The 56,160-nt window shown below is 64.0% G+C and carries 58 protein-coding genes and 1 pseudogene (2 of these 59 cut by a window edge); 29 read left to right on the forward strand and 30 right to left on the reverse strand.

Annotation, left to right across the window (positions count from 1 at the left end; all coding sequences use genetic code 11):
- Positions 1–702, forward strand: the end of a protein-coding gene (locus ADBZ9O_RS11715; RefSeq protein WP_526531331.1) for an MCE family protein. It extends 741 nt beyond the left edge of the window; 702 of the gene's 1,443 nt are visible here — the last part of the coding sequence; its start codon lies off the left edge, out of view; the stop codon is at positions 700–702.
- 67 nt (positions 703–769) lie between these two features.
- Here ADBZ9O_RS11715 and ADBZ9O_RS11720 read toward each other — a convergent pair whose 3' ends face one another.
- The 3 genes from ADBZ9O_RS11720 to ADBZ9O_RS11730 form a co-directional block, all read right to left on the reverse strand.
- On the reverse strand, positions 770–2,167 hold the full coding sequence (locus ADBZ9O_RS11720) for an adenylate/guanylate cyclase domain-containing protein (protein ID WP_526533085.1): 1,398 nt from the start codon (positions 2,165–2,167) through the stop codon (positions 770–772).
- A gap of 95 nt (positions 2,168–2,262) precedes the next feature.
- Positions 2,263–2,898 (reverse strand): TetR/AcrR family transcriptional regulator, encoded by a 636-nt coding sequence (locus ADBZ9O_RS11725; RefSeq protein ID WP_526531333.1) that lies wholly within the window; start codon positions 2,896–2,898, stop codon positions 2,263–2,265.
- Between the two features lie 83 nt (positions 2,899–2,981).
- Complete coding sequence (locus ADBZ9O_RS11730) at positions 2,982–3,830, reverse strand: SDR family oxidoreductase (protein WP_526531335.1); 849 nt, start codon at positions 3,828–3,830, stop codon at positions 2,982–2,984.
- A 109-nt stretch (positions 3,831–3,939) separates the two neighbouring features.
- Between ADBZ9O_RS11730 and ADBZ9O_RS11735 the strand changes: the two genes are divergently transcribed.
- Genes ADBZ9O_RS11735 through ADBZ9O_RS11750 form a run of 4 tightly spaced genes read left to right on the forward strand, consistent with a single transcriptional unit; the run spans position 3,940 to position 7,993 of the window.
- Positions 3,940–5,529, forward strand: coding sequence for a methylmalonyl-CoA mutase family protein (locus ADBZ9O_RS11735; protein ID WP_526531337.1), 1,590 nt, complete (start codon positions 3,940–3,942; stop codon positions 5,527–5,529).
- 16 nt (positions 5,530–5,545) lie between these two features.
- Positions 5,546–5,947 (forward strand): methylmalonyl-CoA mutase C-terminal domain-containing protein, encoded by a 402-nt coding sequence (locus ADBZ9O_RS11740; protein WP_526531339.1) that lies wholly within the window; start codon positions 5,546–5,548, stop codon positions 5,945–5,947.
- 34 nt (positions 5,948–5,981) lie between these two features.
- Positions 5,982–6,938 (forward strand): LLM class F420-dependent oxidoreductase, encoded by a 957-nt coding sequence (locus ADBZ9O_RS11745; protein WP_526531341.1) that lies wholly within the window; start codon positions 5,982–5,984, stop codon positions 6,936–6,938.
- Positions 6,939–6,985: 47 nt separating this feature from the next.
- The gene (locus ADBZ9O_RS11750) at positions 6,986–7,993 is read left to right on the forward strand and encodes a CaiB/BaiF CoA transferase family protein (protein ID WP_526533086.1); all 1,008 of its coding nucleotides are present in this window, start codon (positions 6,986–6,988) and stop codon (positions 7,991–7,993) included.
- Here ADBZ9O_RS11750 and ADBZ9O_RS11755 read toward each other — a convergent pair.
- Positions 7,981–8,289: a 2Fe-2S iron-sulfur cluster-binding protein gene (locus ADBZ9O_RS11755; protein WP_526533088.1), complete on the reverse strand. Its 309-nt coding sequence runs from the start codon at positions 8,287–8,289 to the stop codon at positions 7,981–7,983. The genes ADBZ9O_RS11750 and ADBZ9O_RS11755 overlap by 13 nt on opposite strands.
- A gap of 89 nt (positions 8,290–8,378) precedes the next feature.
- Between ADBZ9O_RS11755 and ADBZ9O_RS11760 the strand changes: the two genes are divergently transcribed.
- From ADBZ9O_RS11760 to ADBZ9O_RS11775, 4 genes are read left to right on the forward strand one after another with little or no spacing between them, the layout of a single operon-like run.
- Positions 8,379–9,854 (forward strand): class I adenylate-forming enzyme family protein, encoded by a 1,476-nt coding sequence (locus tag ADBZ9O_RS11760; protein WP_526531343.1) that lies wholly within the window; start codon positions 8,379–8,381, stop codon positions 9,852–9,854.
- Positions 9,832–10,734: an acyl-CoA dehydrogenase family protein gene (locus ADBZ9O_RS11765; RefSeq protein ID WP_526531345.1), complete on the forward strand. Its 903-nt coding sequence runs from the start codon at positions 9,832–9,834 to the stop codon at positions 10,732–10,734. The genes ADBZ9O_RS11760 and ADBZ9O_RS11765 overlap by 23 nt, the downstream gene beginning before the upstream one ends.
- Entirely contained in the window at positions 10,721–11,815 is a 1,095-nt protein-coding gene (locus tag ADBZ9O_RS11770; protein WP_526531347.1) for an acyl-CoA dehydrogenase family protein, read from the forward strand. Before ADBZ9O_RS11765 ends, ADBZ9O_RS11770 begins: the two co-directional genes overlap by 14 nt.
- Before the next feature lie 2 nt (positions 11,816–11,817).
- The gene (locus ADBZ9O_RS11775) at positions 11,818–12,582 is read left to right on the forward strand and encodes an enoyl-CoA hydratase/isomerase family protein (RefSeq protein ID WP_526531349.1); all 765 of its coding nucleotides are present in this window, start codon (positions 11,818–11,820) and stop codon (positions 12,580–12,582) included.
- A 16-nt stretch (positions 12,583–12,598) separates the two neighbouring features.
- Here ADBZ9O_RS11775 and ADBZ9O_RS11780 read toward each other — a convergent pair whose 3' ends face one another.
- Entirely contained in the window at positions 12,599–13,363 is a 765-nt protein-coding gene (locus ADBZ9O_RS11780; RefSeq protein ID WP_526531351.1) for an SDR family NAD(P)-dependent oxidoreductase, read from the reverse strand.
- 111 nt (positions 13,364–13,474) lie between these two features.
- On the opposite strand from ADBZ9O_RS11780, the gene meaB reads away from it, so the two are divergent.
- Complete coding sequence (meaB, locus tag ADBZ9O_RS11785; protein WP_526531353.1) at positions 13,475–14,344, forward strand: methylmalonyl Co-A mutase-associated GTPase MeaB; 870 nt, start codon at positions 13,475–13,477, stop codon at positions 14,342–14,344.
- A 174-nt stretch (positions 14,345–14,518) separates the two neighbouring features.
- Here the strand turns inward: meaB and ADBZ9O_RS11790 are convergent, their stop codons facing one another.
- Entirely contained in the window at positions 14,519–15,346 is an 828-nt protein-coding gene (locus tag ADBZ9O_RS11790; RefSeq protein WP_526531355.1) for an acyl-CoA thioesterase, read from the reverse strand.
- Positions 15,347–15,395: 49 nt separating this feature from the next.
- Complete coding sequence (locus tag ADBZ9O_RS11795) at positions 15,396–16,049, reverse strand: TetR/AcrR family transcriptional regulator (protein ID WP_526531357.1); 654 nt, start codon at positions 16,047–16,049, stop codon at positions 15,396–15,398.
- 187 nt (positions 16,050–16,236) lie between these two features.
- Between ADBZ9O_RS11795 and ADBZ9O_RS11800 the strand changes: the two genes are divergently transcribed.
- Entirely contained in the window at positions 16,237–17,253 is a 1,017-nt protein-coding gene (locus tag ADBZ9O_RS11800) for an acyl-CoA dehydrogenase family protein (protein ID WP_526531359.1), read from the forward strand.
- Between the two features lie 10 nt (positions 17,254–17,263).
- A complete protein-coding gene (locus ADBZ9O_RS11805; protein WP_526531361.1) occupies positions 17,264–18,439 on the forward strand; it encodes an acyl-CoA dehydrogenase family protein in 1,176 nt (391 codons plus the stop codon).
- Between the two features lie 9 nt (positions 18,440–18,448).
- Here ADBZ9O_RS11805 and ADBZ9O_RS11810 read toward each other — a convergent pair whose 3' ends face one another.
- Genes ADBZ9O_RS11810 through ADBZ9O_RS11835 form a run of 6 tightly spaced genes read right to left on the reverse strand, consistent with a single transcriptional unit; the run spans position 18,449 to position 23,715 of the window.
- Entirely contained in the window at positions 18,449–19,273 is an 825-nt protein-coding gene (locus ADBZ9O_RS11810) for an acyl-CoA dehydrogenase family protein (protein WP_526531363.1), read from the reverse strand.
- Between the two features lie 2 nt (positions 19,274–19,275).
- On the reverse strand, positions 19,276–20,403 hold the full coding sequence (locus ADBZ9O_RS11815; protein WP_526531365.1) for an acyl-CoA dehydrogenase family protein: 1,128 nt from the start codon (positions 20,401–20,403) through the stop codon (positions 19,276–19,278).
- On the reverse strand, positions 20,400–20,834 hold the full coding sequence (locus tag ADBZ9O_RS11820; RefSeq protein ID WP_526531367.1) for a nuclear transport factor 2 family protein: 435 nt from the start codon (positions 20,832–20,834) through the stop codon (positions 20,400–20,402). The genes ADBZ9O_RS11815 and ADBZ9O_RS11820 overlap by 4 nt, the downstream gene beginning before the upstream one ends.
- Positions 20,812–22,047: a metal-dependent hydrolase family protein gene (locus ADBZ9O_RS11825; protein ID WP_526531369.1), complete on the reverse strand. Its 1,236-nt coding sequence runs from the start codon at positions 22,045–22,047 to the stop codon at positions 20,812–20,814. The genes ADBZ9O_RS11820 and ADBZ9O_RS11825 overlap by 23 nt, the downstream gene beginning before the upstream one ends.
- A gap of 2 nt (positions 22,048–22,049) precedes the next feature.
- Positions 22,050–22,379, reverse strand: a complete 330-nt coding sequence (locus ADBZ9O_RS11830; RefSeq protein ID WP_526531371.1) for a hypothetical protein — start codon at positions 22,377–22,379, stop codon at positions 22,050–22,052.
- Positions 22,372–23,715, reverse strand: coding sequence for an aromatic ring-hydroxylating oxygenase subunit alpha (locus tag ADBZ9O_RS11835; protein WP_526531373.1), 1,344 nt, complete (start codon positions 23,713–23,715; stop codon positions 22,372–22,374). The genes ADBZ9O_RS11830 and ADBZ9O_RS11835 overlap by 8 nt, the downstream gene beginning before the upstream one ends.
- A gap of 365 nt (positions 23,716–24,080) precedes the next feature.
- On the opposite strand from ADBZ9O_RS11835, the gene ADBZ9O_RS11840 reads away from it, so the two are divergent.
- The 8 genes from ADBZ9O_RS11840 to ADBZ9O_RS11875 all read left to right on the forward strand — a co-directional run bounded on the left by ADBZ9O_RS11840 (position 24,081) and on the right by ADBZ9O_RS11875 (position 32,253).
- Positions 24,081–25,373 (forward strand): amidohydrolase family protein, encoded by a 1,293-nt coding sequence (locus ADBZ9O_RS11840; protein ID WP_526531375.1) that lies wholly within the window; start codon positions 24,081–24,083, stop codon positions 25,371–25,373.
- A 29-nt stretch (positions 25,374–25,402) separates the two neighbouring features.
- Positions 25,403–26,581, forward strand: coding sequence for an acyl-CoA dehydrogenase family protein (locus tag ADBZ9O_RS11845; protein WP_526531377.1), 1,179 nt, complete (start codon positions 25,403–25,405; stop codon positions 26,579–26,581).
- 2 nt (positions 26,582–26,583) lie between these two features.
- Positions 26,584–27,792, forward strand: a complete 1,209-nt coding sequence (locus ADBZ9O_RS11850) for a CaiB/BaiF CoA transferase family protein (protein ID WP_526531379.1) — start codon at positions 26,584–26,586, stop codon at positions 27,790–27,792.
- Entirely contained in the window at positions 27,789–28,589 is an 801-nt protein-coding gene (locus ADBZ9O_RS11855) for an enoyl-CoA hydratase/isomerase family protein (protein WP_526531381.1), read from the forward strand. The genes ADBZ9O_RS11850 and ADBZ9O_RS11855 overlap by 4 nt, the downstream gene beginning before the upstream one ends.
- A gap of 40 nt (positions 28,590–28,629) precedes the next feature.
- Complete coding sequence (locus ADBZ9O_RS11860) at positions 28,630–29,775, forward strand: thiolase family protein (RefSeq protein WP_526531383.1); 1,146 nt, start codon at positions 28,630–28,632, stop codon at positions 29,773–29,775.
- Positions 29,776–29,787: 12 nt separating this feature from the next.
- On the forward strand, positions 29,788–30,936 hold the full coding sequence (locus tag ADBZ9O_RS11865) for an acyl-CoA dehydrogenase family protein (RefSeq protein ID WP_526531385.1): 1,149 nt from the start codon (positions 29,788–29,790) through the stop codon (positions 30,934–30,936).
- Between the two features lie 211 nt (positions 30,937–31,147).
- Complete coding sequence (locus ADBZ9O_RS11870) at positions 31,148–31,753, forward strand: TetR/AcrR family transcriptional regulator (protein WP_526531387.1); 606 nt, start codon at positions 31,148–31,150, stop codon at positions 31,751–31,753.
- Complete coding sequence (locus tag ADBZ9O_RS11875) at positions 31,750–32,253, forward strand: hypothetical protein (RefSeq protein WP_526531389.1); 504 nt, start codon at positions 31,750–31,752, stop codon at positions 32,251–32,253. The genes ADBZ9O_RS11870 and ADBZ9O_RS11875 overlap by 4 nt, the downstream gene beginning before the upstream one ends.
- Positions 32,254–32,271: 18 nt before the next feature.
- Here ADBZ9O_RS11875 and ADBZ9O_RS11880 read toward each other — a convergent pair whose 3' ends face one another.
- The 9 genes from ADBZ9O_RS11880 to ADBZ9O_RS11920 all read right to left on the reverse strand — a co-directional run bounded on the left by ADBZ9O_RS11880 (position 32,272) and on the right by ADBZ9O_RS11920 (position 40,436).
- On the reverse strand, positions 32,272–32,469 hold the full coding sequence (locus ADBZ9O_RS11880; protein ID WP_526531391.1) for a ferredoxin: 198 nt from the start codon (positions 32,467–32,469) through the stop codon (positions 32,272–32,274).
- The gene (locus ADBZ9O_RS11885; protein WP_526531393.1) at positions 32,466–33,668 is read right to left on the reverse strand and encodes a cytochrome P450; all 1,203 of its coding nucleotides are present in this window, start codon (positions 33,666–33,668) and stop codon (positions 32,466–32,468) included. The genes ADBZ9O_RS11880 and ADBZ9O_RS11885 overlap by 4 nt, the downstream gene beginning before the upstream one ends.
- A gap of 125 nt (positions 33,669–33,793) precedes the next feature.
- Complete coding sequence (locus ADBZ9O_RS11890; RefSeq protein WP_526531395.1) at positions 33,794–34,597, reverse strand: NAD(P)-dependent oxidoreductase; 804 nt, start codon at positions 34,595–34,597, stop codon at positions 33,794–33,796.
- The gene (locus ADBZ9O_RS11895; RefSeq protein WP_526531397.1) at positions 34,594–35,412 is read right to left on the reverse strand and encodes an NAD(P)-dependent oxidoreductase; all 819 of its coding nucleotides are present in this window, start codon (positions 35,410–35,412) and stop codon (positions 34,594–34,596) included. Before ADBZ9O_RS11895 ends, ADBZ9O_RS11890 begins: the two co-directional genes overlap by 4 nt.
- Positions 35,412–36,308 carry an alpha/beta hydrolase gene (locus ADBZ9O_RS11900; protein ID WP_526531399.1) on the reverse strand — a complete coding sequence of 299 codons (897 nt, stop codon included), beginning with the start codon at positions 36,306–36,308 and terminating at the stop codon, positions 35,412–35,414. Before ADBZ9O_RS11900 ends, ADBZ9O_RS11895 begins: the two co-directional genes overlap by 1 nt.
- Positions 36,305–37,984, reverse strand: a complete 1,680-nt coding sequence (locus ADBZ9O_RS11905) for a thiolase C-terminal domain-containing protein (protein WP_526531401.1) — start codon at positions 37,982–37,984, stop codon at positions 36,305–36,307. Before ADBZ9O_RS11905 ends, ADBZ9O_RS11900 begins: the two co-directional genes overlap by 4 nt.
- A gap of 141 nt (positions 37,985–38,125) precedes the next feature.
- A complete protein-coding gene (locus tag ADBZ9O_RS11910; RefSeq protein WP_526531403.1) occupies positions 38,126–38,833 on the reverse strand; it encodes a Crp/Fnr family transcriptional regulator in 708 nt (235 codons plus the stop codon).
- 32 nt (positions 38,834–38,865) lie between these two features.
- Complete coding sequence (locus ADBZ9O_RS11915; protein WP_526531405.1) at positions 38,866–39,090, reverse strand: ferredoxin; 225 nt, start codon at positions 39,088–39,090, stop codon at positions 38,866–38,868.
- Between the two features lie 11 nt (positions 39,091–39,101).
- The gene (locus ADBZ9O_RS11920; RefSeq protein WP_526531407.1) at positions 39,102–40,436 is read right to left on the reverse strand and encodes an NADH-ubiquinone oxidoreductase-F iron-sulfur binding region domain-containing protein; all 1,335 of its coding nucleotides are present in this window, start codon (positions 40,434–40,436) and stop codon (positions 39,102–39,104) included.
- Positions 40,437–40,492: 56 nt separating this feature from the next.
- Between ADBZ9O_RS11920 and ADBZ9O_RS11925 the strand changes: the two genes are divergently transcribed.
- Positions 40,493–40,987 carry a hypothetical protein gene (locus tag ADBZ9O_RS11925; RefSeq protein WP_526531409.1) on the forward strand — a complete coding sequence of 165 codons (495 nt, stop codon included), beginning with the start codon at positions 40,493–40,495 and terminating at the stop codon, positions 40,985–40,987.
- 17 nt (positions 40,988–41,004) lie between these two features.
- Here the strand turns inward: ADBZ9O_RS11925 and ADBZ9O_RS11930 are convergent, their stop codons facing one another.
- The 4 genes from ADBZ9O_RS11930 to ADBZ9O_RS11945 all read right to left on the reverse strand — a co-directional run bounded on the left by ADBZ9O_RS11930 (position 41,005) and on the right by ADBZ9O_RS11945 (position 44,640).
- On the reverse strand, positions 41,005–41,856 hold the full coding sequence (locus ADBZ9O_RS11930; RefSeq protein WP_526531411.1) for an alpha/beta fold hydrolase: 852 nt from the start codon (positions 41,854–41,856) through the stop codon (positions 41,005–41,007).
- Positions 41,857–41,961: 105 nt separating this feature from the next.
- Entirely contained in the window at positions 41,962–42,354 is a 393-nt protein-coding gene (locus ADBZ9O_RS11935; protein WP_526531413.1) for a Rieske (2Fe-2S) protein, read from the reverse strand.
- 1 nt (position 42,355) lies between these two features.
- Positions 42,356–43,522 carry an amidohydrolase family protein gene (locus ADBZ9O_RS11940; RefSeq protein ID WP_526531415.1) on the reverse strand — a complete coding sequence of 389 codons (1,167 nt, stop codon included), beginning with the start codon at positions 43,520–43,522 and terminating at the stop codon, positions 42,356–42,358.
- 20 nt (positions 43,523–43,542) lie between these two features.
- Positions 43,543–44,640: an amidohydrolase family protein gene (locus tag ADBZ9O_RS11945; protein WP_526531417.1), complete on the reverse strand. Its 1,098-nt coding sequence runs from the start codon at positions 44,638–44,640 to the stop codon at positions 43,543–43,545.
- A 156-nt stretch (positions 44,641–44,796) separates the two neighbouring features.
- Here ADBZ9O_RS11945 and ADBZ9O_RS11950 point away from each other — a divergent pair, with 156 nt between their 5' ends.
- Positions 44,797–45,972, forward strand: a complete 1,176-nt coding sequence (locus ADBZ9O_RS11950) for an acyl-CoA dehydrogenase family protein (RefSeq protein ID WP_526531419.1) — start codon at positions 44,797–44,799, stop codon at positions 45,970–45,972.
- Positions 45,973–46,033: 61 nt separating this feature from the next.
- Here the strand turns inward: ADBZ9O_RS11950 and ADBZ9O_RS11955 are convergent, their stop codons facing one another.
- The 4 genes and pseudogenes from ADBZ9O_RS11955 to ADBZ9O_RS11970 form a co-directional block, all read right to left on the reverse strand.
- On the reverse strand, positions 46,034–47,401 hold the full coding sequence (locus ADBZ9O_RS11955) for a cytochrome P450 (protein ID WP_526531421.1): 1,368 nt from the start codon (positions 47,399–47,401) through the stop codon (positions 46,034–46,036).
- A gap of 40 nt (positions 47,402–47,441) precedes the next feature.
- Entirely contained in the window at positions 47,442–47,636 is a 195-nt protein-coding gene (locus tag ADBZ9O_RS11960; protein WP_526531424.1) for a ferredoxin, read from the reverse strand.
- A 63-nt stretch (positions 47,637–47,699) separates the two neighbouring features.
- Positions 47,700–48,560 carry a mycofactocin-coupled SDR family oxidoreductase gene (locus tag ADBZ9O_RS11965; RefSeq protein WP_526531426.1) on the reverse strand — a complete coding sequence of 287 codons (861 nt, stop codon included), beginning with the start codon at positions 48,558–48,560 and terminating at the stop codon, positions 47,700–47,702.
- 54 nt (positions 48,561–48,614) lie between these two features.
- A pseudogene (locus ADBZ9O_RS11970) lies at positions 48,615–48,713 on the reverse strand (TauD/TfdA family dioxygenase); the annotation flags it as partial.
- A 324-nt stretch (positions 48,714–49,037) separates the two neighbouring features.
- Here ADBZ9O_RS11970 and ADBZ9O_RS11975 point away from each other — a divergent pair.
- The 7 genes in view from ADBZ9O_RS11975 to ADBZ9O_RS12005 are tightly spaced (at most 17 nt apart) and all read left to right on the forward strand, a layout consistent with a single transcriptional unit that may run on beyond the window.
- A complete protein-coding gene (locus ADBZ9O_RS11975; RefSeq protein ID WP_526531428.1) occupies positions 49,038–50,528 on the forward strand; it encodes an aldehyde dehydrogenase family protein in 1,491 nt (496 codons plus the stop codon).
- Between the two features lie 7 nt (positions 50,529–50,535).
- Positions 50,536–51,744, forward strand: a complete 1,209-nt coding sequence (locus tag ADBZ9O_RS11980; RefSeq protein ID WP_526531430.1) for a CaiB/BaiF CoA transferase family protein — start codon at positions 50,536–50,538, stop codon at positions 51,742–51,744.
- Between the two features lie 17 nt (positions 51,745–51,761).
- A complete protein-coding gene (locus ADBZ9O_RS11985; RefSeq protein WP_526531432.1) occupies positions 51,762–52,958 on the forward strand; it encodes a Zn-ribbon domain-containing OB-fold protein in 1,197 nt (398 codons plus the stop codon).
- Complete coding sequence (locus ADBZ9O_RS11990; RefSeq protein WP_526531434.1) at positions 52,955–54,124, forward strand: thiolase family protein; 1,170 nt, start codon at positions 52,955–52,957, stop codon at positions 54,122–54,124. Before ADBZ9O_RS11985 ends, ADBZ9O_RS11990 begins: the two co-directional genes overlap by 4 nt.
- The gene (locus ADBZ9O_RS11995; RefSeq protein ID WP_526531436.1) at positions 54,114–54,923 is read left to right on the forward strand and encodes an MlaE family ABC transporter permease; all 810 of its coding nucleotides are present in this window, start codon (positions 54,114–54,116) and stop codon (positions 54,921–54,923) included. The genes ADBZ9O_RS11990 and ADBZ9O_RS11995 overlap by 11 nt, the downstream gene beginning before the upstream one ends.
- A gap of 10 nt (positions 54,924–54,933) precedes the next feature.
- Positions 54,934–55,779 (forward strand): MlaE family ABC transporter permease, encoded by an 846-nt coding sequence (locus tag ADBZ9O_RS12000; protein WP_526531438.1) that lies wholly within the window; start codon positions 54,934–54,936, stop codon positions 55,777–55,779.
- A gap of 13 nt (positions 55,780–55,792) precedes the next feature.
- Positions 55,793–56,160 carry the 5' end (the start) of an MCE family protein gene (locus ADBZ9O_RS12005; protein WP_526531440.1) on the forward strand. It continues 850 nt past the right edge of the window, so 368 of the gene's 1,218 nt are visible here — the first part of the coding sequence; it begins with the start codon at positions 55,793–55,795; the stop codon falls past the right edge of the window.

Consider the following 56,160-nt stretch of genomic DNA (forward strand, 5'->3'; position numbering starts at 1 on the left):
CCTGCCGCAGCGGATTCTGTCCGGCAATTCATCGACCGAGTGACGCCCACGTTGCCGATCATGATGGCGAACCTGGTCAGTATCGGCCAGGTGGGTGTCACCTACCGCGACGATATCGAACAGCTGTTGGTGCTGTTTCCGCAAACCATTTCCGCCAGCCAGGCCGGTATCGTGGCCAACGCCAACACCAATCAGGCCTACCGTGGCGAGTACTTGAGCTTCAACCTGAATATCAATCTGCCCCCACCCTGCACCACGGGTTTCATCCCGGCGCAGCAGCAGCGCAACCCCACTGAGGTCGACTACCCCGAGCATGCGGCGGGGGATCTGTATTGCCGGGTGCCACAGGATTCGCAGTTCAATGTCCGTGGTGCGCGCAATATCCCCTGTGAGACGGTCATCGGCAAACGGGCCCCGACGGTGAAGATGTGCGAATCCGGTGAGCAGTACGTGCCGCTCAACGATGGTTTCAACTGGAAGGGCGATCCGAACGCCACTCTGTCCGGGCAGGCGATTCCGCAGTTGCCGCCAGGGACTGCGGCCGCCGCGCTCCCGGCGCCCGATGCACTGCCGGCCGCCCCGTACGATCCAGTGACTGGCACCTACGTCGGCCCCGACGGTAAGCAGTACACGCAATCCGATCTGGCCGAGGGCAATTCGGGTGCGAAGACCTGGCAGGACATGCTCTTGCCCGCGAAGTAAGACGGTCGGCGCCGGCTCAACCGCCCCGGCGGTAATTTCAGAACCTGGTCCGGTGAAGGTGTGGATCTCATTGCCCGATTGGCGCTGAGATGTCAGTCGGTGCCGAACGGCCACGCAACATTATCGAGCCCACCGAGGACCAGCGAGTGGCTTCCGACGTCGCTGCGGCGCGGGCAATGACCGCACCGGAGGCCAGGATTCGCTGCGGTGCTGCTTTGGCCCGGTCCGCCAGCCGGGCCGCTTCGTTGACCGGATCACCGATCACGGTGTACTCGAATCGGCTCAGTGCACCCACGAAACCGGCGAAGACCGAGCCGGCGGATACCCCGATCCCGAAATCGAGGTCGGGCAGGTGACGCATGTCGATGGCGAGTTCACGGGCGGTCGCCAGGGCGTCCTCTGCGGCAGTGGTGCTGTGCAGCGGCGCCCCGAACAGCGCGAGTGCGGCGTCACCCTGAAACTTGTTGACGAACCCGCGGTGACTGTCGACAACGGTGACAACGGTCTGAAAGAAGTCGTTGAGAACGTCGGCGACCTCCTGCGGTGGACGACTCGCTGCGAATTCGGTGGACCCGGTGAGGTCGACGAAGAGGATCGCTACCTCACGCACGTCGCGGTAAAGCGACTCGTCGCGATCGACGAGCAGCCGCACGACATCGGCGCCGACGTTGCGGCCGAACAGATCCTGAAGCCTGTCCCGCTCTCGCAACCCGGCCGCCATCCGGTTGAATCCGCTTTGCAGCCGCCCGATTTCGGACTGCTCGTAAATATCGACGGTGTGTTCGAGATGGCCGTGTTCCACCTCGGTCATCGCCTCGACGACCTCGCGGATCGGATCGGAGATCGATCGTGACACCAGAATGATGGCCCGCAATCCCCACAACACGGCCACCAGCGAGAGCACCAGGACGGGAACTTCCACCGACGCCGATGTGTCGATCAGCCAGCCGGTGGCCCTGGTCGCGATCAACAGTGCGATCCCCAAACTCGGCAGCGCGCAACACAACACCCACATGCTCAGCAGTCGAGCCAGCACGCCGGGTGCGGTGTCGCGGGTTCCGATGATGGGTGTGGCAACAGCCGTGATCGGGCGAAGGGTGCGCATGGTCAGCAACAGGGCGGTACAGATGGCCGCCGTGGCGCCGAAGAAGATCGCGGGCGCGGTCAGCACCGCCACCGCCAGAGCGCTGTCGAGGTTGACCCATACGACCACCGCGCCGCTGGCAACCCAGGTGATCACCAGCAGCCGCGACTGGCGCCGCCCGATACCGATCGCCCAGCGCACTTGTGGCGGGGTGGGATCCGCGCCGGCGACGAACCAGCGCAGCGTCGGCCAGATATTCGCCACGCTGCCCATCGCGACGACCACGATGGCCGCGATGACGACCGTGAGAATCACCCCTGAGCTGTCGCCGTCGAACATGCTGTGCGCTGCGCCTGTGGTCTCTCGGCCCAACGCGGTCATGATGAAGACCACCTCGGTGACCGAGAGAATATGCGCGATGGTGACGCCGGCCGCGTACCGAAATGCCACGCCGGTGGCGGTGGAACTGGCCCGTTTCACCCAGCCCGCGCCCCGGCACCGGCAGAGACTCCGATACCACTGAGGCAGAACGCCACCAGATGCTCGACATCGGCCACCGGGGGCCGTCGATCCGATCCGATGTAGCGGCGCAACGTTCCCATCGTGGCGTGGAACACCGCGTCGGCATCCCGGTCAGGGGCGGGACGGCCCATCTGCGTGATCGGGGCGGTGAGCAGCGTGCGCAGGGGTGCCATCACCTCATCGTCGGAGGCTTTCCGGTGGGCACTGGCCGACATCTGGGCGAGCGTCGCGGCGCACAAGCTGAACAGGTGGGGGTCGGTAACCTGCGCAAGCAATCCCTCGACCCATCGGGCGACCTTGACCGCCGGGTCGAGTTCGCGACTCATCTGCTCCTCCAGCGAGGCGGCGACGATCGCGGTACCGCGTTGCATCACCGCCAGTAGCAGGTCGTCCTTGCCGCTGAAGTACCGGTAAAACGCCTTGTTGCAGGTACCGGCCTCCGCGACGATGTCACTGACCTTGGGTGGCTCCGGCGCCGACCTCGCCATCACGCGCACTGCAGCCGACAGGATCTGATCGATCTCCGCTGGCGCCGGCCCGCTGCGCTGTACCGAGATGTGCTCGTCGGCGACCGGCGTGGAGGTGCGCATGGAAGAGAATAACCTTCTCGCTGAGCGCTATGATGATTTCCGCAGAGAATCGTCGCGCCGATTCTCCGGATCCCGCGCCGCGCTCAGGCGGTAGCGGTTGGGGGATCGAGGAACAGGTCGGGAATCGGGTGTTCCCCGCCGCCGTAACCGGACAGATCCGTGACTCCGGCGGCGATGAGAAGGTCGGCGTCGATGAAGCACTGCCCGGTGGTTTCGCGGGCCGACCGGCAGAGGATCTCCACGGCCGCATCAGCCATGATTTCCGGGCTGCGCGACGACGCGGCAAGGCTGCTGCCCTCGGCCAGACTGGTCACCGCCGCGGTGGCGATGTATGTCTCGGGCCACAGGCAGTTCGACGCGATACCGGAGTCGGCGAACTCGGCAGCCCAGCCCAGTCCGAGCAGCGTCATCCCGTACTTGGACAGCGTGTAGGACGGGTGTCTGCCCAGCCAGTGCGGGTTCATATTGATCGGTGGGGAGATGGTCAGAATGTGCGGGTTCGACGATCGGCGCAGATGAGGTAAACACGCTCTGGTCAGCAGAAACGTCCCACGGCAGTTGATGTCCTGCATCAGGTCGTACTTTTTGGCGGACAGCTCTTCGCTTCCCTCGGTGGCGATCGCACTGGCGTTGTTGACGCAGATATCCACACCGCCGAACCGTTCGATCGCCGTATCGACCGCGCGCTGCACGTCCTCTTCCTTGCGGACATCGCCGACCACGGCGGCGGCCCGACCGCCGGCGGCCTCGATCTCCTCGACGGCGGTGTAGACCGTGCCCTTCAGTTTGGGATGAGGCTCCGCGGTCTTGGCCAACAGCACCACGTTGGCGCCCCGGCGGGCGGCCCCGATCGCGATCGCGAGGCCGATCCCGCGGCTGGCGCCGGAGATGACCATGGTGCGGTCGGTGAGGGAACTGCTCTGTTGCGCCATAGGTCTCCCGGGATACGTCGATTCACCGCCGGGCTCTCCCGGTGGTCCGCCAACAAGGGATGGTATTGGCATTCTCTTTTTTTGCAAGTACGTTATCGGGGTGGTTCACGTGGCTCCCAAGCATGACAACACAGCTCAGACCTCTTCTGGCATCCCGGTCGAGCCGGTGTACGGCCCGGCAGGCCGCGACGGTGATCCACCGCCCCCGGGCACGTATCCGTTCACCCGCGGCAACTTCGCGTCTGGCTACCGCGGCAAGCTCTGGACGTTTCGCCAATACTCCGGATTCGGCACCGCCGAGGAATCCAACCAGCGCTACCGCTACCTGCTCGACCAGGGCGGCACCGGACTGTCGGTGGCGCTGGACCTGCCGACGCAGTGCGGTTACGACTCCGATGATGCCGAGTTCGGCGAAGAGGTCGGCCGGGTCGGTGTCGCGGTGGACACCCTGGCCGACGCCGAAGTCTTGTTCGACGGGATTCCGCTGGACACGATCAGCACCAGCTTCACCATCAACGGAACGGCGGCCATCCTGCTGGCCTTCTACGTCGCGGCCGCCGAGAAGGCAGGCGTGCCAAGGGCCAAACTGACGGGCACCATCCAAAACGACATCCTCAAGGAGTATGCGTCGCGCGGTACCTGGATCTGGCCGCCGGAGCCGTCGCTGCGCCTCATCGCCGACACCATCGAGTTCTGCGCCGCCGAAGTTCCCCGTTTCAATGCGATCTCGGTGGCGGGCGCGCACTTCCGTGATGCCGGGGCAAATGCCGTCCAGGAAATGGCCTTCACGCTTGCCGACGGGGTCACCTACTGCGACACCGTCGTCGAGCGTGGCCGGATGACCATCGACCAGTTTGCCCCGCAGATCTCGTTCTTTTTCTACACCCACGGCGACTTCTTCGAGGAAATCGCCAAATACCGCGCCGGCCGCCGCCGTTGGGCGACGATCGTGCGGGAGCGCTACGGCTCGAGTAGCGATAAGGCGTCGATGTTCAGGTTCGGCTGCGTATCCGGCGGTGCCTCGTTGTATGCCCCGCAGGCCCAGAACAACGTTGTCCGGATCGCTTATGAGGCAATGGCTTCCGTGCTCGGCGGCGTGCAGTCGATGTTCACCGCGGCCTGGGACGAGCCGTTCGCGCTGCCCAGTGAGGAATCCGCGACGCTGGCGTTGCGCACCCAGCAGATCCTGGCCTATGAGACCGGGGTGACCCGGGTGGCCGATCCGTTGGGTGGGTCGTACTTTGTCGAGGCGCTGACCGATGCGACCGAAGCCAAGATCATCGAGATCATGGCCGATCTGGAGAACCACGGCGGCATGGTGCGTTGTATCGAGGACGGCTACCTGCAGGGCCTGATCTCCGATGAGGCCTACCAGATGCACAAGGACGTCGAGTCCGGTGCGCGCCCGGTGGTCGGGGTCAACAAGTTCGTCGTCGACGAGCCGCCGCCGGATATCGACACCTACGAGCTCGACGCCCACGGCCGCGATCTCCAGCTCAAACGCCTGTCCAAGGTCAAGGCGGAACGGGATCCGGCCGCAGTGGCGGCGGCCCTGACGGCTTTGTCGAAAGCCGCTGAGGGAGATGACAATCTGATGCACAAGCTGATTGACTGCGCCAGTGCTTACTGCACGGTCGGCGAGATGGTGGCCACCCTCAAAGCAGTCTGGGGCGAGTTCCAGCAGCCTGTCGTTTTCTAGAAGGAGAGTGTTCTAGGTGAGTGCACGCATACTGGTGGCGAAACCCGGTCTCGACGGCCACGACCGGGGAGCCAAGATCGTTGCGCGCACCTTGCGCGACGCCGGCTTCGAGGTGATCTACACCGGCATTCGTCAGCGGATCGAGGACATCGTGTCGATCGCCCTGCAGGAAGATGTCGCCGTTGTCGGGCTGAGCATCCTCTCCGGCGCGCATGTTGCGTTGACCACTCGCGTCGTCGATGCATTGAAAGCCGCTGACGCCGGCGATATCGCCGTTGTCGTCGGTGGCACCATTCCCCAGGCCGATGTGGCCAAGCTGACGGCGGCGGGTGCCGCGGCGGTATTCCCGACGGGCACACCGCTCGACGACTTGGTCACCGGTGTGCGGGCGTTGACGGCGGAAAAGGTGGCCGAATAATGAGATTCGGGTGGGCGAAGCGGGGTGGGAGAAAATGAGACTGGGCGTGATGATTGGGGCCGAGCGGGGCGATATGACCCGCAAGGTCACCAAATTGCTCTCCGATATCGAGTGGGCAGAAGGCGCCGGGCTGGACACCGCCTGGATGCCGCAGGTGCCCGACGATTTCGACGCGTTGACCATGGTGTCGCTGATGAGTAGTCGCACCAGCCGAATCGAGCTCGGCACCGCTGTGGTGCCGCTGCAGGCCCAGCATCCGATCGCCCTTGCCCGCCAGGCACTTTCGGTCCATGCCGGCAGTGGGGGCCGGCTGGCGCTCGGCGTCGGGCCGTCGCACCATTGGATTGTGCGCGACATGCTCGGCATCCCCTACGAAAAGCCGGCCGCCTACACCCGCGACTATCTCGAGGTGCTCAACGCCGCTACCGCTGGTCCTGGCGCGGTTGACGTCCAGAACGCGTCATTTACCGTGCACAACCCGACCGCCCTCGGCGCGGAGACGCCGATGCCGGTCTTGGTGGCGGCGCTGGGACCGGTGATGTTGCAGATCGCGGGCGAACTCGCCGACGGCACCGTGTTGTGGATGGCCGATGAGCGAGCGATCGGTGACCACATCGCGCCACGCATCAACAAGGCTGCTGCCGATGTCGGACGACCCGCTCCGCGCATCGTCGCCGGTATCCCGGTCTGCCTGTGCGCCAACTCCGAGATTGACGCCGCCAAGGAACGGGCCAACCGGATCCTGGCCGAGGCCGAGACCTCGCCCAACTATCAGCGTCTGCTGGATCGCGGGGATGCCCGCAATGTGGGGGATCTCTGTGCCGCCGGTGACGAGGAATCAATCCTGGCCCGGTTCAAAGCTTTTGCCGATGCCGGTGTCACCGATCTGTCGGTGCGCCTGTTGCCGATCGGGGACACCCGCGACGAGCTGGTGGCGTCGAAGTACCGCACCAGGGATGTGATCGGGGAACTGGCGAAGGCAGTCCAGTGAGCACGCCCGGTCCGCTCGCCGGTATCCGGGTGCTCGAGGTCGGCACCATGCTGGCCGGCCCGTACGCCACCATGATGCTGGCCGATCTCGGCGCCGAGGTCACCAAGATCGAGCCCGCGACGGGGGATATCTCGCGTCAGGTCAGCGACAGCTACTTCGCCAGCCTCAACCGTGGGAAACGCAGCATCTGCCTTGATCTCGCAGGAGAGGAAGGGCAGCGCCGTCTTGGCGAACTCGTTGCGGAATCTCATGCGCTGCTGGTGAATCTGAAACCGTCCGCCATCCACAAGCTCGGGCTGACCTATCAACGACTGCAGCAGTTCAATCCCAAGATCGTCTGCGTGGCGATCACCGGGTTCGGGTTGTACGGGGGTGATGACCCCGCCTTCGACTACATCGTGCAGGCCAGCACCGGGATCGCCATGCTCACCGGCGATCCCGACAGTGCGCCGACCCTGCCGGGCTACTCGTCGGCCGATAACTCCACCGGACTGACCGCAGCGCTAGGTCTGCTCGCGCAGATCCTCTCCGGTACCGGTGGCCAGGTGGACGTTTCGCTCCGTGATGTGATGCTCTCCCAGTTGAACTACCGGGCCGCGGCCTATCTCAACGACGGTATCGAGCCGCAACGCTATCCAAACGGAGCGCATTCGTATTACGTTCCGGCGCAGCTTTTTCCGACGGCCGACGGCTACCTGGCACTGTTTGTCACCCATGACGCATTCTGGCGGCTGTTTTCGGCCGAGGCCGGTGTGACCGGCTTCGCCACGATGGCTGAACGGGCGGCGCACCGCGATGAAGTACTGGCGGTGGTGTCTTCGGCGCTGGCCCAGGACACCGCCATCGGCTGGGAGACCCGGCTGCGTGCGTTGGGCATCCCGGCAGCTGCCGTGCGGACGCTACCGGAGGCATTGGAGGCCACCCCGGAGGCCATCGTGTCGGCAGGGGATTTTCGGCTGGTGGGCAGTTCCATCCGCGTCGACGGTTATCGGCCGGACTACCGGCCACCCCCTCGACTGGGGGAGCATGGCGCGCTACCGGCTCACTCGTCGTAGCTGACCGTCAATGGACCGTCGGGGGTGGCTTGGCACGTCAGCACATAGCCCTCGTCGACTTCGTCGTCGTCCAGTGCGTCGTTGACCCGCATGGTCGCCGAACCCTCGGTCACCTTGGCCATGCACGTACCGCAGTTACCCGCTTCGCAGGAGAAGGGTGGTGCCATTCCCGCCTGCCTGGCGATCTCCAGCAGGGTGTCGCCAGGGCGGAGCGCAGTCACCACGGTCTTCCCGTCGAGCTGGATCGTCACGGTCGCTGCAGTGGGTGCAGCGTCGGTGGACGTCGATCCGGACATTGGTGCAGTCACCGCGCCTCCTTGAAACTGGTATGTCAATTCTACCCCAGTGAGAATATAGTTCTCACTACCGATAGGATCCTTGTGAAATGTTCTCCGCGTCATCACCATCAGCCGAACCTGCGTCTCAGGTTGACCTGGGGCGTACCGATGCTGATCCCTACGTCTTGGCTTTCGAGAACCGCCAGTATCGCCGCTCCGAATTGGCCGCGCTCATCGACGGGCTCGCCCACACGCTGAGCCGGCGCGGCGTGACCCGCGGGCAGCGCGTCGCCCTGATGTCCTCGAACCGGCCGGAGTTCGTCATCGCGTTGTACGCCATCTGGCAACTGGGCGCCGCTGTGGTGCTGCTCAGTTCGTCGTGGAAGCGTGCCGAACTAGAGCATGCGCTGGCACTCACCCATCCCGAGCACGCGGTTGGGGATCAGGCGCTGTTGGCCGCGCTGATGCCGATGCTGGATCTCGATGAGCCGATCGCCTCCGCCTCGGCTGCCGTCGGGCAGGTGCCGAATCCCGCCGACGATGCCGTGCTGGTGTTCAGTTCGGGCACCACCGGTATGCCCAAGGCCGTTCGGCATACCCACGGCGGGTTCGCCGCTGCCGTCGGCCACTGGGGCGCGGCCCTACAGCTGGGGCCTGCGGACCGTCTGCAGATCGCCACCCCGCCGAGCCATATCCTCGGGCTGCTCAATATCGCCACCGTGCTGGCAACCGGCGGCTGGCTGCGACTGCACCGTCGCTTCGATATCGACCAATTGCTCGCACATATCGAATCCGATCGGATCACCGTCGAGATGGCCGCCGCGCCCATTGCGCTGGCGATCGCGTCACACCCGGAGCTGGAGAACTACGACCTGTCCTCGTTGCGCTACATCATGTGGTGCGCGACGCCGGTGACCGTCAGCGTGGCCGAGACCGTCACCCGGCGGACCGGGGTCACCTGGGTCACCGCCTACGGCGCCAGTGAGTTGCCGGTGCTGGCCTGTAATGAGATCGCCGGTGCCCGGCTGGACAATGTCGGCCGCGCCGTGCCCGGTGTGCGCCTGCGGGTGGTGTCACTGGAAACAGGTGATCCACTACCGGCGGGTGACGCCGGTGAAATCGAAGCGCGGTCCAATTCGGTGATGGCGGGGTATCTGCCGGAAGCCGAGTCGGAGAGCGCTTTTCACGACGGCTGGTACCGCACCGGTGATGTCGGATATCTGGACGCCGACGGTTGGTTGCGCATCACCGACCGGGCCAAAGAGATGATCAAGGTGCGCGGCTTCCAGGTCGCGCCCGCCGAGGTCGAGGCCGTCCTGCACGGTCATCCGGCGGTGCGGGACTGCGCGGTGTTCGGCGTACCGCACGAGGTCGACGGCGAGGCGGTGGTGGCGGCGGTCGCCCTGCACGGCGCCGTCGGCACCCCGGCGGACACCGAGCTCATCGAACTGGTCGGCGAACGACTGGCATCGTACAAACGCCCCAGCCACATCGTGTTCGTCGAAGAAATTCCCCGCCTGCCCTCGGGCAAGGTATTGCGTCGCGTGCTGAAGGAGCGCCATGGATGTACGTCTGACCACTGAACAACAGCAACTGCGGGATGCGGCCGCCAAATTGGCCGACGACCTCGGCCCAGGTTCTGTCGCCGATCTTGCCGACGAGAGTCGGATCGCCCGGCTGGACAAGCAGATTGAGGCCACCGGCTGGCGTTCACTACGCTCCGACGAGGCATCGGGTGTCGAGGTGGCGATCGTCGTCGAGGAGTTCGGCCGCGGGCTGGTGGATGCGCCGTTCCTCGGCCCGGTGCTCGCCGACGACCTGATCCGGCACGTCGGCGCTCAGGGGCCTGCGACGATCGCCGTCGATGGTGAGGCGATCGACGCCAGAGGCTATCGAAGCGCAGTTGCGCTGCGCGGTAACAGCATTCTGGGAGTCGATCTCCACGAGGCGCAGTGCGGTGTTGACCTCAGTCGCTCCGTTGCCGCCGTCGCCTCCGCACCCGCGGTGCTCGGCGAGCTGGACGGTGACGCCGCGAACCGGTGGTATGCGTTGGCGCTGGTCGCCACCGCCGCGGATCTGGTCGGAGTTTCGCGCGGTGCGCTCGCGCTGGCCACTGACTATGCGAAAATCCGTGCGCAGTACGGAAAGACGATCGGCTCATACCAGGCCGTCGCGCACCTGCTCGCTGAAAGTGCGGCTCTGATCGAAGGATCGGTGAGTGTGTTGCGCTACGCCGCATGGGCGGTCGACGAACTGGCGCCCGCGGCGGCCGTGCGGGCGGCCCAGATCGCTAAGGTCTACTGTGCCCGCACCGCCCGCACCGCATGTGAGACCTCGATCCAGGTGCACGGCGGTATCGGCAACACCTGGGAGTGCCTGGCGCATATCTATCTGCGTCGCGCGCTGACCGTGACTGAACTTCTGCCCGTCAAGCTGGAGGAGATCGATCTTGGACTTTCGTGATTCGCCGGACGAAGCCGCCTTCCGGAATCGGTTGCGCGCCTGGCTCTCCGAGCATGCGGGAGAATTTCCCACCTCCGGGGACGAATACTGGGCCAAGGCAGGGGATTGGCACCGTGCCCTGTACGAGGGTGGCTTTTTCGGGTTGTCGTGGCCGCGTGAGTACGGCGGCCAGGATCTGCCTCCGGTCTATGACGTGATCCTCGACGAGGAGCTGACCCGCGCTGGTGCACCGGCCCGCCCGAGCTTGGGCTACCTGGTGACCGGGCTGGGCAGGCACGGCAGCAAGCAAATCCAGCAACGATTCCTGCCCGGCATGATCAACGGCACCGAGCGGTATTGCCAGGGCTTCAGTGAGCCCGGTGCGGGTTCGGACCTCGCGTCGCTGACCACCACGGCGGTGCGCGACGGAGATACCTACATCATCAACGGACACAAGATCTGGACCAGCTACTCCGACGACGCCGACTGGTGTCTACTGCTGGCCCGTACCGATCCGAATGTCAAGCGGCACAAAGGAATTTCGGCCTTCATCATCTCGATGCACCAGCCAGGAATCGAACAACGCCCACTGAAGATGATCAGCGGGGTGACCAAAGAGTTCGGTCAGGTGTCCTTCGACGGTGCGACGGTACCTGCCGATCAGATGGTGGGCAGCCCTGGCGAGGGGTGGCCGCTGGCGATGACGGTGGTCGGTCATGAACGGGAACCGTCGACGCTGGGCTTCGCCGCTCGGTACGGCAAGACAGTGCACAAGTTGCTCGGCAAGATCGACGAGGGTGCTCGGGTGCCCGACGAATTGGCCTGGGCTGCCGTCGAAACCGAGATGCTCACCCGCCATGTGCAGCGCCGGCTGTCTGAGCAGCTCGACGGGATTTCCCACGGTTCGGAGGGCTCGATCGACAAGTTGCTGATGACCTGGGCCGAACAATCGGTCGGACATGCGGTGCTGGCGGTCAATGGAACTCGCGATGCCGAGACCCTCGGCGACTACCTCTACAGCCGTGCGCAGAGCGTCATGGGCGGAACATCGCAAATTCAGAAGAACATCATCGCTGCACGAATTCTGGGACTTGGAGTCTGACCATGTATGACATGCCTGCCGAAATCGACGTCACGGCCGACGGCGCGCTGCGCATCATCACACTCAACAGGCCCGACGAACTCAACGCCGTCAACGACGCGTTACACGTGGGCCTGGCCAAGGTGTGGGGTGAGATCAACGAGGATGCCGGTGCGCGGGCGGCGGTGATCACCGGTGCGGGCCGGGCCTTTTCGGCCGGCGGTGACTTCACCTATCTCGACGAACTGCGTCGCGATGAGGCCCTGCGCGTCAAGACCATCAAGCACGGCCGCGACCTCGTCATCGGCATGGTCCGGTGCCGGGTACCGCTGATCGCCGCGGTCAACGGCCCGGCCGTCGGTTTGGGCTGCAGCCTGGCCGCGTTGAGCGATATCGTCTATATGGCCGAGACCGCGTTCTTCAGTGATCCCCATGTGCAGATCGGTCTGGTGGCCGCCGATGGCGGGCCGCTGGTGTGGCCGTCGCAGATCAGCCTGTTGCAGGCCAAGGAATTTGCGCTGACCGGCGTGCGGATCAAAGCCCAGCGCGCCGTCGAACTCGGCTTGGCCAACCATGTGGTCGCCGATCCGCTGACCGAGGCGATCGCCTGTGCGAAGAAGATCCTGGAGCTGCCGCAGCAAGCCGTCGAGAGCACCAAGCGGCTGATGAATATTCAACTGGAGCGTTCGGTGATGGCGTCGCTGGACTACGCCAACCTTGCGGAGTACGTCTCGTTCGGCACCGCAGACTTCAACACAATCGTTGACGGTCTGGTCGCCAAAGGGTGATGTGTGGAGTTTCAGGTCATCGGGGTGGAAAGCGCAGGCCACCGTCGAGCCGGATGACCTCGCCGTTGAGGTAGTCGTTGTCGATGATCGACGCCGCGAGCGTGGCGTACTCGGTCGAACGTCCCATTCGTTTGGGGAACGGCACCTGAGGTGCCCAGTACGCCTCCAACTGATCGGCAGCCTTGCCGTACGCGGGGGTGTTGATGGTGCCGGGGGCGATCGTCACGACCCGGATGCCCAAGGGGGACAGATCGCGTGCCGCGACCAGCGTCATGCCGATCACGCCGCCCTTGGCTGCCGAATAAGGCACCTGACCGACCTGACCTTCGTAACCGGCAATCGACGCGGTATTGATGATGACCCCGCGCCCGCCCTCGTCGAGCGGTTCCTGCTTGGCGATGGCGGCAGCGGACAGGCGCATCACGTTGAAGACTGCCGTCAGATAGAACGTGATGGTGGTCTTGAAACCCTCGAGGTCCAATGGGCTGCCGTCTTTGCCGACGAGGCGGCCCCCGCTCGCCGGGCCGCCGTGGGTGTCAACCGAGATACGCAACGGCCCAAGCGATTCCGCCTCGGCGATGGCGGCATTGACGCTCTCCTCGCTGGTGGCGTCGGTGCGCACATATCGCACGCCCAGCTCGGCTTCGAGCGCCTTGCCCTTATCGTCGGCCATATCGGCGACCACCACTTTGGCACCCGCGCCATGGAGTCGTCGCACGGTCGCTTCGCCGAGCCCGCCGGCGCCACCGACGACAATTGCGGAGTTCCCACTGGTTTGCATCCTGTTTCCCTTCTTGCAACTGCCACTCTCAAGCTATGAGAATACTATTCTCATAGCTGTGAGTGCAGACTGCACTCCGGTGCGGACCAGGCGGGGATAATCCTGACGACGATGACAGACGATATTGCCGAACTCATCAGTGCCGCGCGCAACGGATCGACGCGCGCGGCGGGTCGATTGCTGAGTCTGGTCGAAAGCTCACGCCGGGATGACGTGCTGGCTCATATCGGGCCGACCGACGTCCAGGTCATCGGTATCACCGGGCCACCGGGCGCCGGCAAATCGACGACGATAGCGGTGCTGGTGACCGCCTATCGCCAACGCGGGCTGCGGGTCGCGGTGCTTGCCGTCGATCCGTCATCGCCCTACAGCGGGGGTGCGCTTCTCGGTGATCGGATCCGGATGGCCGCGCATATCAACGACTCCGACGTCCTGATTCGTTCGGTGGCCAGCAGGGGACACCTCGGGGGATTGGCCGCCGCGGTCCCCGCCGCCATCCGGCTACTCGGCGCGCTGTCCTACGACCTCGTCCTGATCGAGACGGTCGGGGTCGGTCAGTCCGAGATCGAGATCGCAGCCGTCGCCGATCCGACAGTCGTCATCCTCAACCCCGGCGCCGGTGACGCGATCCAGGCCGCGAAAGCCGGCCTGCTCGAGGTCGCCGATCTGGTGATCGTCAACAAGGCCGATCGTGACGGCGCCGATCAGACCGTCCGCGATCTGCGTGCCGAGACACCTGCCCCGATCCTCAAACTCGTTGCCTCACAGGGTGATGGAATCGACGAGGTGGTGGAGGCGATCGCCGCGCACCGGCGTACCGACACCCCGGCCCGCCGCACGGCCCGGGCCAGGGCCCAGATTCTGTCCCTGGCCCAATCCCGGTTGCAGCGCCATCCCGATCTCGACCGACTGGCCGCCGCCGTGGCAGACGGGGGCAGCGACGCATACGCCGCCGCCGAAAAGTTGTTGGGCGAGCGGTAGTTGACCGAGACGCAGGCCGACTCAGCCCGGCGACGCGATGATCTGTGGCAAATCTGAGGTGGTGCGGATCCCAGGCGCTGCTGCACAGACCGCGGCTACCGCGTTGACGACCCGGTGGCCCACTGCACAACCCGAAGTGGTCTCGTGCCGTTGGGCAACAGGGAGTTTGAGGTCTTACGGGCGCTCCGAATTGCGGAACCGCACCAGCGCCTCCTGGGCGTAGGAGGCGACAAGGGCGCCGCCCTCGGTGAGCACGTCACCGCGCCCGAAGGTGCGGCCGTGGGCCAGGATCGGGCTGTGCTGGCGCAGCAGTAGCCACTGGTCGGTCCGGAACGGCCGGTGAAACCACAGCGTGTGCGAGGTGACCGCGGAGGTGAAGGTGGTCCCGTTACCGCGCTGGTTCACCCCATCAACCGGGCGCAGTGCCGTTCCGATCAGCGTGAGATCGGTGGCGTAGGCGGTCAGTGCGGGCGCCAGGGCAGGGTCGACATCGGGGGTGCGCATCCACAGTGAAAACTGCGGCGTCGCGGCGGCATCGTCGTTGAGGTCATCGCTTGCCCTGACCTCCCAGGGAATCATGTCGATGGTCAGCGTGTGCTCCGGCCCGAGCGGTGGGGGCACCGCGGCGATCTCCTGGTGCTCGCGACCCTCCTCGGCGACGTGCATGGAGACCGATGCCGTGGCGACGACACCTGAGGACTGGCTGGCGGTGATCGATAACGTGGCGAAGGTCCGGCCTTCGTGCGCAACCCGTACTTCATAGACGATCGGCTCGTCGGCTCTACCCTCGCGGGGGAATAGGGTGTGCACGGATTTCACCGATTTCTCGGGACACGTCGCGCGCGCTGCTTCGATGAATTGGCCCAGGATCTGTCCGCCGAACACCCGGTGATACTCGAGTTTTTGGTTGGCGCCTTCGAAGGAGAGGGCGATCCCGTCGTCCTTACCGGAAACCGGACTCAAGTCCAGGCAGGACAGTAAATCGCTCCAGAGATCCGGCATCCGCTGAGTGTAAGCGATGTTCTTGCGGGTGGAGAATGCAATTCTTGGACTATTTGGCGGCAAATCCTTGAGCGCAGAACGTCCACACTTCGTCGGCCGTGATCGGATGCGCGACATCTTCGTCGGTGGGCGTGCTCGACTGCGCGGTGAACATCACCGTCTGCATCGTCATCACCGCCATCCGTTTCGGCGTGACGCCTTCGCGCAGGCAACCTGCCGCGTAGGCAGCTTCCATGAGTTCGGAGAACAGCGCGATGACGGGTGCGTGCGCCACCCGGACCTCAGTGGGATGGGAGATGAGCAGCTGGGGCGCGAAGTCGGTGAACAGCGGCCGCTTGGCGGTGGGATCGGGTCGAGATAGCTCGAACAGCAACTCAATTGCCACCTTGAGCCGCTCGAGCGGATCCTCGTGGCCTGCGACAGCCGCCCGAATCTGGTCCGCTGCGCGGCTCAGTGCATCTTCGAACAAGGCGAGCAGGAGTTCATGCTTGCCGTCGAACTGCAGATAGAAACTGCGTAACGACTGCCGTGAGCGATCGACGACTTCCTGCACCGTGAAATCGGTGCTGCCCTTTTCGGTGATGATCGCCTGGGCCGCGTCCAGGAAGCGCTGCACCCGCTGCGCGGCGCGCAACTTGGCGGTCTTGATGGAGCGTTCGACAGCGCGTTGTTTCCACGCCGGTTCTTCGCTGGGGCTGCTCACCGGCGGCCCGACGTCCGGCTGGTTGCAGAGCCCGCGTTAAGAGACATGGATGAACTGTACCGGAGAACAGAGCGACATTGGGTCTCCACGGGAGACCGGGCGAGTGCTTTTTGAGATCACCACTTTCGCCGTGCGAGAATGTTATTCTCCAGATCGAAAAGCAAGCCGTAAAGCGTGAGGTGCCGCGATGCTGTTAGAGCTCGATTCCGATCAACGATTCTGGCGCGACACCGTGCGCGATGCGGCGGCGAAGGAGTGCCCGGCGTCATTGGTCCGCCGGATCGCTGAGGATCAGGACGCCGCGGGCGAGCCGGCGCAGCTGTGGCGCACCTATGTCGACATGGGCTGGACAGAGCTGACCGATGCAGCCGAAGCGGTCGAGCTCGGCATTTTGATCGAGGAACTCGGTCGAGCCACCGACCCGACGCCATTTCTGGCCACGCTGACGCAGTTCACGCCGCTGGCGCCGGGCCATGCCGACCCCGCCCTCTGTGGCTCGGCGGTCTATCAGGGCGTCACCGCCGCCCGGTCGGGGCAGGGCTGGATCCTCGACGGCACCGCCAGGCACGTGCTGGACGGTGACCGGGCGGACCGTCTCGCGGTGGTCACCCCGGCGGGTGTCTTTATCGTTGCTGCTGAACAGGTTTCAGCGCGCCGGGTGTCTGTTTTCGACCCGGTGATGCACGTCGCCGAGGTGACGTTCGCCGGTGTGGAGGTGGGGCACCGCGAGCGCATCGCGGCCGCCGATGCCAAGCGTGCCTACGACCTTGCTCTGACGGGGATGGCGTTGACCATCGTCGGTGCGTGCCAGCGTGTTCTGGACCTGGTGCTCGACCACGTCCGTGACAGGAAACAGTTCGGTGTGCCGATCGGGTCGTTTCAGGCCGTGCAGCACAAGGCCGCCGACATGCACATCGCCATCGAACGGGCCAGGGCGCTGTCCTATTTCGCCGCTTTGACCATTGCCGCCGATGACCCGCGCCGCCGGTTGGCCTCATCGATGGCCAAGGCCTCGGCAGGGGAGTGCCAGTCAGTGGTCTTCCGCCACGGTCTGCAACTCTTCGGGGCGATGGGCTTCACCTGGGAGAACGATGTCCAGTTCGCGCTCAAGCGGGCCAAGGCGGGTGATCTGCTACTTGGTGGCGCCGCCCACCACCGCGCACTGATCGCAGAGCAGTCGCTGGCTGGTAGCGGCGAGAAGTGAGGAGAATCCAGTGCAATTGACCTTCGATGCCGACGTCGAGGCGTTCCGCGCCGAGTTCGCCGCGTTCCTTGATGAGCACCTGCCTGATGCAAACGTCGCCGTCGAGCGGTCCGGGTCGACTGCGGACGTACCCGAATGGGCGCGGCAGTGGCAGCGTCTGCAGTTCGATCACGGCTGGCTGCTACCCGGAAATCCACCGGAATTCGGCGGTCGCAACGCGACCATCCTGCAGCAGTTCGTCCACCTCGAGGAGCTCTCGAAGCGCAAGATCTACCAGAGCTTCAACCCGCAGGGTGTCGGCATCATCGCCGCTTCGCTGCTGTCGTTCGGTACCGAGGAACAAAAGCACCGCTGGGCGGTGCCCATTCTGCGGGCCGAGATGACCGCGGCGCTCGGGATGAGTGAGCCCGGTGCGGGATCGGACCTGGCGTCACTGCGGACGGCCGCAGTACTGGAGGGTGACCACTTTGTCGTCAACGGCCAGAAAGTCTGGACATCGGGCGCCCACGACGCCGATCTGATCTTGGCGTTCGTCCGCACCGATCCCGATGCCCCCAAACATAAGGGCATCAGCGTTCTGGTCATCCCCACGGACACCCAAGGTGTGGTCTGTCGGCCGTTCGCGTCGATCTGTGACCGCGATGATCTGGACTTCAACGAGGTCTTCTTCTCCGATGCGAAGGTGCCCGCGGAGAATCTGATCGGACCGCTGCACGGTGGGTGGGGGGTGGCCAACGGCTCACTCGGTCACGAGCGCACCCTGCTGTGGCTGATGTTCGCTGACCGGCTCGACGATCTGGTAGCCGACTTCCGCCCGTCGGGAACCATCGAGCGGGACCAGTACGCGACGCTGGTCATGGACGCTTACGCGCTGCGGCTACTCGGCTCGGCAGCACTGGCGCGTGAGGCACGGGGTGAGCAGGATGTGCCTTCGCTGTCGATATTGAAATTGCTTGGCGCCGAGGCGGTTCAGGTTGCCAGTGAACACGCGTTGACGGCCGCCGGTGTTGATGGCCTGTCCCATCCCGCACTGACGGCCGCCTACGCGCCATTCGGTGAGGACGCGACGTCGGTGAGCTGGTTCGAGAGGTATGCCCGCAGCTTCGGCGGGACCATCGCGGGTGGCACCTCGGAGATCCAACGGGGCATCATCGCCCAGCGGGTGCTCGGCCTGCCCCGAGGCTGACGCCCGTTTCTAGAGCTCGGCCAACCTCGGTGCCGAGCCGCGGGCTCGCAGTCCCGCGCCGGCCTTGCGAGTGAGTTCTCTTGCGCTGCCTAGTAATCCGTCCAGCACCAACACCCGTTCGATATGACGGTGCAGGTCATGCTCGGCAGTGAAGCCGATCCCGCCGAGCACCTGTTGGCAATGTTTGGCCGTCGTCAGAGCGGCCTTACCCGCTGCAGCCTTGGCCAGCAGCGCGGTGAGGTCATTGTTGGCCGCACCGGGCAAGCTCAGTGTCGCCTCGGCGCCTTCGATGGCAATCAGTGTCTCGGCCAGCCTGTGCCGGATTGCCTGGAATCCCGCGATCGGTCGACCGAACTGCTCACGGTCCAGGGCGTGCTGACGGGCCAGTGCGAGCATGGCGCGCGAGCTACCGACCAACCACCAGCCCAGGGCGCGGCGCGCCTCGGCCAGGCGCAGCAGATCACCCTCGTCCACCCGGCGTAGCGGCAACCCGCCGAGCACGTTGAGTTCTGTGGAATCCTCGAGAACCCACTTCGCTGCTTCATCCTCGGCGACCCGTTCCCAGATCACCTGGATTCCGCCGGCGTAGGGCAGCGCGGGAATGCCGCCAGGCGGGCGTCGGGACGACTGTAGGACGACGTCATTGAGAATCGAGGCATGCGAACCTGTTTCGCCCAGCAACCGGAACACCAGGGGTATCGCCACCTCGGGCATATCGGAAAGCATGTCGACCCAGCCCATATCGGCCAGTGCCGCGTCAAGTTCGACGCCGGAGATCGACAGCATGGTCTTGCGCAGGCTGTCTTCGAGCAGTGCCAGTGACTCGGGATCCATCGTCACTCCTTCCCGAGATCGAGCAGACGGCGGGCGATGATGTTGCGCTGTATTTCCGCGGTGCCTCCGTAGATGGTGGCCGATCGCGAGTACAGGAACTCGGTGCGCCAGCTGGTGTCCTGCAGTTCAATGGCGCCCGGTAAGAGGTCGCGTGTGGTGTCGTAGAGCTGTTGTTCGGCGCTGGCCAGCAGCACTTTGTCGATCGAGGTATCCGGACCCAGCTTGGCGCCGTCGGCCAGCCGCAGCTGGGTGGCTCGTGAGCGGCAACGCAGTGTGTGCAGAGCCAGATACGCAGTACCCAGGTCGGCGTCGGCGGCCGGGCCGAGTTCGCTTTTGACCGCGTCGATCAGCGAATCGAGCCGGGAGTACAGATACGCGATGCGCTGCCAGAAGCACGTCGAGCGTTCGTAGGGCAGCAGGTCCATCGCCAGCTGCCAACCGTCGCCGACATTGCCGAGCATGCGATCGGCAGGTACCTCGACATCATCGAAGTACACCTCGCAGAATTCGTCGACACCGTGCATGGTGCGCAAGGGCGAGACAGTGATTCCCGGGGTGTCCATATCGACGAAGAACGCCGTGATCGACTGGTGGTTGGGGGTTCCCGGCTCTCCGGTCCGGGTGAGCAGGACACACCGCGTCGCGTACTGCGCGAAGCTGGTCCACACCTTCTGGCCGTTGATCACCCACGTGTCTCCGTGCTGCGTGGCCTTGGTGGTCAGCGAGGCGAGATCGCTTCCCGAGCCTGGTTCGGAGAAGCCCTGGCACCAGGTTTCACGACCGGATAGCAACCGCGGCACCATTTCTTCGGCAAGTTCCGGTCGGGCGTAGTCGATCATCGTCGGCGTCAGCACCTCGAGCATCGAATAAGGGCCGGGATCGTCGAGGCCGCGACCGACGACTTCTTCGCCGACGATCGCGCGCAGGATCATCGGCCCACCGAGACCGCCCGCGGATTCGGGCCAGCCCCAACGCATCCAGCCAGCGTCGTAGAGCGCGCCCAGCACCCGGGAGTGCTGCGCGTGGTGGGCGTCGAGGGAATGGTCTCCCGGGGGTGGGGTGAGATCGTTTTCATCGAGCCAGGCCACCAACTGTGTCCGGAACTCTGCGACCGACAGTGGTTCAGTCATGCACTCGGGCGTCCGATGGCGTGCGGACGGCCGTGATCGTGCTCGCCGCTGCGGCGGATGAACGTCATGGCCCGCGTCTTGAGCCGCCACCCTTCGGTGGTGCGGAGGTACGTATCGCGGTAGTAGCCGATGCGCATATCGTGCTGGGAGTGCTCGATGAAGCACAGTGGCTGGGTGCCCGACGCCGCGTCGGGGCTGTCCGGGTCGAGCTCGATGAGCGCGGTACCGGTCATGAACAGGCCTTTGGGTGCGGCTTCGACGAGCACCGGAAAGCGGTCCAGTGCATAGGTTTCACCGAAGGCGCTGTAGGTGCCGTCGGGGGTGAACACCGATACCAAACCCTCGATGTCCCCCTGGGTGATGGTGACCGCATACTTGGCGAGGAGCTGTTGGATGTCGACGAGGTCGTCAGTTCTTGTTGGCTCGGTCATTTCGGAAAACCGTACCCCCTTTCATTACAAAACTTACGTCCTGTGTAACTGTAATGTCCAGCAGGGGGTCACCGGGCACGGCGATGACATCGGCCAGCTGGCCCACGGCGAGCCGACCGCGGTCGGTGACGTTGATCAGATCGGCAGCCACGATGGTCGCTGCCCGCAATACCGCCAGCGGCGGCATACCCCATTCGACCAGGGTGACGAGCTCATCGGCGTTGCGCCCGTGCGGGATGGCGGGTGCGTCGGTCCCGACAGCGATCTTCACCCCGGCCTCATACGCAGCCTTGATCGAGGTCTCGGCTTTCGGGAACATCTGGGCTGCCTTGTCCTGCAACTCTTTCGGTGCCTTCGAGACATCCATGGCCTGTGCGAGCCGCCGGGTGGTGACCAAGAACCGGTCGTTATCGACCAGCATCTGGATCGCTTCGTCGTCCATCAGAAAGCCGTGCTCGATACAGTCGATACCGCATGCCACGGCGTGTTTGACCGCCTCGGCGCCGTGGGTGTGCGCGGCAACGCGCAGCCCACGCCGGTGCGCCTCGTCGACGATCGCGCGCAACTCCTCGTCCGAATAGTGTTGCGCCCCTGCCTCTCCGGTCAGCGACATGACGCCACCGGAAACGCAGACCTTGATCAGCTGGGCGCCGTGCTTGATCTGGTAGCGCACCGCCTTGCGGATCTCGTCGACCCCGTTGGCGATACCCTCCTCGACAGTCAACTCCAGCGCCCCTGGCATGAATCCGGCGAACATGGTCGGATCGAGATGCCCGCCGGTGGGGGTGATCGCATGCCCGGCCGGAATGATGCGTGGTCCTTCGATCCAGCCGGCGTCGATCGCCTTCGCCAACGCTACGTCCAACAGGTAGCCACCGGTTTTGACGAAAAGCCCCAGGTTGCGCACGGTGGTGAAGCCGGCGCGCAGCGTGCGCCGGGAATTGCCCACTGCGCGCAGCACCCGGGTCGGGGGGTCATCCTGAACCTGCGAGAGGCCGGGGTTTTCGCCCCGCCCGCCCATCAACAGGTTGACTTCCATATCCATCAGGCCGGGCAGCAGGATTGAGTCCCCCAGGTCGAGAACCTCCGAGCCGTCGTCCTCGTCGGGGCCGCCGACGGCGACGATCCGGTCGTCCTCGATTTTCAGAACGCCCGGCCGGATGATCTCGCCTGCATCGATATCCAGCAGACCCGCTGCCTTGAGGGTCAGCACGCTCAGACCACCGGCTCCTTGATGAGGCTGATGTATGCCGCACCGCTGTCGAGCACCCGCGGTTGTTTCCACACCTCGATAGGGAAACTCACCATGACGATCGACTGGCCCAGATGCACCAGCGCCTTGGCGTCCTCCGGCATGCCCTTGAGCGGAAAACGGGCGTCGACGTAGACCATGATGTCCTCCAGTCGCGTCATGCCCGCGTCGTAGAACTCCTGCATCTCGGCCATGGTCGAGTTCAGCCGCTTGGAGTAGCGCTCCTCCTCGGTCGGCAGGCACCAGTCGGAGAATCGCTCCAGATCGGCGAATTCTGCGGGCAGCTTAGACATTTGCGTGATCTTTCTCGCTGGATGGGGCGGAGTGCGTGCCGTTGGTCGAACCGTTGCCGTTTGCCTTGGACTCTTTGTACCTGTCGACATACTGATGCGCAGTCATATGCAGATGGCGCAGCAGGATCTCCTGATCGCACAACGGGAAGTCGGTGACGACCCGGGTGCCGATCTGCGTCTGGGTGGCTTCCAGGGTGTTGGCGTCCTGGAACGCGTACTCCTTGAACGTCACCGCGGCGAGTTCCTGCGAGAGCCGCTCGCGCAGGTTCTTCGGAGGTACGAAATACAGGTCGGCCTCGAAGATGTGTTTGTCGACGGCTGTTGGCCAGTAGTTGTAGGTCAGGTACCAGCCCGGAGCCCAGAACAGCAGTGTGAAATTGGGGAAGAACTCGAAAGAGTCGGTGCCCCAGGTCTTGTGGCGACCCGGATTGATGGCCGGCGGCAGTTCGTCGGGCAGGATGCCCTTGATGTCCGGCCGGTCCCATGGTCCGAACAGTCCGCTGTGCAGGATCTGCTCGATGGGTTTGACCATGCTCAGATCCTTGGGCGGGCTCATTCCGCCCCACGACGACACCATGGAGTGGTCACCCTTGATGTCATAGGCCAGCGCTTCAAAGCCGAACTTGGCCAGTTTCTCGGCCTCCTCCTTCTCCGCCTGCTTCATGTGCAGGATCGGCGCGTGGTAGAACTCGGTGAACGCGTCGATGAAAAGCTTCCAGTTGGCGTTGATCTCCGAACGGTAGCTGTAGTGCTCGGTCATCTCGTGGAACGGATAGCCCTTGAGGCCTTCCGCGAAGTCGCCGAGGTAGTCGAGCAGTGGAGCCGCATCGTCGTCGAAGTTGATGAAGATGAAGCCTTCCCAGACCTCGCAGCGCACGGGAACCAGGCCGTAGTCGCTCTTGTCGAGGTCGAAGAACTCGCTCTCCTGCTGAACGAACGTCAGATCGCCCTTCAGGCTGTAGCGCCAAGCGTGGTATTTGCAGGTGAACTGGCGGCAGACGCCGGACACCTCCTCGCCGGGGTAGTCGTTCCACACCAGCTTGTTGCCGCGGTGGCGGCACAGGTTGTAGAAGGAGCGCACCACACCCTCTTTGTCCTTGACGATGATCACCGACGTACCGGCGCCCGCCGATGGCATTTCGCGGGTGAAGTAGCTGCCGGTCTTGGGCAGCTGCTCCACTCGGCCGACCTTGAGCCAGGTCTTCTTGAAGATCGCCTGCTGCTCGAGCTTGTAGTGCTCAGGGTCGACGGAGTCGGTGTAGTTGACCGGCGCGGTGCCGAGCTCGGGCCAGTGCTCGGTCCAGCTGCCCTCGGTCGGCTTGGGAAAAAATGCCATCGGTCTACCTTTCGTCCTGTGCGAGATCTATGGCGGGTGAGGCCGAGGCGACCGGAGGCGAGGTGTGCCTCGAGATTGTCATTGCCGGTCTCCTCTCGCTCGTGAGAATCATATTCTCATATCGGGATAACAGATTTCCATGAACCCGGCGTTTGGTCAACGGCATACCGCAGTGTGTGAGGTTCGCCAGATCCGGGAATCTCCCGCTTACCAGCTGCTATCAGGGCTTCTCGCCATGGGCCAGGTTGCCCGGACGTTGATTCTCTTGCTGTGAGAAGCTAGTTTCCTACTTGAGAGAATGTGGTCGCTTTCGGCGCGGCCATCAGTGCGGAGCACCGCCAGAGACACGTCAGGAAGGTTCGGCCATGAACAAGGACGACATGATTTTGATCAGTGTCGATGACCACATCATTGAGCCGCCGGAGATGTTCACGGGGCATTTGCCGGAGAAGTACAAGGATGAGGCGCCGCGGTTGGTGCATAACGCTGATGGGTCTGATACGTGGCAGTTCCGGGACACGGTGATCCCGAACGTGGCGTTGAATGCGGTGGCGGGTCGGCCGAAGGAGGAATACGGCCTCGAACCGCAGGGTCTCGACGAGATCCGTAAGGGTTGTTATGACGCGGCGGAGCGGGTCAAGGACATGAATGCCGGTGGGGTCCTCGCCACGATGAATTTTCCGTCGTTTCCGGGGTTCGCGGCCCGGTTGTTCGCCACCGAGGATTCAGATTTTTCGCTGGCGTTGGTGCGGGCCTACAACGATTGGCATATCGACGAGTGGTGCGGTGCCCATCCGGGCCGGTTCATCCCGATGGCGATCCCGGTGATCTGGGATCCGGTGTTGTGTGCGGCGGAGGTGCGGCGGGTCTCGGCTAAGGGGGTGCATTCGTTGACGTTCACCGAGAACCCGGCTGCGCTGGGCTATCCGTCTTTTCATGATGAGTATTGGACGCCGTTGTGGGAGGCGTTGGTGGATACCGAGACGGTGATGAATGTGCATATCGGGTCTTCGGGGCGGTTGAGTATCCCGGCGCCGGATTCTCCGATGGATGTGATGATCACGTTGCAGCCGATGAATATCGTGCAAGCCGCCGCCGACCTGTTGTGGTCGGCGCCGATCAAGAAGTATCCGAGTCTCAAGATCGCGTTGTCTGAGGGTGGGACGGGGTGGATTCCGTATTTCTTGGACCGGGTGGATCGCACCTATGAGATGCATTCGACGTGGACGCATCAGGATTTCGGTGGGAAGTTGCCCTCGGAGGTGTTTCGGGAGCATTTCATGACGTGTTTCATCTCCGATCCGGTCGGGGTGAAGTTACGCCACGAGATTGGGATCGACAATATCTGTTGGGAGATGGACTACCCGCACAGCGATTCGATGTGGCCCGGTGCGCCCGAAGAGTTGGATGCGGTGTTCAAAACCTATGAGGTGCCCGATGCCGACATCAACAAGATGACGCACGAGAACGCGATGCGCCTTTATCATTTCGAGCCGTTCACCCATGTCCCGAAAGACCAGGCCACCGTTGGGGCGCTACGCAAAGCCGCCGAAGGCCACGACGTCGAAATCCGCGCCCTGTCCCACGAACGCACCGGCGACAAAACCAGCTTCGCCGACTTCCAGGCCAGTGCCAAGGAGATCTCGGGCGCGAAGTAGCCCGTCGCGCAGCGTAAGGAAGGGAAATTATGACTGGCGGAATGAGTTTCGAGCTGACCGAGGATCAGCAGCTGATCCGTAAGTCGGTCGCCGAGCTGGCCTCGAAGTTCGACGATCACTACTGGATGGAAAAGGATCTCGGTCACGAGTTCCCGCAGGAGTTCTACGACGCCGTCGCCAAAGGCGGCTGGCTGGGGATGACCATCCCCGAGGAGTACGGCGGCCATGGCCTCGGCATCACCGAGGCGACGATCCTCTCAGAAGAGGTGGCGCGCTCCGGTGGTGCGATGAACGCGGCCAGCGCGATCCATCTGTCGATCTTCGGGATGCAGCCGGTGGTCGTGTTCGGCTCCGAGGAGATGAAACGGGCAACCCTGCCGCGCATTGTCAACGGGGACCTGCACGTGTGTTTCGGTGTGACCGAACCCGGTGCCGGACTTGATACTTCGCGCATCACCACATTCGCCAAGCGAGACGGTAATCACTATATCGTCAACGGCAAGAAGGTATGGATTTCCAAGGCGCTGGAGTCCGAGAAGATTCTGCTGCTGACCCGCACCACACCCTACGACGAGGTGACGAAGAAGACCGACGGGCTGTCGCTGTTCCTCACCGATCTCAACCGTGACCACGTCGATATTCGGCCCATCAAGAAGATGGGTCGCAACGCCGTCTCCTCCAATGAGCTGTTCATCGACGATCTCCGTGTTCCGGTCGAGGATCGAATTGGCGAAGAGGGCAAGGGTTTCCAGTACATCCTGCACGGCCTGAACCCTGAGCGGATGCTGATTGCTGCCGAGGCGCTCGGAATCGGCCGGGTCGCACTGGACCGGGCCGTCAAGTACGCCAACGAACGGGTTGTTTTCGACCGCCCCATCGGAATGAATCAGGGTATTCAATTCCCTCTGGCCGACTCACTGGCGCGCCTCGATGCCGCCGAGCTGATCCTGCGCAAGGCCACCTGGCTCTACGACAATGGCAAACCGTGCGGGCGTGAGGCCAATATGGCCAAATATCTGTGTGCAGACGCTGGATTCGATGCCGCAGACCGTGCATTGCAGACCCACGGCGGGATGGGATACTCCGAGGAGTACAACATCTCGCGCTTCTTCCGGGAGTCTCGCCTGATGAAAATCGCGCCGGTCAGCCAGGAGATGATCTTGAACTATCTGGGTTCCCACGTCCTCGGCCTGCCGAGGAGCTACTGACGATGGCAGGGCCCTTGACGGGCATCACGATCGTCGCCATGGAACAGGCGGTCGCGGCACCGATGTGCACCCGCGTCCTGGCTGATTTCGGTGCCAGGGTGATCAAGGTGGAGAACCCCAACGGTGGTGACTTCGCCCGCGATTACGACGATGTGGTGAACGGGCCCGATGGACTGGCCGCACATTTCGTCTGGTGTAACCGCGGTAAGGAGTCGGTCACACTCAACCTGAAGTCACCCGCAGGGATGGACGTGTTGCACCGCCTGCTGGACTCGGCTGATGCTTTCGTGTCCAACCTCGCACCAGGATCCACAGCGCGTCTCGGCCTGGGGCCCGCGGCTCTCGCGGTGCGGCACCCTGCGGTCATTCCCGTCGAGATCGACGGTTACGGGCCCGGTGGCCCTATCTCGCACAAACGTGCCTACGATCTCCTGGTTCAAGCCGAAGCAGGATCGTGCGCCGTTACCGGCTATCCGGACATGCCGGCCAAGCCGGGGCCCGCGATGGCCGATTTCACCACCGGCCTCTATGCGGCCTTGTCGATATTGGCGTTGCTGTTCGCCCGCAGCCAGCGCGAAGGGCCCTCTCCCGCAGTGGAGTTGAGCCTGTTCGATGTGATGACCGACATCATGGGCTATCAACTGACCTACACCCAGCACACGGGTATCAACCAGCAGCCGCTCGGCGTCAGCTCACCGGCGGTCTCGCCATATGGGGCCTTTCCCACCCGCGACGGCCAGACCGTGGTGCTCGGAACCACCAATGATCGCGAGTGGCAGCGGCTGGCGCGGGAGATCATCGGGCGACCCGACCTGGCCGACGATCCGCAGTTCAGCACCAACGCCGACCGCTGCGCTCACCGCGATGTTCTCAACGAGGCAATTGGATCCTGGTGTGCACAGCACGATCTCGCCCACATCCAGAAGACGGCCGACGACGCGGGGATCGGCAACTCCCGGTACAACCTGCCCAGCGAGGTGGTCGCCCACCCACAACTCGTCGCCAGGGACCGCTGGCGTCAGGTCGGCAGTGAGAAGGGCGATTTCCCGGCTCTGCTGCCGCCGCCGGTGATCGCCGGCTACGAGGCGCCGATGGGCGCCGTGCCAGGACTCGGTGAGCATACCGACGCGATACTGCGCGAGCTGGGCATGAGTGCCGATGCCATCGCTGTGCTTCGCGAGCAGGGTGCGATCGGGCCGGTGTATCGGTGACCGATGAGGTTCTGCGCTCCGAAGACCGTGACGGCGTGCGGACTCTGACGCTCAACAGGCCGCACCGCAAGAACGCACTGAATCCGCAGCTGTGGATCGAGCTGCGGGATGCGCTGCGCGCCATCACCGATGACGACGGTGTGCGTGTCCTGGTGCTCACCGGTGCAGGCGGGGCGTTCTGCTCGGGTGCCGATGTGGGGGTGCCGGAGGATGTGCACCCGGACCGCAAGTTGCGCAGGCTCACCGATGTCGCTCTGGCGCTCAACGAATTACCGATCCCGACGATCGCCAAGGTAACCGGTGTGGCTGTCGGCGCCGGCTGGAATTTGGCGTTGGGCTGCGATTTTGTGGTCGCGACACCGGAGGCGGCATTCAGCCAGATCTTCGCCAAGCGCGGGTTGTCGATTGACCTCGGCGGGTCGTGGTTACTCCCGAAGCTGGTGGGTCTGCAGCAGGCCAAACGGCTGGTGTTGCTGGCCGAGACCATCAGCGCTGAAGAAGCCCGCTCGCTGGGCCTGGTCACCTGGGTGCAGCCAAGCGACGAGATCGACGCCTTTGTGCAGGACCTGGGTGAGCGGCTGGCCGCTGGCCCGCCGGTCGCGATGGCGCACAGCAAGGGGCTGCTCAAAGCGGGTGCCGACAGCACGCTGGCCCAAGCGCTGGCCAATGAGGCGCGCGCCCAACCCGGCAACTTCGCTACCACCGATTCCGGCGAGGCCTACGCTGCGTTCGCCGAGAAGCGCGAACCGGTATTCACCGGGAAATGGGCTGTGCGGCCTCGTAAGTCATCCGCATGAGTTCTAGGGAAAAGTTCTAGGTAAACAGGAGCCACCATCTATGCGGGAAACAGTGATCGTCGAAGCGGTGCGGACCGCGGTCGGTAAGCGCAACGGGGGCCTGTCGACCATGCACGCCGCAGACCTGTCCGCGCTGGTCCTCCAAGAACTCCAGCGCCGGACCGGGATCGATCCGGGGATCGTCGACGACGTGATCTGGGGATGCGTGTCGCAGGTTGGCGACCAGTCCAGCAATATCGGGCGCTATTCGGTTCTCGCCGCAGGCTGGCCGGAGGCCATCCCCGGGACCACCGTCAATCGTGCCTGCGGATCGAGCCAGCAGGCACTGGACTTCGGGGTGCAGTCGGTCATGTCCGGTCAGCAGGAGGTCGTCGTCGCGGGCGGTGTCGAGGTGATGAGCCGGGTGCCCCTGGGATCGGCGCGGTCCACCGGGATGCCGTATGGGCCGAAAGCCCTTGCCCGATATGATGGTTTCTCTTTCAATCAGGGTATTTCGGCCGAGCTGATCGCGGAGAAGTGGGGTTTCACCCGCACTGCTGTGGACGAGTACTCCGCGCGCTCACATGAACTTGCCGCGGCCGCGCAGGATAGCGGCGCGTTCGATGCACAGATTGTCGCGGTGACTCCCGAGGGAGGGCAACCGGTAGGAAAAGATGAAGGGATCCGACGCGGTACCACCGCCGAGAAGCTGGCCGGGCTCAAACCCGCATTCTCCGACGATGGAATGATTCACGCGGGCAACTCATCTCAGATCTCAGACGGTGCGGCGGCGTTGCTGGTGATGACCGCAGACCGGGCTCGCGACCTCGGCCTGAGCCCGCTCGCGCGCTATGTCGCAGGCGCGGTCACCGGCGCCGATCCGGTGTTGATGTTGACCGGGCCCATCCCGGCGACCGAGAAGGTGTTGCGCAAGGCTGGAATTGGCGTCGCCGACGTGGGGGTTTTCGAGGTGAACGAAGCGTTCGCCCCGGTGCCGATGGCCTGGCTGGCAGAGACCGGCGCCGACCCGGACCGGCTCAACCCCCTCGGCGGCGCGATCGCTCTGGGCCACCCGCTCGGCGCCTCCGGCGCGGTGCTGATGACCAGGATGATCCATCACATGCGCGACAACGGAATTCGCTACGGGTTGCAGACCATGTGCGAGGGCGGCGGCACCGCCAACGCCACCGTGGTCGAACTCGTCTAGAAGGAGAGAACTGTGCGCCGCGACCTGTTCACCGAAGACCACGAGGCGTTTCGCGAGCTGGCCCGCACCTTCGTCGAGAAGGAAGTGGTGCCGCACTATCCCGAATGGGAGAAGGGCGGCCGGCTGCCCCGCGAGGTGTTCGCACAGCTGGGCGAGCTGGGCATGTTGGGGATGGCGATCCCCGAGGAGTACGGCGGCGCCGGAATGCCCGACTACCGCTACAACGTCGTCCTGCAGGAAGAGGCGGCGCGCGCACTGGTCACCCTGTCGACGGTGCGCACCCAGCTCGAGGTGATCCTGCCGTACTTCCTGCATTACGCGAACGCCGAACAGCGCGGCCGATGGTTACCCGGGCTCGCGGCGGGCACGCTGCTGACGGCCGTGGCCATGACCGAACCGGGCACCGGCTCTGATCTGGCCGGCATGCGGACCACCGCTACCCGTGCCGGTGACGAGTGGATCATCAACGGCGCCAAGACGTTCATCACCGGCGGTATGCAGGCCGATCTGGTGGTCGTCGTCGCCCGCACCGCGACCGACCCGGAGAACCGCCGCAAGGGACTGACCCTGTTCGTCGTCGAGGACGGCATGGCGGGATTCACCCGCGGCCGCGAGCTGGAGAAGATGGGCTGCAAGGTCCAAGACACCGCCGAGCTGTCCTTCGTCGACGTCCGCGTTCCCGCCGCGAACATGCTGGGGGAGGAGGGCGAGGCGTTTTCCTATCTCGGGCACAACCTGCCACAGGAACGCCTCACCGTCGCGGTCGGCTCGGTGGCGCAGGCCCGCTCGGCGATCGCCGCGGCCATTGATTACACCAAGGACCGGAAGGTCTTCGGCTCGTCGGTGGCGTCGTTTCAGAACACCAAGTTCGAACTCGCGGCGTGCTCGACCGACGTCGAAGCGGCTCAGGCCATGCTGGATCGTGCGGTCCTGTTGCACGTCGAAGGCGAGCTGTCCGGCGCCGACGCGGCCAGAGTGAAATTGTTCTGCACCGAGATGCAGGCCAAAGTAGTCGACCGGTGTCTACAACTCTTCGGCGGCTACGGCTACATGATGGAGTATCCGATCGCCCGGCTGTACACCGATGCCAGGGTGGCCCGGATCTATGCCGGGACCAGCGAAGTGATGAAGGTGATCATCGCGAAATCGCTCGGTCTTTGAGCTGAGCCAGACCCCGAAAACAACGCTGGGGTAGTACTTTCTCACTTTCTCAAACCACGGACACTGGCTCTGTGGTGTCGCTAGTCTGCCCTGCAGGCGGCGTGACCGCCACTGCAAATTGCGTCCAATTGAGAACCTTGTCACAGCCGCCAAACTAACCTACTGTGTGTTCACTAGGTTGGTTCAGCACAGTAGAGAGACAAGTCAGCTCATGACTTCTGCAAGGCCCTATGCGACGTTGCTCGCCAAGGGAGAGGACCGCAAAGCGCGGATCCTCGACGGTGCGCAGCGCCTACTGACCCGCAATGGATGGCGTAATACGACGCTGGCCCAGATCGCCAAGGAGGCGGGAGTCAGTCCCGCGGGCCTGCTGCATCACTTCCAGTCCAAGGAACAACTGCTGCACGCAGTGGTCGACGCCCGCGATGCCGATGACGATGCGCATGCTGATCGCGGCGGCGACCTCATCGCCGGGATTGCCCACGTCGGCGAACGAATCAACCGGGCGCCCGAACTCGTCGGGACCTTCGCTGTCCTTCTGGTCGAGAACCTGATGGCCGATGCGCCCCTGCATGATCGGCTGTTCAACCGGCAGCGCGCGGCGATCGACATCGTCGCCCAGATCATCCGGCGCGGCCAACGCTCGGGGAAATACCGCGATGACTTCGACCCGGCCATCAAGGCCGTCCAGATTGTGTCCCTCGTCAACGGAATGGAAATCTCATGGTTGCTGGATCCCTCAGTCCCGCTGCAGGCAGCGATACAGGAGTACGCGAACTCCCTGGCCCGGGAATTCGCGCCGGACACAACATCGTGAGATACCGCCTGGATATCGTGGCCCCGAGCGTCGTCGAGGTGGTCAGGAGTGCCGGCGGGTGGGTGTTCGACCGGGTGATGGCCGGCTGGGATGTCAGGGTCCTGGTTGCCGACCGATGTGACGATCGGGCGCTGCAGATCCTCGGCGCTGAGACCGCCGACTTGGAAACAGTGTTGGCATCCGGTCTGGTTGGCCCGCGCCCGCACGCGCTGGCGGTCGCCACCGAGCTTTATGACCGCGATGACAGAGTGCGTGACGGTGTCCGACAGGCATTGGAGAGCGGTCTGACCGAGGTCACCCTATGGGGTCACACGTGGCCGGCCGAGCTGGATCGGGTCGACTCCGTCGAACACCGCTTGAGTGTCGCCGCCCGCGCATTCAAGGCGCAGGCGTTGGCCGCGGCGTCGGCACCGGCGGACTGCGTCGCGCTGACGGAAACCTTCCGCAGCGGAACGCCCGCCTGCTGTCCGGTGGCAGCGGATCTGGTGCCTGCCAGCTGACGGGATCAGTCGGAATGCTCAGTCGACGATGGCGATCGCCTGACGGGGGCACTGGCGCACGGATTCCTTGATCTGCTGCTCGTTATCCGGCGTCACCTCGTCAGACAGGACGTGCAGATAGTCCTCGTCATCAAGGTCGAAGACCTCGGGGATGATGCCCATACAGATGCCGTTGCTTTCGCACAGGCCGAAATCGACTTCGATCTTTGCCATCACGTCAGCACTTTAACCGGGACATTCGAATAGCCTGCGACGTTTTGCATATGGACCTTTCGTAACCCGGCGAAGTCCACCTCGTAGCGGGGCATGAAGTCGAGTAGATGCTCCAACGCGAGCGCGGTCTCCATACGGGCCAGGGCCGCCCCGAGGCAGCTGTGAATGCCGTATCCGAGCCCGAGATTCTGCGCCTGGCTGCGGTCGCGATTGATATCGAAGGTTTCCGCGTCGGAGAACGCATCCGGGTCGCGGTTGGCCGATCCCGACATCAGGAAAACCGGCTTGCCCGCCGGAATGGTGCCACTGGGCACCTCGACGTCCTTCAAGGTGTACCGGACGTTGTACTGCACAGGGCCGACGTAGCGCAGCAGTTCCTCAACTGCCGCGGGCACCTTGGTGCGGTCGTCGAGCAGCATCTGCCACTGGTCGGGGTGGCGGGCGAATTCCACGACGGCGCTGCCGACAAGTTTGGTGACAGTCTCTGCGCCGGCTCCGCCGAGAAGCAGAGTGAAACCGGTGATCTCGATATCGTCGAGCTTGCGCAGCACGCCGGTCTCGTCCGGGATTTCCGCCGCGATCAAGCGGCTGATCATATCGTCCTGCGGGTTCGCGCGGCGCTCCTGCACCAAACCGTAGTAGTAGACGCCGGAGTCGATATTGGCCCGCATGTTGTCGTCGTCCATCTCGATCTGGCCCGGCTTGCGGTGCAGGCCGGCGTCGATCCAGTGTCGAACCTGCTGGCGGTATTCCTCGGGCACGCCGGCCATCCTGGCGATCACCTCAACCGGGAAGGGTCCGGAAAAGTCCTGTACGACATCGAAATTGCTCGGATCGACCTTGCCCAGGTAGTGCTCGATCAATTCGATGACGGTGTCGCGCTGGGATTGGATCGCGCGCGGAGTGAACGCCTTGTTCAGCAGGCTGCGCATATGCCGATGATCCGGCGGGTCCATGAAGATGATCGACTTCTGTGGAAGTTCCCCGCTGCGCACCATGCCCAGATCGCATCCGCGTGACGACGAAAAAGCCTCGTAGTCCTTGAGTGCGGCGGCAACGTCGTCATGCTTGGTCAGGGCATAGAAATCTTCGGTCTCGTCGTAGTAGAGGGGTGCCTCGTCGCGCATCCGCGCGTACACCTGGTACGGATCGTCGAAGTACTCATGCGAGAAGGGGTGGAATACCAACCTGGGCTTGGTCATCTGCGATCTCCTCCGCGAGGGCCGATAAGCTTCAATGTTACGAAACGTTCGGGAACTGTAACGCTAACAGTGATGGCTATCGGAGGGGCCGAAATCAGGCGAATCGACACCGCTTTTTCCGGGGCTCACCCGCTGCCCAGCCAGGTGTTGACAACATCGTCCAGCACGCCGAGATCGGCCCCCAGCTCGGCTGAAATCTTGCGCACCACCTCGACGTCTTTACCGACGAAGCCCCCAGCGGTCTCGATGAATTTCTCGACCGAACCCCTGGCGACGACGCCGCCCAGCGCGCTGCTCGCGCCGCTGCCGTGCGGAAGTGCCGCCAGTAGCGCGGCTTCCGGCACGCCGAGGCTGTTGGCGAGCTTGACCGCTTCGACCAGGAGGCCGATCTGACTGGCGAACAATGTGTTGTTGACCAGCTTCACCCGCTGGCCGGTACCAATCGGCCCCACATGCAGGATCGGGTCGCCGTAGGCCGCGACAACGGGTGTCACCCTGTCGACGGCGGCATCGGTGCCGCCGGCGAATACCGTCACGTGCCCGGCCGCGATATCGTGCGGTCCGCCACTGACCGGAGCGTCGACGACGTCGACATCGGCGCCCTGTCCACGGGCGGCGATAGCTTCCGCGGTTCGCGGATTTGCGGTGGTGTGCAGCACCAGGGTCGACCCGCGCGGCATGGCCGCGATCAGGTCGGTCTCCAGGCACACCTGCGCCAGCTGTTCGTCGGTGAAGACGCACACGACGACGACCTCGGCCCCCTCGACTGTCGCCGTTAACCCGAACACCGCCGTGGCGCCCAATTCATCTATGGCGCAACGTTTCTCCTCGGATCGCGCCAGCGCCCGCACCTGATGCCCGGCGCCGATCAGCCGGCTGATCATCGGGCCGCCCATCCGTCCGGCGCCGATGAAGCCGACCCGGGTCATCGCGGGTGATCCATCAACGCGATGGCGGTATCGGCGACGGTGAAAATCGCCCCTTCTCGGGCGTCGGCGGCTTCAGCCAGACTGGCGGCCAGGCGAACGTCCTTCTGTAGCAGTGCACCAGCGATCGGGGCAAGACGCTCCAGGGTGCCACCGAAGGCGGCGACGCTGCCCAATGCCATGCTGTTCGCCGATCCTCTGGTGACGACCTCGCACAGTTTGGTGCGGGCAATTCCCAGTGACTCACCGAGTTCCAACAGACTCATCGCGCTACCCAGATTCGCACTGAACAGCAGGTTGTTCAGGATCTTGGCTACCTGGCCGGCGCCGAGCGGGCCAAGGTGCACAACCGGGTTGGCGTAACTGTCGAACACCGGCCTGGCGAGCTCCACGTGTTCGTCGGCGCCGCCGACCATGACCAGCAGCCGTTTCTCGGCGACCGCGGGTGCGCCGCCGCTGACCGGTGCATCGATCACGGAGATGCCATGGGTGGCAGCCTTTTCCGCCAGTTCACGACAGGTGTCCGGGTGCACTGTGCTGTGTATCGCGATGATCCCGCCCTCGGCCATCCCGGCCAGTAGACCGTGCTCGCCTTCGGCGAGCTCACGCACATCGGCATCGCCGACCACACAGAGACACACCAGGTCACTGGCGGCACCGAGCTCCGCAGGGGTGGCCGCCACCGTTGCGGCGGTATCCGCATATGGCTCAAGTGATTCGGATCGACGTGCCCACAGAGTCAACGGGTGTCCGGCATCGACGATAGCGCGGGCCATCGGCCCACCTTGACTACCGAGTCCGATGAAACCGACGCGCATCAGCTTGCCTCCATGGTGCTTGGATCCCGCAGGAAATCGTTTTTCGCAACACATTCGTCGACGAACGAGGTCACACTCGTGTGATAGTCGGTCGCGGTATGGCCGAGGCTGAGGTTGTGCCCGCCGTCGGGTTGCTCATAGACGGCGACCCGTGGGGCGGCAGTGAACAGTGCGGCGACTTCGGTGAGGGCGTCGGGGCCGGATTGCCATACCTGCTCATAGGCGCCGAGACTGAAGCGCACCGGAACCTCGACCTGTGCAGCGAGTTCCGGTAGGTCACTGGCCCAGTTCTGCACGACAGAGGCTTCGTAGCGCACCCCGGAGGGCCCGTTGCGGATCCGCACTGCCCGATCGACGCCGTCGGGGTAGAGGTGGGCGGGCTCCCACAGCAATTGGCGCAACCCGCTGGGAAGCTTGCGGTCCAGGGAGGCCGAGGCAAGGATCTCCAACGCCGCCTCGGTCTGCCGAACCCCTGTGCCGGAGATCTCGACACCCAATAGCGCCGCACCGCGGTCGTCGGTGGCCATCCGCAACACCAGCTCGCACCCAGCGGAATGGGCAAGCAGAAAGACGCCTGCACCGCGGTCGCGGTCGCCCAGGATCTTGTCGATCGCCTGATAGGTCATGTCGATTCGCTTCGACGTGTTGACGAAATCGTCGGCGTAGAGCGCGGAGCTGCCGAATCCGGGCCGGTCAAGGGCCAGCATCGTGAATCCGGATTGGGCGCCGGTTCGCAGCAATGACAGCTCGGGGTGTCCCGGACAGTCGAAGTACAGGCCCGTTGTCGCACCCCCGTGAATGGCGACGATCGTCGCGCGCGGCTTCGGCGCTTCAGCGAGTAGCCCGGACATCGGTACCCCGTCGACGATGACGACGCGCGGGGTCGGGCCCGTCACGTGTCGGTCCGCATCAGCAGCACACCGCTGGGCGTCAGACCACCGCTGCTGGCCACCGCCACCCTGGCGCCGACCACCTGACGGGCGCCGGCCTCCCCGCGGAGTTGGCTGACCGCCTCATGGATCAGTCCCATGCCGTGTGTACGGCCGTGGGAGAGCTGACCGCCGTGCGTGTTCAACGGGATCACCCCATCGCGGGCGATGTTCTTGCCTCCGTCGAGGAAATCCTTGGCCTCGCCAATACCACAGAAGCCCAACGCTTCCAGCCAGGTCAGGCAGTTGAAGGTGAACCCGTCGTAGAGTTCGGCGACGTCAACGTCGGAGGGGCGCAGCGAGGTTCGCGTCCACAGATGCGCGGCCTGGCCGAGTGCCTGCGGCTCGTGGGTCAGTGTGCTCTGATCCCAGTCGGTGCGCTCGATGATCTGGGTCCCCACCGCCTCGAACAGTACCGGCGGCTTGGCGAGATCTCTGGCGACGTCGACCGCGGAGACGATTACCGCGATGGCGCCGTCACAGGGCACGTCGCAGTCGTAGAGGCCGAACGGGGTGGTGATCATCCGCGCCGACAGGTAGTCCTGCATGCTCATGGGGTCGCGGTAGATCGCCGTCGGGTTCAGAGCGGCATTGGCGCGCTGGTTGAGCGCGATCCACCCGAGCGTCTCCCTGGTGGTGCCGTAGCGGTCGAAATGCCGGGATGCGTTCTGCGCCAAGGTATGTGCAGCCGAAGTCGCTCCGAACGGAAGCTGCCAGCTGGTGGTCCGACTGCCACCTGGCGGTGATACTTTGCCTTCCTTCGCCAATTGGCTGTAGGTCGCTTCCCACAGGGTGCGGAAGCACAGCACGTGTCTGGCCATTCCGGTGGCGACGGCCATCATGGCGGCGATCACCGACCCGCCGGGGCCGAAGGTGTCCATCCCGCCGTTGAACCAGGTGGGACGGAGGCCGAGGGCGCCCTCCAATGCGGTCACTCCGCCTTCACCCATCCCGACGGCGTCCATCGACGGATACGTGGACAGGCCGTCGATATCGGCGAACGTCAACCCGGCGTCGGCGACCGCGGCCTCGCAGGCCTCGACGGTCAACGACAGCGGGGGCACCATCAGCCGACGACCCATCCGGGAAGCGCCGATTCCGGTGATGGCCGATTTGTCCTCGAATTTGGTGGCGCTCACCATCGGTCGGACATAGGTGGCGAAATCGGTCGGCGCGATGTCATCCTCGGGCAGCTCTGCGACCTCGTTATCGGCGGTGGGCCGAAACAGCGGGAGCCAGACGTCGGCAACGTGTTCGAACACCACCTCCAGCGCCCGGCCGATCGCCAGATCGTCGGGATCACAGTCGACGATATTGGTGGTCAATCGGACCCGGGGGTCTTCCTCGATGGCGACCTGCGCGACGACGTAGTTGGCGGGCAGACCCGGCAGGCTGAACCGGTGGTTGACGGTAAATCCGCTCAGCACCGCCCGACCGGATACTGCGCGCACGCCCATGTTGTGCGATCTGCAGTAGCGGCAGATCGGCTGCGGGGGATGGATCAACGCTGTGCAGTCACCGCACTCCTGGATGCGCAACTGTCCGTCGGCGCCTGAGGTCCAGAAGAACTCGTTGTCCAGCGTGAGCTGGGGGAGCAGGACCCGGCCGGATTGCATGGGCTGTGCTTGTGGTGACTCAGCCATGCTGACCCCCGTGCGAGTGGACTCGGCATCTGAGCTGACTGGACAGGATTACGGCCTCCAAAGCAGGAGAAGATAGTGCGATTTCCACGTTGGAGAATCACGTTATCAGTTTCGAGTATGGCGAAACTAGAGCCGGGCGGATTACCTCGCGCGACGGGCCAGTCGGGGGCGGTCCAGGATGACGACGCATTTGCCCTGCAACTGGATCCAGCCACGCTCGACGAACTCTGAGAGCGCCTTGTTCACGGTTTCGCGAGACGCGCCGACCAATTGGGCGATCTCCTCCTGGGTCAGGTCATGCGCCACGCGGATGACCTCGCGATCCGACCCGTTCGGAGGACCTACCGCGGCGCCGCTCGGTATGCCGAATCGCTGCGCGAGTTGCAGAAGCAGCTTGGCCACCCGGCCGGGCACATCGGTGAAGATCAAGTCGGCCAGGTTGTCATTGGTGTCACGCAACCGTCGGGCCAGCACGCGCAGCAACTGCTCGCTGATTTCGGGATGTGCGGCCACCCATACGCCCAGGGCTTCGCGATCCATCGATACTGCGCTGACCTTGGTAATAGCAGTCACCGTGGACGTCCGCGGGCCGGAGTCGAAAACCGACAGTTCGCCGAACACATCGGACGGGCCCAGGACGGCAAGCAGATTTTCCCGGCCGTCGCGGCTGCGCCTGCCGATCTTCACCTTGCCGGTGATGATGATGTACAACTCGTCTCCGGGCTGGCCCTCGACGAAAACGGTGTGCCCGCGCCGGAAGTAGACGGGTTGGAGCTGCCGGGTCAGCGTGGCAATGGCATCACGATCGATCCCCCGGAAGATCCCGGCGTGCACCAGAACGTCGGACACCGTGCTCTTCGCCAATGGGGGAGCGGTATTGATCAACGGGGAGGTCCAACTGGCTTGGCGCCAGCAGACACCGCGATGATGGCGTGTACGGGGCAGTCGAGAAGCGCCCGCTGCACGGCGGGCTGATCCTGTTCTGGCACAGTCCCATTACCGATCAGCGAAGCGTAACCCCAGTCGTCGAGCGAGAAGTACTCCGGCGCGTGCTTGGCACACGTGCCGAAACCGTCGCAGATGGTTCGGTCGAGACGAATCCTCATGCCACTCGCTGTCATGGTGTGCTCACCGCTTCCACTTCGTAGGGGCGCGCTGCGCTGAACTTACCCGTGTCGCAGTCGGCACACCCACCGGTGAGATGGCGGGCGACCTCCTGCGGAAATTTCACCAGCAGGCTGGCTGCGATATTGGTCGCGGCGTCCAGCGTCGCGCAGGCGCCGCGACCGCGAAGCACCACCGACCATCGCTCGAGGCGGGTCAGGTCGTCGCCGGTGGCGATACCGTCGCGTAGCGCCGCGGTGACCGCCGACATTGCCGCCGTGCCGTTGAAACACGACCCGCATTGGCCGGCGTTCTCACGATCGAAATAGCTCATCACCGATGCCGCGACCGCGACCGGGCACTCGTCGGTGATCAGCGAGATGGCCCCGCAGCCCAGCCCACTACCCAGGTGCCGCAGGGTCTCGTGGTCGAGGGTGGCGTCGAGCACTTCTCGATTCAGCAGGCCGGCGAAGTAGCCGCCCATCAGCACACCACGCACCCGGTCCGCCGGTACCCCGTGCTGTTCGAGGAGGTCGCTAACGGCTGTGCCATAAGGGATTTCGTAAAGACCGGCGGGTTGTCCGGCTCCGGTCACGGTCACCAGGAATGTCCCTGCCGATCCCGAGGTGCCGACCGAGCGGTATGCCTTCGATCCGTACTGATGCACATAGGGCAGATGGGCCAGCGTCTCGACATTGGAGACCTGGGTGGGTAGACCGCCGACGCCCTGCTCGAACGGGCGCGGAGGTTTGTCGTTCGGTTTGGCCGGGCCGCCGTTGATGGCGCGTACCGCGGCGGTTTCCTCGCCTGCGACATAACCGGCATTGACGATGTGCACGCTGACAGTCACACCCTCGACCGAACCGCCTAGCGCGCCCAGCGCCGCCTCGATGGCCGACGCCGACCGCTGATCCGAGACGTAGACGTGTGCGTGTTCGGCCCCGATGATCCTGGCGGCCAACCGTAAACCGTCGAGCACCAGGTGCGGCCGGTGCCGCAGCAGCCACCGGTCCTTGATCGAGGCAGGCTCGCCTTCCTCACCGTTGGCGACGAGCACCGTGTCCTGACCGCGGCGGCCTGCGTCGCGCACCGTCCGCAGTTTCACCGCGATCGGGAACGCCGCGCCGCCACGACCGGACAGACCGGATAGGTCTATCTCGGCCAGCAGCGCATCGGAATCTGTCAGCGGTTGGTAGCCGCCGCCCTGGCGGTATGCGTCGAGGTCCTCCAGGCCGGGGACGGTCCGCAGGAGCCGGGGAGTGAGCCCAGGCCATGTGGTGACGGTGATTTCGGCGTTCGGCGCAGCACGGGTATTTGTCTCGAGGGAGTTCACATCGAGTGTGTTCATCAGTGGCTCCTGCCCTGCGGGCCTGGTCGCGCAGTTGCGCCGCTACGCTTGCGCGCATGCGAACGGCGGTGGTGCGTGTCGGTGTCGATCCCTGGGGTGCCCTGTCCGCAGATCAGCTCGCCGCCGGCATGACGGCACTGGTCGAGTTGGCCGGCGACGCAGGTGTATCGGTGATCGACCTGGATCTGGCGGCGCTGCCGCCCAGTAGGCGTGAGGTGGAGGTGCTGCTGGCCAGCGACGATCGCGAGCGTGCGCTCTCCATCGCGATGCAGTTGTGTGCCAACGCTTTCGAGCCTCTGGGCGGGACGTCGGTGCCTGGTGTGGTGACGTTCGTCAGCCGGGGAACCGATGACGATGCCCACGGCGTGCTCGCCGGTTTCGGTCTGGCCGGGCAAATCCAGCGACTCCCCGGTGGAGAAGGTTGGGACATCATCGAAGTGACGTTGAGCAAGGCGGATCTGACCCGGGTGCCGGAGAGTCGCATCCACACGGCGCTGGAGGCCTCGCTGAACTGTGAGGTGCGGATCCTCGTCGATGAGGACCGGGCGTGACACCGGTGTCGTGACCATCAGCGGTCGAGAAACTCGAGGATCGCTGGGGCAGCCTGCACCCAGGTGTCGAAAAGGCAGAACTTGCCGGTCGCGGTGAACTTCTCACCGGCGCGCTCCCAGGCATCCTCGGGCCACGGCGGCTCGATCAGCTCGGAACCCTTGATCAGGCAACTGACTTCGAGGGAGGTCCGCTTGGGATGATCCCAGTCGTTCTCGCCGCCGCGGATGATCAGGGTCGGAACTTTGATGTTGTCGAACAGGTCATCGGGTACGCCGGGGATGGTCTGGCCGGGTTTGGACACGAATGCGTTGAGCCAGCGCAGCATCACCTTGAGGAACTCATCGCCGTCCAGGGCGCGCAAGCGCGCTTCATTTTCCGGATTCTCGGCGATTCGCTCTTTCCATTCCGCCACGCGCAGTAGCCCTTTGATCCCGAGGCCGCGGACCGCGAGGATGCTCGGCACGATGTAGTGCCCACCGAGAACGAAAGAGCCATACACCCCGCCGACGATGTTCCACACCACCAGTTTGGTGACCAGTTCGGGGTACAGGATGGTGGTGATCATCGAGTCCCTGGCACCACCGGAGCCACCGGCGAGGATGCACGGCCCGATATCGAGTCCGGTGATCAGAGCGGCGAGGGTTTCGGCCCGCAGATGTGATTCGCTCAGCCCGTAGAACTGCACGTCGGATTTTCCGCAGTTGGGTCGGTCCCACAGCAGCACCCGGTAGCCACCCTTGGCCAGCGCCAGGGCCAGTGGGCGCAGCCCGGGAATGTCCTTGCTGAACCGCCCGCCAGGGGTCAATGCGATGAAAGGGCCATCTTTGCCGAGGATTTCGTAGACGACCTTGCCGCCATTGATCTCCATGGTCTTCTCACCACGTCGCAAGGGGGCTTTCGGGGAGGCTTTGGCGGGGGCCTTGGGGGATGCCTTTGTGGGAGCCTTGGTAGGCAAAACGTTCTCCTGTAACTGTCAGGCCATGACCAGAACGTCGTTGCCGACGACCCGGACGGGGTAGGTGCGAATACTCCACTCCGGTTTAACCGCAGTGGTTCCCGTGGCGAGCTCGAAACCCCATTGGTGCCAGGGGCAGAAGATGAACTCGTTGTCCCGGACCATCACCGCGTCACCGGGGGCGTTTTCGTCGACGACATTACGTCCCCGGGTTCGTCCTGAGCACAGCGGACCGCCTTCGTGTGGGCAGTAATTGGCGATCGCGTAAAACGTGCCGTTGACGTTGTAGACGCCGACGCCGTGGCGCCCGATCGGGACCAACTTGTGTGTGCCGGAGGGGATTTCGTCTACGGTGGCGACGACGTGTTCACGCCCCTGCGCAAGCCGGGGCGGCGTGTTCTCAGTAGCCAACTCAGAAAACCCGTACCTGACCCTCGAGCACCGGAACAGTATCCGGCAGCTTGTAGGTCTCGATCCCATTGCGGAACATGATGGCTTCGCGCGCGTGTTCGGGGAGGTGCTTGACCAACCAACGTGGGTCGTCGAACGTCCAATGCGGATAGTCGCTGCTGTAGAGCAGGATCTTCTCGCACTCCATCCACTCGAACGCACGGGACAGTTCCGTCTTGTCCTCGGGATAATCCAGCGGTTGGGTGCTGAACTTGATGTGGTCCTTGACGTACTCCGACGGTTTGCGCTTGATCTCCATCCAGGACTTACGTTTTTCGTAGATGGCGTCCATCCGCCACATCAGCGGCAGGATCCACGTGAATGCGTGTTCGATGAACACGATCCGTAGGTTGGGATGTCGGTCGAAGGTGCCGTCGAAGATCAGGCTCATCACCTGGTTCGCCGCCAGCAGCGAGTAGGTGACCATGAAATCGTGGTTGTAGCTTGGCAACCCGACCGGCGGGATGGGCAGCGTCTCGTAGACGCCCCGGGAAAGGTGGCAGCTCACCGGCATGTCGTATTTGGTGGCCGCTTCCCAAACCTTGTCGTAGATCGGGTCACCCCAGGACGGACGGGGCTCCGCCTTGATCAAGATCTGCGACATGTAGGGGTGTTCAGCCCACTTCTCTATCTCGGCGGCGGCGCCCGCCTGATCTTCGATGGCCACGCAGATGGATCCGCGCCAGCGCTCGTGCCAGTTGTTGTGGCTGTCCAGCCAATTGTCCGCCAGCCAGGAGTTGGTGGCGGTGCAGTACGCCGATGTGGCCTCAGCGAGGCGGGACTCACCGTGGGTCGGCTCAAGGATGGCGATATCGGAACCGGCTTCCATGATCAGCTGCCGCAGCGCCATATCGGGGTCACTGCAGGCGAATTCACCGTCGGGCGGGAAGGTGTCGACCCGCATCGCGTACGAGTGTGCGTAATCGGGCGCGTCGTAATAGATGGAGTCGCCGACGTGGTGATTGAGAAAGTACTTGCTGCGCCACGGTTCGGGGATGTAGTCCACCAGCTGTCCGCGTTTGGGCATCGGGTGGACGTCGGAGTCGACGCACCGCACCGCGATGCGTTCGGCGGCTGGCACTCGTGGCTGGGCTGAAATATTCAAGCCTGACGTGCTCGAAGTCGTCATGGTGGCCTCCTCGGTTGACTTTACTGTGCCCCAAGGGCGGACGGAATGGCTGGACTTTTTATGCCGTACAACTCGGCGGCGTTGCGCCAGCACAGCTTGTCGCGCTGCTCTGCGGAATAACTGCTGGGGACGGTGAGTTCGTTGCAGTCCCAGTGCGGATAGCTGGAGCCGAACATCGTCATATCGTCCTTACCGGTGAAGCCCAGCCATTCGCCGGCGAATTCGGTGTCGCCGGGACCGTCGAACAGGCCCTGGATGAAGTAGATGTGGCCCGGCAGATAGTCACTGGGCATCTTCGGCGCCCATGGCGTCTGCTCGAGGTGCGGTCGACCGAAGCAGTCCATCCGCCATATGAAGGGTGTCAACAGGTCCGCGGCGCCGTCGGCCCAGACGAATTTCAGCGCAGGGCTACGCTCGAAAACACCCTCGGCAATCATGTTCATCAGGTGGTAGAGGTAGTTCAGCGACATGAACGACAGGTACTGCTCGTAGGTGCGGGTTTTCCCCGACGGTGTCGGCGGGAACGCGATCCCCGCCCCCACCTCGATATGCACGGAGACAGGCAGATTCGCCGCCACCGCCGCATCCCACAACGGCCAGAATTGCGGTTTGCCGTAGAGCTCGCGGGATTGCAGCGGAATGCCGATCTGCACGACTCCCGGGTGATCTTTGTACTTGTCGATCTCGCGTAGTGCGCCGACGATATCGTCCGGGTTGACGCGGATGGTGCCGCGGAACTTATCGCCGAATTCCCCGTCGAGCCAGCGGGTCACCAGCATCTCGTTGTGCGCCGCAGCGAGCGCCGTGCCCAGGTGTCGGTCGGGCATGATGCCGCGGGTCATCGGATGCAGGATCGCGATATCGACTCCGCGGTTGCCGAAGAGTTCCTCGGCCACCAGTTCGGGATGCGATCCGGGGTACTGCCGTTGGGGTCCCTTGCTGCCTTTGACGTACTCGCCACCAGGGGCGCCGTACCAGTCCATCTCGTAGTCGGGGAAGCCTCGGCTACTGAACGGCTCGCGCAAAAAGGTCTGCCGCAGCTCCCGGTTGGACTGGCAGAAGATGTGCACGCTGGCGTCGATGACCGGGGTCCGGGTGCCGTCTGCCAACTCGATCACGAGAGCCGCCGATTGGTGGTAGCGCACAGTTGGCGGGGGTGTGGCGCACAGGGCCTAGCGTCGAACATGTCTCTCATAGTACAACCCCGTTCTTCAAGAGCAAGAATGATATTCTCGCACGGTCCGTGCAGCTTGTTCCAGTCTTCGAGGAGTCTCGTGCAACTCACATTTGACGCCGATGTCGAGGAGTTCCGGGGCGAGTTCGTCGGCTTCCTCGACGAGCATCTGCCCGATGAGGCGGCGACCACCGAGCGACCTCAGTCCTGTTCGGACATTCCGCAGTGGGCACGGCGCTGGCAGCGCCTGCAGTTTGACCATGGTTGGCTCCTTCCTGGCAACCCGCCCGAATACGGCGGACGTAACGCCACGGTCCTGCAGCAGTACGCACACCAGGAAGAACTGTCCAAGCGGCGGATCTACCACAGCTACAACCCGCAGGGCGTCGGCATCGTGGCAGCGTCGATCCTGTCGTTCGGCACCGAGGACCAAAAACAGCGCTGGGCCGTGCCGATCCTGCGCGCCGAGATGACGGCATCGGTGGGGATGAGTGAGCCCGGCGCCGGTTCCGATCTGGCTTCGCTGCGGACCAAGGCGGTCGCCGACGGCGACGATTTCGTCGTCAACGGCCAGAAGGTGTGGACATCGGGGGCACATCACGCCGATGTGCTGATGACGCTGGTCCGCACCGATCAGGATGCACCCAAACACAGGGGCATCAGCGTCGTCCTGATTCCGACCGACAGCCCCGGTCTGGTGCGGCGGCCGTTCGCCACCATCTGTGAGAAGGACGATCTCGATTTCAACGAGGTGTTCTTCACCGATGTTCGGGTGCCGAGAGAAAATCTGGTCGGCCCGCTCAATGCCGGCTGGAAAGTCGCCAACGGCGCCCTCGGTCACGAGCGCACCATGATGTGGATTCAGTTCGCGCAGCGGTTGCACAATCTGATCCGCGATTTTCACCCGGCGGACGCACTGGAACGTGACCGCTACGCCACCTTGTTGATGGACCGGCAGGCGCTGGCGCTGATCGGTTCGGCAGCCATTGCGCGCGCGTCTCGCGGCGAGGATGACCTCGGGTCGATTGCGGTGCTCAAGGTGCTCGGTTCCGAAGCTGAACGCGAAGCCTCGGAATATGCGTTGGCGGCCGCCGGCGCCGAGGGTCTGCTCCACCCGGCGACGACGTCACCGTATGCCCCGTATGACCTGGACTACCTCTCCGCCAGTTGGTTTGAGCGATACGCCCGCAGCTTCGGCGGCACCATCGCCGGTGGGACATCGGAGATCCAGCGCAATATCATCGCGACCCAGGTGTTGGGCCTGCCGCGAGGCTGACGGCGTGATTTCGGCGCGCAAACCCGCGGTCACCACGGCTCAGCGCGCCGAAATCACAGCGTCACCAATCGATTACGGCCGCTTCCTTGCGTTCGGTGATCGGGCGCGCGAGCTCCTGCTCATTGCAGATGCGCTGCAACTGCGCAAGAGTTTCGTCGAGACTCAGGCCCAACCGCTTGCCCGGTGTGAACGTCGCGGGCAGATGCTTCATCCCCTGAATGACGCCGATGGTCTCGTAGTGCTCGGTGCCTTCGGGATCGCAGACATAGTCGGGCATCCGGTCGAGGACGGCCGTGAGCATCGACTTGAAAACCGTCCTGGCCACATTGGAGCCGACGCAGCGATGCACCCCGATGCCGAAACTGAAGTGCCGGTTGCCTTTTCGGTCGAGAATGATCGAGTTCGGTTCCTCGAAGACCGCTGGGTCACGGTTGGCCATCGCCCACGAGATCCACAGGCGTTCACCTTCTTTGAACTTCGCACCCTCGAATTCAGTATCGGCGGCGAAGGTTCGCCCATCCCCTGGGGCGGGTGTGTAGAAGCGCAGAAATTCCTCGGTGGCCGGATTGAGCAGGGTGTCGCGTTCCCGGCTGAGCAGGGCGCGTTTATCGGGATTCTGCGACAACCATTCCAGCGAATGTGCGGTGAGCGCGGTGGTGGTGTCGAAACCACCGCCGATGACCAAACCGAGATTGCCGAGGATCTCCAGGTCGGGTGCGGGTTCACCGTCGATGCGCAGTTCCAGCAGCGCGTTGACCAGACCGGGGCGTGGGTTGGCCCTGATCTCCATCATGGTGTTGATCATGTCGATGCCCATCTGCCGATTCATCTCGGCGACGCGCGGGGCGTCGGGCGAATGCTCCGGTGTGGACACTCCTGCGTGGGCGGGTTCGCTGTAGATCAACCATTTGTCGAGCTCGATACCCATCATCGCCAGGGTGAGCACCGCAGGCACGATGTTGGCCAGGTCATCGACGAAGTCGATCCGGCCGGTTTCGATCTTCTCGTCGATGGCCGCCCGCGTGATCTCGTCGACGAACGGTTCCCACCGCTTGATCGCGGCGGGGGACAGGTAGGGATTCAGGGCACCGCGGTAGGTGCTGTGCTCGGGCTCGTCCATTTCCAGGATGCCGCCCCGCACGACGGTGGCGCGCTGGGCTTTGGGAATGGTGATGCCCTGGTAGCCCTTTCGTTCCCCGCGCAGATCGTGATCATTGGACACCACCGGGCAACGGGCCAGCTCGAACACCTCTTTGCTGCCCGCGGCCACCCAATGCCCGTCGTAGGCCTCGGTCCACGCCATCGGACATTTGGCGTGCATCTCCTCGGTGATCTTCTGGAACTGGTCGCGGTACTCCGGAGTGTGCCTGTCGAAGTGGTACGGGTTGTTCTTCGGATCGGTGTCGGCAACGGTGTCGTCGACGCTCACGATGCTGTCTCCCTTGATCAAGCAATGGTCGGTGCGGCCATCAGTCTTCGATGGTGATGGCCTGTTCGGGACATGAAAGTGCGGCCTCGCGGACCAGGTCCTCCTGATCGGCGGGGATCACATCGAAGGCCACCGATGCGTGCCCGTCGACATCGTCGAGTGTGAACGCGTCGGGCGCCGTCATCGCGCACAGTGTGTGTCCCTGGCAACGGTCCGGGTCAACCCAAGCCTTCACTGGAATCCTTTCGGCTGTCCATCAGATGTATCGAGTTCGATTGTGTCCCAGATGATTCAATCATCAAACGTGGTAGTCGTACCACTTCAGATAGCCACCGGCGTCCACGCGCAGTTGCATGCCCGTGACGAACCGCGACTCGTCGGAGGCCAACCACAGCACCGCGTTGCTGATGTCCTCGGGCTCGATGTAGGGCACCTTCATGGCCTGCTGGATGCCGAAGACCGGTTCGGCGTCGGCGCGGGTGGGGTGCTCCAGATCGGGCCGGAACGAGCGGTACATCGGTTCGCTCTGCAGCATGTCGGTATTGCAGTTGGTCGGGTGGATGACGTTGGCGCGCATTCCGCGCACCGCAAGTTCGGTGGCCAGGTCGTGGACGTACTGAGAAATCAACCGCTTGGACGTCATGTACGCCATCCCACCGGGATCCGAGCCGGGGTTGTCCTTCTTCGAGGCATCCATCAGCGCCGCGGACGACGCCGTCGCGATGATCGAGGCACCTTCTTTGAGGTGGGGCAGCGATACCTGGATCGCGTTGATGGTGCCCACCAGGTTGGTGTTGATGACGTCGGTCCAGGTCTGCAGCGGCGGATGACCCTTCATGCCAGCGATACCGGCCTGCGCGACGACGATGTCCAACTTGCCCAACTCGGCGATGCCGTTGTCCAGTGCCGCCCTGAGCTGTTCTGCGTCACGGACGTCGGCCTGGGCGATCACGGCCTTGCGACCCGCCTTCTCGACGAACTGCGCAGTCTCCTCGAGGTCTTCGAGGGTGGCCAACGAATAGCCGATGCTGTCGATATTGGCGCAGATGTCGATCGCGATGATGTCGGCGCCTTCCTCGGCGAGTCTGATCGCATGACTGCGCCCCTGGCCGCGGGCGGCGCCGGTGATGAATGCGACCTTGCCCTCAACACGTCCCACAGGATTTCCTCTCGTTAACTGGGCTGAAAGTTCGAAGTGTGATGGCGGCCGTCGTCAGGACCAGGCTTCGTCGCCGGCGATGGTGGTCCGGCGCGTGGTCCGCTCCGATGACGGGTCGTAGGGCAGGGCGCGATGCGACATACCGGTGTTTTCTCGCGGCGCGCGCAGAGCCATCATCGCCGAGCTCGGCACCGCCTGCGGAGGCGCCGACGACCTCAACCCCGAGCGCCTGGGTGAGGGCAATCGTCTCGACTTTCAAGAATCTCCCTTTCGATTGCGAGAACCGTACTCTCGTACATAAGTGTCACGCAAGGTTTGTGAACGGGCAGTCTTGAAATGCGCAAACGGTTCGGATGCGGGTTCCGGCCCGTGTTGACAGGGCCCCGCCGGTACTGGTTAGTTGCTTGAGTTCTCGTATGGTGAATGTCACCTTCGCGTAGGATGAGAATGAAGTTATCGAGCAATCAGGAGGCTGGGATGGCATCCGCCGAGATCACCAAGGTCGAACGAAACGGGCAGGTTCAGCCCGCCGACCGACTGATGCTGATCGACGGACAGCTCGTCGACGCGCAGGTGACATTCGCCAGCCTCAACCCGGCGACGGGCGAAACTCTTGGTTACGCCCCTGATGCAACCGTCGCCGACGCCGAGGCGGCGGTGGCCGCGGCCAGGCGCGCGTTCGACACCACAACATGGGCCACCGATGTCGAGTTCCGGGTGCACTGCCTCGAGCAGCTACACAAAGCTCTGGTCGAGCACCGCGATGAGATCGGTCAGCTGACTACCGACGAGGTCGGCGCCACCCCGGCGCTACTGACCGGCGCGCAACTCGATCAGCCCATCGAGATCGTCCGCTACTACGCGGATCTGTTGAAGACGTATCCGATGGTCCAGGACCTCGGCAATATCGAAGCCCGCGGCCAACAGCATCACCGCTGGGTGGAAAAAGAGGCGGGCGGCGTCGTCGCCGCGATCATCGCCTACAACTACCCGAACCAGTTGGCACTGGCCAAGATTGCACCCGCGTTGGCCGCAGGCTGCACGGTCATCCTCAAGGCCGCGCCGGACACACCCCTGGTCACTCTCGCGCTCGGCGAGCTGATCGCCAACCACACCGATATTCCTGCCGGTGTGATCAATGTGCTCAGTGGTGCTGACCCTGCGGTAGGCGCGGTGCTGACCACCAGTCCGGACGTGGACATGGTGACGTTCACCGGCTCGACCCCGACCGGGCGCCGAATCATGGCCGCTGCCAGCGAGACTCTCAAACGCGTCTTCCTGGAATTGGGCGGCAAATCGGCCGCCATCGTGCTCGACGATGCCGACTTCAACACCGCAGCGATGATCGCGGCCTTCTCGATGGTGACCCACGCCGGACAGGGCTGCGCCCTGACCTCGCGCCTATTGGTGCCTCGCTCACGCCGCGACGAGATCGTCGAGCTCATCAAGGGCAACTTCGCCCTTGTCCGCTACGGCGACCCGAACGACCCCAAAACCTATATGGGCCCGCTGATCAGCGAGAAGCAGCGCGACAAAGTCGACGGTATGGTCAAGCGCGCTGTCGAGGCCGGGGCCACCTTGGTCACGGGCGGGGAGAAGAAGAGCCCTGGATTCTTCTACACACCGACCTTGCTCGCCGACGTGGACCCCGACAGCGAGATCGCGCAGGAAGAGGTCTTCGGGCCGGTCCTTGTGGTCATCGACTACGAGGATGACGACGACGCGGTCCGCATCGCCAACAACTCGATCTACGGATTGTCCGGTTCGATCTTCGGTGGCGAGGACAGGGCGCTGGCGCTGGCCCGCCGGATCCGGACCGGAACGTTCAGCATCAACGGCGGCAACTACTTCAGTCCCGATGCACCCTTTGGCGGTTATAAGCAGTCGGGTATCGGTCGCGAGATGGGCGAGGCCGGACTCGAAGAGTTCCAGGAAAGCAAGACCTTCGCGACGGTGGTCACCGAATGAGCGAGCAATGAACTTGCCTCTGGACGGGATCCGCGTCCTGGAAGTCGCGATGTACGGGTTCGTTCCGTCGGCCGGAGCGGTGTTGGCCGAGTGGGGTGCCGATGTCATCAAAATCGAGCACGCCGTCACCGGTGATCCCCAACGCGGGTTGCGTCAGACCGGACCGCTGAAGGTCGAGGGTGATCCCAACCCGAATATCGAGCACGCCAACCGCGGTAAGCGCAGCGTCGGACTGGATGTGTCAATACCCGAGGGCCGCGAGATTCTCCTCGAACTTGCCCGCCGCGCAGACGTTTTCCTGACGAGCTTTCTGCCAGGGCACCGCAGGAAGTTCAGTATCGATCTCGACGATATTCGGGCGGTCAACCCAAAGATCATCTACGCCAGGGGAAGTGCGCTCGGCCCACGCGGGATCGAGTCGGAGAAGGGCGGTTACGACATGACCGCCTTCTGGTGCCGGGCCGGAACAGCCGCCACCATCACCCCGCCCGGGGTCGAAGGGATGATCGGCCCCCCGGGGCCCGCCTACGGCGACACCATCTCCGGGACAAACCTCGCAGGTGGGATCGCCGCGGCGCTACTCAAACGTGAGCGAACCGGCGAGCCGTCGACTGTCGATGTCTCTCTGCTCGGCAGCGGGCTGTGGGCGATGGGCCACACCATTGCGCTGACCTCACATCTCAACCAGCGCCTGGTCGCCCAGCCGCCGGGTGTGCACGGGTCACCGATCAATCCACTCGTCGGTGTCTACGCGACCAAGGATGACCGCTACATCTCGCTGGTGATGATGCAGCCGACCAAGTTCTGGGCCGATGTGTGCACGCACATCGACCGTACGGATTTGATCGACGACCCACGGTTCGCCACCGCCGAATCGATTGCGGCGCATACCGGCGAAGCCGTCGCCATCCTGCGCGAGGCGATCGGGGCCCGCACCCTGCCCGAGTGGAGTGAGCGCTTCGCCACCCTGGCGGGACCGTGGGCTCCCGTGCAGGACACGTTGCAGGCGGCCGATGACGCACAGGTCCGGGCGAACGAATACATCGTGCGCGCAGGCGATCTGGACCTCGTTGCCAATCCCGTGCAGTTCGATGTCACCGCCCCGCACACCGGGCCTGCGCCGGCCTTCGCCGAACAGACCGATGACGTGCTGGTCGAACTCGGTCTGGACTGGGATCGCATCATCGAGCTCAAAACCGCTGGCGCGGTTACCTAGGTCGCTGGAGAGACTTAATGCCGTTCATCGCTGCGATAGGTACGTATCTGCCCTGTTGGGGGTGTGATGTACGTCGCATTGCCGGTGACGATGAGGATGCGATCACACTCGCGGTGGAGGCAGGTCGGGCTGCGTTGCGCGACGGCGCAGCGGTGGAGAATGTGGTGTTGGTCAGCCGTGACCTGCCACTGACCGAGAGCAGTAATGCGGCCGTGCTGTTGGCCGGCCTCGGGCTCGATTCTGAACTGGAGGTCACCGAGCGTCTCGGGGGCGCACCAGCGACACTCGATGCACTCAGCTCGGCACGACCGCGGACCATGATCATCGGCGTCGATGTGGACCCGGCCGGGGCTGCGGCGATCGTCACCGCCGAGCGCGGTCTGCAGGTGCGCACGGCCGCTCGGGTGGCCCGCAGCCTGCCGGTGCGCACCCGCAATGCCGTTGGCGTCCTTAATGATTACGGTGACCCGCGGCTGCTGCACGAACGCGGCCTGGTGGCGTCTTTGGAGGCGGCGTGGCTCGACACCCCCGTCGCCGTCGCCGGAGTGGAGCACACGCAGGCTGCCGAACTGTGCATCGGGAAACCAGCTGAGCTTCCGACCACCGGGGCAAGCGCGGGACTGTTTGCGCTGTCCTACCTCGCCGAAGCGGGGATCACCGGGCCGTTGGTCGCGGTCGAACAGGCCAATCTGTCCGGCCTCACCGTCGTGGGCGGCACCACACAGGTGTACCGCCACGAACCGGCGGCCCGCCCGATGCCCGCAACCAGCTCGATCTCCGATGCCAACATCCCCATCTCGTTGGCCGCCTACGAGCGTGCCTTCGAGGCCAAGACCCGGTGGGAAGCAGGCAAGTTTGCCGACAGTGCGCAGCTGGACTTCCCGCCGCGGTATCGCGTGGCCGAAAATGGATCACTGGCAACGGACTACGAGCTTGTTGCGCTGCCTCGGGTCGGTACGGTCTACACGTCGGTATCTGTTCACCTGCCCGTTCCCGGATTGCGGACGCCGTACGCGCTGGCGATCGTGGCGCTCGACGGGGTGGATGTGCGGGCGCTGGTGAAGGTGACTGGCGCTGAACCGGACTCGGTGGATATCGGCGATCGGGGCCGATTGGTCTTGCGTAGGGTGGCCATGCGGTCCGGCGTGCCCGATTACGGTTATGCCTTCCAGCCCGAAGCCCTCCAACTCGAACCGGAAGCGGGGGCAGCGTGAGGAACGTTGCCGTTGTCGGGGCGGGTATGACGCCGTTCGGCGAGCATTTCGCGCTCGGCATCAAAGATCTGTTACCGATGGCCTTCGCCGAATGTGCGGCCAGCGTGGACAAGGGTATCGAAAAGACCGAGCTTGACGCCGCGTGGTTCGGTTCGATGGGGACCACCGACGGTTTCCCGTCCGGGATCCTCGCTGACTCCCTCGGACTTCCCGACCTCCCGGTGACACGGGTCGAAAACTCCTGTGCCTCGGGTAACGACGCGGTGCGTAATGCGCTGTTCGGCATCGCTTCCGGCGCTTTCGACGTGGCGCTGGTAATGGGTGCCGACAAGCTGCGTGAGACAGCTTCGAAGGCGATGTTGTGGGAGTGGGAGGCCATGGCTCGCGATATGGCCTGGGATTACCCACTCGGCCTGGTGGCGCCCGTGGGTTTTGCGTTGCATTTGAAGCGCTATTTGTACGAGTCGCCGGCCACGCGTGAACACATGGCGATGGTCGCGGTCAAGAATCACCGCCACGGGGTGAAGAACCCCAAGGCACGCTTGCGTTTCGAGATCACCATGGAGGAGGCGCTGGCGGCGCCGACCGTGGTGACTCCGTTGGGAGTATTCGACTGCGCGCCGCAAAGCGACGGTGCCGCAGCGCTGATCCTGGCCGCCGAGGATGTCGTCGACCGGTTCACCAGCCGGCCGGTATGGATCCGCGGTGTCGGACTTGGCCTGGATTCCGTAATGCACCAACATAAATCGGATCTGACAACATTCCCGGCCACCGTGCGGGCCGCAAAGAAGGCGTTCTCGATGGCCGGACTGACGCCCGCTGACATCGATATCGCCGAGGTACACGACTTCTTCACCGGGGTGGAGATGATCAGCTACGAAGACCTGGGTTTCGCCGATCGGTTCGAGGCCCACAAGCTGCTCGACGCCGAGGTGACCAGCGTCGGTGGAGCCCTGCCGGTCAACCCCAGCGGCGGACTCAAATGCAAAGGTCACCCGCCGGGTGCCACCGGCGTGGCACAGTGCGTCGAGCTTTTCGAACAGTTACGAGGAGAAGCCATCAACCAGGTCGACGGAGCTCGTTTTGCGTTGGCGCACAACATCGGTGGACCCACCGCCGTTTCCGCCATCACGATTCTTGAAGGGCCGGCAGCGTATGGCGGTTAAGGGTTCGGGTAGGTGGGCGGTGGGGTTGCCGGCGTTGCGTGGTGCGTCGGGGCCGATGTCGGCTATTGGTGGGTTGTTCGCGATGTCGGCGGATGCGGTGAAGTTTGTTTTTGTGCGGCCGTTTCAGTGGCGGGAGTTTTTGGAGCAGTCGTGGTTTGTGGCGCGGGTGTCGTTGGCGCCGACGTTGTTGGTGGCGATTCCGTTCACGGTGTTGATTTCGTTCACGCTCAATATTTTGTTGCGGGAGTTGGGGGCCGCTGATTTGTCGGGGGCGGGTGCGGCGTTTGGTGCGGTGACCCAGGTGGGTCCGTTGGTGACGGTGTTGATTGTGGCCGGGGCGGGGGCGACGGCGATGTGTGCGGATTTGGGGTCGCGCACGATCCGCGAGGAGATCGACGCCATGGAGGTGTTGGGCATCAATCCGGTGCAGCGGTTGGTGACTCCGCGGATGTTGGCTTCGGGTTTGGTGGCGTTGTTGCTCAACAGCCTGGTCTGCATTATCGGGATACTTGGTGGCTACCTGTTTTCGGTGTTCGTTCAGGATGTGAATCCGGGTGCGTTCGCGGCGGGGATCACGTTGTTGACCGGGGTGCCGGAGTTGATCATTTCGTGTGTGAAGGCGGCGTTGTTCGGTCTGATCGCGGGGTTGGTGGCGTGTTATCGGGGGTTGACGATCACCGGTGGTGGTGCGAAGGCGGTGGGTAACGCGGTCAACGAGACGGTGGTGTACGCGTTCATGGCGTTGTTCGTGGTCAATGTGGTGGTCACGGCCATCGGTATCCAGATGACGTCGAAGTGAGGGATCTCTGGTGACGTTACGGGCGACGTATCCGCGGTTGGCGCGGCAGTTGGATCGGCCGGTGGGGTTTTTCGCCGGGATTGGTGATCACGCTCTGTTTTATGGTCGGGCGTTGGCGGCGACCCCGTTCGCGGCGACGCATTACCGCCGTGAGGTGATCCGGTTGATCGCGGAGATCTCGATGGGTGCGGGCACGTTGGCGATGATCGGCGGCACGGTGGTGATCGTCGGGTTCCTGACCCTGGCCACCGGTGGTGTCCTGGCCATCCAGGGGTACAGCTCGTTGGGCAATATCGGTATCGAAGCGTTGACCGGGTTCTTGGCGGCGTTCATCAATGTCCGCATTTCCGCGCCGATTGTGGCGGGGATCGGGTTGGCCGCCACGTTCGGGGCCGGGGTGACCGCGCAGTTGGGGGCGATGCGGATCAACGAGGAGATCGACGCCCTGGAATCGATGGGTATCCGCCCGGTCGAATACCTGGTGTCGACGCGGATTGTCGCGGGGATGATCGCGATCACCCCGCTGTACTCGATTGCGGTGATCTTGTCGTTTCTGGCGTCGCAGTTCACCACGGTGGTGTTGTTAGGTCAGTCCGGCGGCCTCTACGAGCATTACTTCAACACGTTTTTGAATCCGATCGATTTGTTGTGGTCGTTTCTGCAGGCCATCTTGATGGCACTGGCCATCCTGCTCATCCACACCTATTACGGTTATTTCGCCACCGGCGGCCCGTCCGGGGTCGGGGTCGCGGTCGGTAACGCGGTGCGTACCTCGCTGATCGTGGTCGTCTCAGTGACCCTGCTGATCTCACTGGCCATCTACGGCTCCAACGGCAACTTCAACCTGTCAGGCTAGGGGAGGGATACGGGTGACGACTCATCAGTCGGGCAGCGGCAGAGCCAAGTACGCGGCGCCGCTTGCGGGCGTGGTGACAGTGGTGGTGATCCTGGCGATCATCGCCCTTGCCATCGGTCTGTTCCGCGGTTCGTTCACGAAAACTGTTTCGGTGACCGTGCTTTCGTCTCGGGCAGGTTTGGTGATGAACCCTGAGGCCAAGGTCAAGATGCGGGGCGTGCAGGTGGGCACGGTCGAATCGATCGAGGCGCTACCGAACGGCGACGCCGCCCTACACCTGGCGATGGACCCGTCGCAGCTACATCTCATCCCAGCCAATGCGAACGTCGACATCACCTCGTCAACTGTGTTCGGCGCCAAGTTCGTTCAACTGACCGCACC

This window comes from Mycobacterium sp., assembly GCF_965229105.1.
GTDB lineage: Bacteria > Actinomycetota > Actinomycetes > Mycobacteriales > Mycobacteriaceae > Mycobacterium.

Bases quoted from the DNA above. Each gene is read 5' to 3' on its own strand.
- ADBZ9O_RS11985 (WP_526531432.1), top strand. From the start codon at position 51,762: ATGCCGTTCATCGCTGCGATAGGTACGTATCTGCCCTGTTGGGGGTGT.
- ADBZ9O_RS11830 (WP_526531371.1), bottom strand. From the start codon at position 22,379: ATGTCTAAGCTGCCCGCAGAATTCGCCGATCTGGAGCGATTCTCCGAC.
- ADBZ9O_RS11915 (WP_526531405.1), bottom strand. From the start codon at position 39,090: ATGAGGATTCGTCTCGACCGAACCATCTGCGACGGTTTCGGCACGTGT.
- ADBZ9O_RS11760 (WP_526531343.1), top strand. From the start codon at position 8,379: ATGTTCTCCGCGTCATCACCATCAGCCGAACCTGCGTCTCAGGTTGAC.
- ADBZ9O_RS11850 (WP_526531379.1), top strand. From the start codon at position 26,584: ATGGCAGGGCCCTTGACGGGCATCACGATCGTCGCCATGGAACAGGCG.
- ADBZ9O_RS11870 (WP_526531387.1), top strand. From the start codon at position 31,148: ATGACTTCTGCAAGGCCCTATGCGACGTTGCTCGCCAAGGGAGAGGAC.
- ADBZ9O_RS11810 (WP_526531363.1), bottom strand. From the start codon at position 19,273: ATGGATCCCGAGTCACTGGCACTGCTCGAAGACAGCCTGCGCAAGACC.
- ADBZ9O_RS11940 (WP_526531415.1), bottom strand. From the start codon at position 43,522: ATGACGACTTCGAGCACGTCAGGCTTGAATATTTCAGCCCAGCCACGA.
- ADBZ9O_RS11860 (WP_526531383.1), top strand. From the start codon at position 28,630: ATGCGGGAAACAGTGATCGTCGAAGCGGTGCGGACCGCGGTCGGTAAG.
- ADBZ9O_RS11895 (WP_526531397.1), bottom strand. From the start codon at position 35,412: ATGCGCGTCGGTTTCATCGGACTCGGTAGTCAAGGTGGGCCGATGGCC.
- ADBZ9O_RS11800 (WP_526531359.1), top strand. From the start codon at position 16,237: ATGCTGTTAGAGCTCGATTCCGATCAACGATTCTGGCGCGACACCGTG.
- ADBZ9O_RS11890 (WP_526531395.1), bottom strand. From the start codon at position 34,597: ATGACCCGGGTCGGCTTCATCGGCGCCGGACGGATGGGCGGCCCGATG.
- ADBZ9O_RS11765 (WP_526531345.1), top strand. From the start codon at position 9,832: ATGGATGTACGTCTGACCACTGAACAACAGCAACTGCGGGATGCGGCC.
- ADBZ9O_RS11790 (WP_526531355.1), bottom strand. From the start codon at position 15,346: ATGCCGGATCTCTGGAGCGATTTACTGTCCTGCCTGGACTTGAGTCCG.
- ADBZ9O_RS11835 (WP_526531373.1), bottom strand. From the start codon at position 23,715: ATGGCATTTTTTCCCAAGCCGACCGAGGGCAGCTGGACCGAGCACTGG.
- ADBZ9O_RS11745 (WP_526531341.1), top strand. From the start codon at position 5,982: ATGAGACTGGGCGTGATGATTGGGGCCGAGCGGGGCGATATGACCCGC.
- ADBZ9O_RS11730 (WP_526531335.1), bottom strand. From the start codon at position 3,830: ATGGCGCAACAGAGCAGTTCCCTCACCGACCGCACCATGGTCATCTCC.
- meaB (WP_526531353.1), top strand. From the start codon at position 13,475: ATGACAGACGATATTGCCGAACTCATCAGTGCCGCGCGCAACGGATCG.
- ADBZ9O_RS11815 (WP_526531365.1), bottom strand. From the start codon at position 20,403: ATGACTGAACCACTGTCGGTCGCAGAGTTCCGGACACAGTTGGTGGCC.
- ADBZ9O_RS11920 (WP_526531407.1), bottom strand. From the start codon at position 40,436: ATGAACACACTCGATGTGAACTCCCTCGAGACAAATACCCGTGCTGCG.
- ADBZ9O_RS11845 (WP_526531377.1), top strand. From the start codon at position 25,403: ATGACTGGCGGAATGAGTTTCGAGCTGACCGAGGATCAGCAGCTGATC.
- ADBZ9O_RS11980 (WP_526531430.1), top strand. From the start codon at position 50,536: ATGAACTTGCCTCTGGACGGGATCCGCGTCCTGGAAGTCGCGATGTAC.
- ADBZ9O_RS11930 (WP_526531411.1), bottom strand. From the start codon at position 41,856: ATGGAGATCAATGGCGGCAAGGTCGTCTACGAAATCCTCGGCAAAGAT.
- ADBZ9O_RS11720 (WP_526533085.1), bottom strand. From the start codon at position 2,167: ATGACCGCGTTGGGCCGAGAGACCACAGGCGCAGCGCACAGCATGTTC.
- ADBZ9O_RS11725 (WP_526531333.1), bottom strand. From the start codon at position 2,898: ATGCGCACCTCCACGCCGGTCGCCGACGAGCACATCTCGGTACAGCGC.
- ADBZ9O_RS11840 (WP_526531375.1), top strand. From the start codon at position 24,081: ATGAACAAGGACGACATGATTTTGATCAGTGTCGATGACCACATCATT.
- ADBZ9O_RS11780 (WP_526531351.1), bottom strand. From the start codon at position 13,363: ATGCAAACCAGTGGGAACTCCGCAATTGTCGTCGGTGGCGCCGGCGGG.
- ADBZ9O_RS11775 (WP_526531349.1), top strand. From the start codon at position 11,818: ATGTATGACATGCCTGCCGAAATCGACGTCACGGCCGACGGCGCGCTG.
- ADBZ9O_RS11995 (WP_526531436.1), top strand. From the start codon at position 54,114: ATGGCGGTTAAGGGTTCGGGTAGGTGGGCGGTGGGGTTGCCGGCGTTG.
- ADBZ9O_RS11820 (WP_526531367.1), bottom strand. From the start codon at position 20,834: ATGACCGAGCCAACAAGAACTGACGACCTCGTCGACATCCAACAGCTC.
- ADBZ9O_RS11755 (WP_526533088.1), bottom strand. From the start codon at position 8,289: ATGTCCGGATCGACGTCCACCGACGCTGCACCCACTGCAGCGACCGTG.
- ADBZ9O_RS11885 (WP_526531393.1), bottom strand. From the start codon at position 33,668: ATGACCAAGCCCAGGTTGGTATTCCACCCCTTCTCGCATGAGTACTTC.
- ADBZ9O_RS11905 (WP_526531401.1), bottom strand. From the start codon at position 37,984: ATGGCTGAGTCACCACAAGCACAGCCCATGCAATCCGGCCGGGTCCTG.
- ADBZ9O_RS11925 (WP_526531409.1), top strand. From the start codon at position 40,493: ATGCGAACGGCGGTGGTGCGTGTCGGTGTCGATCCCTGGGGTGCCCTG.
- ADBZ9O_RS11975 (WP_526531428.1), top strand. From the start codon at position 49,038: ATGGCATCCGCCGAGATCACCAAGGTCGAACGAAACGGGCAGGTTCAG.
- ADBZ9O_RS11750 (WP_526533086.1), top strand. From the start codon at position 6,986: ATGCTGGCCGGCCCGTACGCCACCATGATGCTGGCCGATCTCGGCGCC.